The organism is Gordonia oleivorans, from assembly GCF_040044975.1.
In the GTDB taxonomy this organism is placed as follows: domain Bacteria; phylum Actinomycetota; class Actinomycetes; order Mycobacteriales; family Mycobacteriaceae; genus Gordonia; species Gordonia oleivorans.
The window spans coordinates 284756-339280 of sequence record NZ_JBDZDI010000004.1; the positions used below are offsets into that span (position 1 = coordinate 284756).

The window sequence follows — 54525 nt, forward strand, 5'->3', positions numbered from 1 at the left end:
GGCGCGGCGCCCGGTCCGGCACCGAGATCGTCGGCGAGGCGCCGAGGAGTCCGCGCATCCCAGATGACTCCGGTGAATCCGGTCATCGGAACCCGGCCGCGCTCGCATCGTCGGCGGCGTCCATGCCGGAGGCCGCAGCGCGCAGCACCGCGGCGATCTTGCGTAACTCGTGGATTCCCGAGGCGGCGTCGACGCCGAACTGCGTCCCGAGTTCCGAGGCCGCCGCGGCGGTGCCCACCGACACCTCGTCACGCGCCGGCGCGGTCACCGCGGTGACTGGTCGCGCCATTCCGAGCGCATCGGTCAATCGCTGTGCGATCCGGTCGAGATCGGCTGCAGCGGAGGCCACTTCGGATGGATCGATGGCGAGGAACCGAGATGACATGAGGACTCCAGGGGATCGGGGGCGGGTTCGAGGGAACGAGGGATGACGGCCATCAGGACCGTGGGAGGTCCAGACCGAGTTGCAGACGGATGTCGGGGCCGGGTTCGGTCTCGGCCTCCGCGTCGGCGCCGAGCACCGGCGGTGCCACGTCGGGCACCAGGCCGACCACCCGCACCCCGTTGTCCTCGGTGACCAGATAGTCGGGGATGTCGTGCGGATCGCCGGACACGCCCGCTCCGCGGGCCGCGCCGGCCGCCGCCAGCGGCGCCATCGAGGCGGGCATCGGTGCACTCGCCACCGCCGCGGTTCGCACGGCCGATCCCGGGGAGAAGGCGGCCGGCTCGGTGGCGCCGACCATCGTCGGTACCGACGGCCGGGCCGCGCCCAACGGCACCGCCGGGACACCGACACCACCGCCGCCCGATCCACCGCCGTTCGGCGCGCTTCCGCCGCCCGCCGTCATCGTGCGGCCGGCCTCGGCGCCTCGTCCGCCGACGGGGGCGCCGGCCGTCGTGGTCGTGGTCTCATACGCCGCGGGCCGCATCGCGGGGCCGGCCGCGGTCAGCGCCTGCCGAAGCGGTGCGGCCACCATGGACGGGACCTGCCCCGCGGTGGACACCAGCGGCGACAGGGCATCGAGAACCGTGCCCGCCATCGCGAACGGAGACGGCGACGATCCCGCGGTCACCGCGGGTGCCCCGGTCACCGGGACGGGTGCACCGTTGACCGTCATATGCGTTGTGGGTGCCAGCAATTGGGCGCGCGTGGCGGCCACGACCGCGGACGCCTCGGCGAGCCCGGCCCCGGCCAGCGACACCGCCACCGGCAGCGCGGCGGGACCCGACAACGCCACCGCGGCGGTGATCCGGCCGATGGTGGCGACCAGGACCGCCTGCAGCGCCGCGACACCGGCCGCGACGATGCCCGCGGCGGCCTGGATGTCGATCGACATCCCGGTGCCCTGGGTGGCCAGGCGCCCACCGTCGACTCCGGCCTCCCCCGTCTTCGCGATCGCCGACATCGACGCCTGACCGCTCCAGAGTTGGTCCCCGATCTTCATCGCCGCCTGGGCCATCGACATCGACGTCTCGAGGACCGTCGACAGTCCGTCGAAGATCGTGGTGGGGTCGAACTCGGCCGCCGACAGGTCGCCGGTACCGAAGCCCCCGAGCAGATCGACGATGGGTTTGACGAGCTGACCCACGTCGATGACGGGCAGCGGTGGTAGACCGGGCATCGGCGGAAGTGACGGCAACTGGGGCAGTGGCGGCAGTCCCAGCCCGGCGAGCACCTCGCCGACCGGCCGGTCGAGGATGGGTCCCAGCGGTGTCGCGGCGATCATGTCGTTGACCGACATCTCCGATGCGGCGGGGATCGCCGGCGCCGGCCCCGGGGCGCCGGGGTGCCCGCCGGTCACCGCCCCGCCCGGAGCGTGGCGGCATTGGCGGCGTCGACGGCCTCGAACTCGGCGAGACCGGCCACCGCCCCGGCCGCCGTGGCGGCGTGAACCGCCGCGAGATTGCCCACGGACAGAAGGTGATTGGCCTGTGCGCCGATGAAGGCGCCCAAGAACTCCTGCCCGATGAGACCGAAGACGGGGACCATGGCCGCTGTCGTGGCCGCAGCGTTCACCGCCCCCGCCGAGGCCACCGCGGCTCCGATCGCGGCATGGGTGGCCGCGAAACCTTCGAGCGTTCCCGGAGTGACTGTGACGTCGTCCACGTTCTCCCCCTTGTTGATCGGCTGGGTTGATCGACTTCGTTGATCCAACACACCTACGTCGCCGGCGTGGTCGATGTGAATGCGTGTTGATGTGGTGCGTGGTGATGTGGTTGCCGGTTCACCCGGTGAACGCGGCCGCGAAATCCTCGGTCAGTTCGGCCCGCCGGGCGAAGGCGCGATGCGCCGCGCGCATCGCGGTCGCCGCGATCGATTCGCCGAGGCGCATCCCGCCGAATCCGGCGGGGACATCGGCAAGCCACAGTCCGGTCAGTGCCCCTGCCCCGTCCACCTCGACGGTCACCAGATCGTCGGCCGAGGTCTCCCGCACCCGAATCCCGGCCAGCGCCTCCGAGAAATCCTGCAGACGTCCCAACTGCGACGCCGCGCGGGCCTCCAATTCGTCCATCGCCCAGGTCATCTCGCCTACACCGACCGCAGCCAGGACGCCGGGGCGCCGTGATCGTCATCATCGCGGAGTTCCTGCCCGGCCAGATCGTCCGGCGTGGGCAGGCCCAGCGAGTCCAGGACGTCGGCAGGAGTGCCCGACTGTGCCAACTGCAGGCGCAGCGCGATCCCGGCCGCCATCGACGATTGTCGGCACAGCCGGAGGATCTCGTCGGCCAGCGCCTGCGGCGGGCTCGACAACCGCGCGTCGGCGATGCGCACCGTCAGTGGGAGTCCCTCGGCGGTGGTCACCACCGAGACACCGCCATCTCGGGATCGCGCGCTCGACGTCGGATGGTCACCGCCGTGCACCGGCGGGTCGGCGTGATCAATCATCATGTCCCCCTCTTGATTCCTCACGTTGGACGCGCGTCCCGCCTCATCGGTTCCATCTCGACCGAAATTCTTTTCACCGGCATCTCGGTCGACTGGGATGAATCGGGCGCCGATCACAGTGAGATGAGATGATGCCACAGATCACAGGCCGTGCAGCGCAACAATCCACAGGCCCCCGGTTCGGCGAATCTCACCCGAGACCGTTCGTCGACGGCGGCGCCGTGTATAAACTCGCCGAACTGCGATCACCAGCAGCAATGGACCCAGGAGCAATGACCAAGGTCCCATCGAGGGCAGGGGGAACGATGACTCACGACCACACGGCGCAACAGGAACCGACCCGACCGGATCTCCCGGCACCGATGCCGCCGCCCTGGTTGCAGTTCGCTCCGGTGCCGCCCGTCGACCCGACCCCACCCGTGCACCCGACCCCGCCCGACGCCGCCCCGGGACCGGGCGCACCGGTCGCGGTGGCCCCCGGGTATCCGATGCCGCACCCGACCGTCGCACCGGAAACGGGAGTGTTCCCGCCGGCCACTCCGCCATCGGCTCCCCCACCCGAGCCGATGCCCGCGACCCATCACCCGCAACCCGGGACCGGATTCGGCCCGCCCCCACCGGCATTCGTCCCGTCGCCGAACCTCGCACCCGTACACGCATCCGCACCACCGACTCCCGCACCGGCGCCGAACGGATTCCATGCGCCCGGGCCCACCCTCGACGAGGTCGCGCTGCTGCGCAAGGCCCGTCGGGCGCCCAGCCGAGGCTGGCGACGTGCGGTCCACACCCTCTCGGCGGGGACCATCAACCCGGGCGACTCCGCCGAGGATCTGCGCCATCAGCAGCTCCTCGAGCGGCTGCGCCGGCCGGTCCGCGGCGACTATCGCATCGCGGTGCTCTCCCTCAAGGGCGGCGTCGGAAAGACCACCACCACAGTCGGTTTGGGCTCGACGTTCGCGTCGCTGCGTGGTGATCGGGTGATCGCCGTCGACGCAAACCCGGATCTCGGGACCCTCGCCCAGCGCGTCCCACAGCAGACCGCGTCGACGGTGCGCAACCTGCTCGCCGATGACAATGTCTACCGCTACAGCGACGTCCGGGCCCACACGTCGCAGGCGCCGAGCCGACTGGAGGTTCTCGCCTCCGAACGGGATCCGGCGATGGCCGAGGCGTTCAGCGAAGAGGAGTACCGCGGCGTCATCACCATCCTGCAGCGGTTCTACAACCTGATCATCACCGACTGCGGCACCGGACTGTCCCACTCGGCGATGCGTGGCGTGCTCGACCTCGCGAACACGATCATCCTGGTGTCCTCACCGGCGCTCGACGGGGCCCGCAGCGCCGGCGCGACGCTCGACTGGTTACAGGCGCACGGGCACGGGCATCTGGTGTCCCGAGCGATCGTCGTGCTCAGCGCGTCGCGTCCCGGGGCGTCGACGATCGACACCGATCAACTCGCGCAGCACTTCCTCACCCGCTGCCGTGCGGTACACGTCATCCCGTTCGACGACCACCTCTCCGAGGGTGCCGATGTGGACCTCGAACTGGTCAGCAAGGCCACCCGCCACGCCTTCGTCGACCTCGCGGCGACGGTGGCCGACGACTTCGCCCCGATGCGGCACGAGGAGCCGTTCTACGGCTGACCGCCCGCCTCGCGATCACCCACCTCGTTCCGGGCCGCTCCCCGCCGCCGCTGCAGATAACGGCGCGTCACCCCGATCGCCATCGGAACGGCCACCGTCAGGACCGACGCGATGATGAACACCTCGAGGTGATCGCGGATCAGCGGTACCTGGCCGAGGAAGTATCCGAGGAGGATGATCCCGGCGGCCCAGCAGACACTGCCGAGGATCGAGAACAGGGTGAACACCCGATGCGGCATGCCGCTGAACCCGGCGACCAGCGGGGTCAGCGTCCGCACGACGCCGATGAAACGGCCGAAGAAGACGGTCAGCGGCCCATAACGCTCGAAGTAGCGGTGCGTGCGGTCGATGTAGTCGGGTCCGACCGCCGCCAGCATCCGTCCCTCGATCACCGACCGGCCGACGCGCCGACCGATGAAGTAGCCACATTGATCGCCGAGGGCGGCCGAGATCGGCACCACGATGCACAGCCACCACACCGAGGCGAACGGATTCGGCTGGGCGGCAAGGACTCCGGCGGTGAAGAGCACCGAGTCACCGGGAAACAGGAACCCGATCAGGATGCCGGTCTCGACGAACATCAGCACGCACAGGCCGATCACGCCGCCGGTCGCGAGAAACGAGTCGATGTCGAAGGGATTCATCACCGTCCACCCTAGGTCGTGCGCGGAGCGCGACGCCGCCGCAGCCGGGGCCCGCCGAGGGTTTCGCCGGCACGTTAACTCGATGCAACACGACGGGCGAAAAGTCCCAACCTGGTGTTAACTCGACAGTAAGAATCCGGCGGAAGAAAACCGCCGACAAGCGTTTTCACAACGCCGTGAAGTCGAGGAGTTCACCGTGTCCGGACCACAGCCCCCGGGTCCCACAGCCACCCGCCCCAAGGCATCGGCCACCCCCAACCTGCGGCCGGTCTCCGACACCGAGGTCCGGGTGGAGTACCACACCATCCACGGATATCGACGCGCCTACCGGATCGCCGGGAGCGGTCCGGCATTGCTGCTGATCCACGGCATCGGCGACAACTCGTCGACCTGGAACGAGATCATCCCGATGCTCGCCCAGCACTACACGGTGATCGCACCGGACCTCCTCGGGCACGGCCGCTCGGACAAACCGCGCGCCGACTACTCCGTGCCGGCCTTCGCCAACGGCATGCGCGATCTGCTCGTCGTCCTGGGCATCAGCAAGGTCACCGTCGTCGGACATTCGCTCGGCGGTGGTGTCGCCATGCAGTTCTGCTATCAGTTCCCGCGATTCGCCGAACGGCTCGTGCTCGTCGCGGCCGGCGGTGTCACCCGGGAGGTGAACCCGGCCCTGCGATTGGCGACGCTGCCGGTGGTCAACGAGATCCTCACCCTGCTGCGGATTCCCGGCGTGATGCCCGCCGTGCGTACCGCGACCTCGGCCCTGGTGTCGCTGCCGCACGTTCCCTTCGTCCCCCGGTCCATCTCTCCGAAGAACGCACTCAACGACCACGAGGACCTCGTCCGGGTTCTCGGCGATCTCGCCGATCCCCACGCCTCCGCGGCGTTCCTGCGGACCCTGCGGGCCGTCGTCGACTGGCGCGGGCAGGCCGTCACCATGCTCGACCGTTGTTACCTCACCGAACGACTGCCGGTGCTGTTCATCTGGGGCGAGAAGGACACCGTCATCCCCTACGAGCACGCACTGATCGGCCATGCCGCGATACCGCATTCCGAGCTCGTGCCATTCCCGAACGCGGGACATTTCCCCTTCCACGACGACCCCGAGCGGTTCGTGCAGGTGGTCACCGGGTTCCTGGAACGGACCGATCCGGTGGTTTTCGATCCGCAGAACTGGCGTGAACTGATGTCGACCGGCGGGGTCCGTCCCCAGGAGTTCGTCGGCGACGAAGAGACTGTCGAGGCGGTCCTCGACGCCATCGAGGACGAACGCAGCGCCACCTGAATCGGCGCCGGCGATACCCTCGCCGGGTCTGTCAGAAGGATGACGCCGCGACACCCGATCCCGGGAAGCCATGAGAGTATGGGCGCATGAGTTATCCGCAGTACCCCGGACAGCCGGGTGATCAGGGCCAGTCCCCGTACGGTTCCCAGCCCGGCTATGGTGCCCAGCCCGGTTACGGCTCCCAGCCCGGTTATGGTTCCCAGCCGGGATACGGTGCGCAACCCTATGGCGCCCAGCCCGCCTACGGGGCCCAGCCGGGTTACGGGGCCCAGCCGGGTTACGGGGCCCAGCCGGGTTACGGCGCCTACGGCGCCCAACCGGGCTATGGCGCTTACAACGTCGACCCGCTGACCGGCGAGCCGCTGTCGGACAAGAGCAAGCTGACCGCCGGGCTCCTGCAGCTGTTCCTCGGCGGTTTCGCCGCCGGACGCTTCTACATCGGTGACATGAAGATCGCCTGCTTCCAGCTCGGCGGCAACGTCTTCGGCTGGTTCCTGATCATCGTCGGTGCGATCGCAGCAGCCGCGTCCACCGGTGGAGGAGGAGCGGCCTTCGGCGGCTTCTTGTTACTCATCGGCTGGCTCATCCTCGCCGGTATCGGCATCTGGGTCTTCGTCGACGCCATCATGATGTTCGTCGGCAGTGTGCGCGATCCGCAGGGTCGCAAGCTTCGTAGCTGAGCGACCTCAACCGCCGGCGGCCAGCCGCCGCTACCCGAACCGGGGAGTTGACCTCCCCGTATCTGCGGTAGCCACCGCGACGGCAGACGACCTCGAAGAACAATTCGTCGTCGATGGTCGGGGTGAAGAAGTGGAAGAACTCCCCACCGGTGTCGTCGGCGTCGTACAGGACGTGATGACGCCGGAGGTCGTCGACGACCTCCGGTGCCAGATCGCACCTCGCCTGCAGGTCGTCGTGGTGGTTCTCGGGGATCGGTGGTGCGCTCAATCCCCGCTCGCCGCACGCCCGGGCGGTCGCGAGGATGTCGTCGCAGGCGAAGGCCACATGCGTGAGCCCGCCACGCCGACGAGGCGGCCAGCTCCGTCGAGTCGTGACGGCACCATGGATGCGACGAATCGCACCGCTGCTGCCTCGCCGTCGCCGGAGGTCAGTGCCTGGCTGCGCGTGGTGCCGACGGCATCGGGACCGTCGAGCCCGTCCTCGATGGCCATCCCGAACACCGAGCGCAGCAACAGCATCGCGCCCTCCCAGTCGGCCGGCTCATGCCGATCCCCATGTGATCGACGCCGGCGTAGAGCGATGGCGGCTTGGTCGCGGCACGCGGAACGAGGTCGAAGCGGCGCTTGCCAGAGCGCCGCCGACGGTGCCGGACGCAGGTCGATCGACAAGGCGTCGGTCACGTGGGGGCGGACGAACTCGGCCGCGCGCGGCCCACGCCGCCGGATCGTCGGTCCGCAGACCGATCTGCGCGACGGTCGGGGTGGCGCCGACGGCTCGCCGACCGCCGCAGTGCCTGACCCGGGCACCGCTGACAGCGCTTTCGCGAGCGCTGTCAACGTCCTCGTGAGCGTGCCGGGACCGCGCATCCCCGTCGCTGCGGGACATTCGCGAGTGCACGAACGATAGAGTTCATGTGTGACCGCTCCCTCAGCCCGACGCTGCGACGCCGAACGCACCAGAGCCAACATCGTCAAGGTCGCCACCAAGGAGTTCGCCGATACTACGGCGACAAGGACGGGCTCTACCGCGCGGTCCTCGATATCTTCCGCACCGACGACGTCGCCCTCGACGTCCACCTGGCCATCAACAGCTTCTGCTTCTTCCGGGTCGACGACCGCTACAGCTGGAAGACCCTGTTCGCCCGCGATCTCGCGGCCACCGATCAACGCGACCGTCAACGAAAGATGCTCGGGGACATGATCGTCGCCTACCTCACCGACACCCACACCGGCACCGGCACCGGCACCGACCGATGACGGCAACACTGGTCGCGACCGGGATCGCCGGCGGCCACGGGCACCGCACACTCTTCGATCACCTCGACCTCACCGTCGCACCGGGCGATGTCATCGGTGTGGTCGGGGCCAACGGCGCCGGCAAGACCACCCTGCTGCGCATTCTGGCCGGCGACCTCGCCCCGCTGGAGGGTTCGGTGTCGCTCGCGCCCGCCGACGCCTTCGTGGGCTGGCTTCCCCAGGAACATGAGCGAGTCGCCGGTGAGACCGTCGGCGAGTACGTCGCGCGCCGCACCGGATGCACTCGTGCCACCGTCGCGATGGATGCCGCGGCAGCCGCGCTCGCCGAGCCGTCACCGGCCGACGGCGTCACCGATCCGGCGGCGACCTACGCTGCCGCACTGGATCATTGGCTGGTCACCGGCGCCGCCGATCTCGACGAGCGCCTACCCGCGGTGCTCTCCGACCTCGGCCTCGGCGTCGACACGGTGAACCCGGAGGCGACGCCGATGACGGCGCTGTCCGGTGGGCAGGCGGCCCGGGTCGGGCTGGCCGCGCTGCTCTGCTCGCGATTCGACATCGCACTGCTCGACGAGCCGACCAACGATCTCGATCTCGACGGGCTGGCCCGATTGGAGTCCGTGATCACCTCCATGCGCGGCGGCGTCGTGCTCGTCAGTCACGATCGAGAGTTCCTGTCCCGCAGCGTCACCCGCGTCCTGGAACTCGATCTGGCACAACACACGACCGCCATCTACGGCGGTGGATACGAGAGTTACCTCGAAGAACGCGCAATCGCACGGGCACACGCGCGTGCGGAGTACGACGAATTCGCACGTAAGAAGGCCGATCTCGAGTCGCGGGCACGTACCCAGCGCGAGTGGTCCAGTCAGGGCGTGCGCAATGCGATCCGGAAGGCCCCCGACGACGACAAGATCCGCCGCAAGGCCGCCACCGAATCGAGCGAGAAGCAGGCCCAGAAGGTCCGGCAGATGGAGAGCCGTATCGCACGTCTCGACGAGGTCGCCGAGCCCCGCAAGGAATGGGTCCTCGAATTCACCATCGGCACCGCACCCCGGGCGAGTTCGGTCGTCGCCACTCTCAACAACGCCGTTGTGCGACAAGGGGATTTCACCCTCGGACCGGTGTCGCTGCAGGTCGATGCCGGCGACCGGATCGGGATCACCGGCCCGAATGGCGCAGGTAAGACAACGCTGCTGCGGCTGCTGCTCGGCCGGATCGAACCCGACGAGGGCAGCGCCGCGCTCGGAACCTCGATCGCGATCGGCGAGATCGATCAGGCGCGCGCCCTCGTCGCGGGCACACTGGCCGTGACCGATCGGTTCGAGGAGTTGCTACCGGACTGGACCACCGCCGACATCCGCACCCTCCTGGCCAAATTCGGGCTGCGCGCCGACCACGTCACGCGACCCGTCGACGACCTCTCCCCCGGCGAACGTACCCGTGCGGGACTGGCGCTGCTGCAGGCCCGGGGCACCAACGTGCTGGTCCTCGACGAACCGACCAATCACCTCGACCTGCCGGCCATCGAACAACTCGAGCAGGCGCTCGAATCCTATGACGGCGCACTGCTGTTGGTCACTCATGATCGGCGGATGCTCGAGCACGTGCGGCTCAACAGGAGCTGGGATGTCGACGCGGGACAGGTGACCGAAACCTGGTGAGACTCAGCCGCCGCAGCAGCCATCACCGGCCGCCACGTCGCCGGAGATCCCGCGAGACGACTCCGACCGCACATCCCGCGTAACCGCATTACGTTGCGCCAGTTCATCGTCGGCGGGATAGTCGACGCCGACCAGGCACAGCCCGCGGGCCTGCGCGACGGGTACCTTCGGGCTGCGTTCGCGCTCGGTCAAGAGTGCGCGGCACCAGTCGATGTCACGCCGACCATCACCGACCGAAGCGACGGCGCCCACCAGCGACCGCACCATCGACCAGCAGAACGCATCCGCGCTCACCTGACCGACGAGGACGCCGAGGTCGTCGCGCTCCCACGAAAAGCGTTGCAGGTCACGGATCGTCGTCGCACCCTCACGGCGCCGACAGAATGCGGCAAAGTCATTGAGCCCCACCAATGTCTGCGACGCCGCGTTCATCGCGTCGACGTCAAGGGGTTGTCGCCAGGTGGCGGTGGTCCGGGCGACGACGGGTTCGGCACCCCACCGCGTATCGGTGAGCCGGTACCGGTAATGCCGGCGTAGTGCCGAGAATCGGGCATCGAAATCCCCACTCACCTTCGAGACCGCCTTGATGCGTACATCATCGGGCAACATCTTCGCCAGACGCCCCACCAGGCTCGACGGATCACCGGCGATCGATCGCGTGTCCAACGCGGACTCGGGCACGTCGGCGTGGCAGACCTGCCCGGTGGCATGCACACCGGCGTCGGTGCGCCCGGCCACGGTCAGACGCACCGGTACCCGCAGCACCGTCGAGAGCCGGTCCTCGAGCACCTCGCATACAGTGCGTTGCCCGACCTGCCGGGCCCAGCCGGCGAAATCAGTTCCGTCATAACCGATGTCGAGTCGGAGACGACAGAACCCGCCGTCACCGGAATCGGTGACGGCGGGTCGTGTCGTTGCGTTGTCGCTCAGCGACTACTTCTTGTCTTCGGCGTCACCGTCGACATCGGCACCTTCGTCGGCGGCCTCGACTGCGGTCGCAGCGGTCGACTCGTCGTCGACGGCCTCGGCCACGGCCTCGGCGTTCTCGACAGCGGAGTCGGACGCGTCGGCCTCAACGGCCTCGACGACGTTCTCGGCCTCGGCAGCCGGAGCGGCCTTCTTCGAGGCGGCCACGCGGTTCGCGCGGTTGGCCTCGGTGGCCACGGTCTCACCGGTCACCAGCTCGATCACGGCCATCGGGGCATTGTCGCCCTTGCGCGGCAGCGTCTTGATGATGCGGGTGTAACCGCCGTTGCGATCGGCGAAGCTCGGGCCGATCTCGTCGAACAGGACATGCACGATGTCCTTGTCGCGGATGACCTTCAACACCTCACGACGGTTGGCCAGCTTGCCGGCCTTGGCGTGGGTGATGATCTTCTCCGCGTACGGGCGCAGGCGCTTGGCCTTGGCCTCAGTGGTGGTGATGCGGCCGTGCTCGAAGAGCGAGGTGGCGAGGTTCGCCAGGATCGCCTTCTGGTGGCTCGCCGACCCGCCGAGGCGGGCACCCTTGGTGGGCTTGGGCATTGTCTTCTCCTAGAAGGGACTTCCCCATCACGAGACGGAGAGGTCAGGGGTTGGCGACAGCCTTACAGCTGCTCGGTCTCTGCGAAATCCTCACCGGAGTCGCTGTCGAACGACACGTCGTCCGACCACGTTCCGGTCGCCGGGTCGTAACCGGCCACCTGCGACGGGTCAAAGCTCGCCGGGCTGTCCTTGAGGGCCAGTCCCAGTGCGTGCAGCTTGACCTTCACCTCGTCGATCGACTTCTGCCCGAAGTTGCGGATGTCGAGCAGATCCGACTCGGTCCGGGCCACCAGCTCGCCGACGGTGTGCACACCCTCGCGCTTGAGGCAGTTGTAGGACCGCACCGTGAGATCGAGATCCTCGATCGGCAGGCTGAACGACGCGATGTGATCGGCCTCGGCCGGGCTGGGCCCGATCTCGATGCCCTCGGCCTCGACGTTCAGTTCCCGGGCGAGCCCGAACAGCTCCACCAGGGTCTTGCCCGCCGACGCCAGCGCGTCACGCGCACTGATCGAATTCTTGGTCTCCACATCGAGCACGAGCCGATCGAAGTCGGTGCGCTGCTCGACACGGGTGGCCTCGACCTTGTAGGTGACCTTGAGCACCGGCGAGTAGATCGAGTCGACCGGAATCCGGCCGATCTCGGCACCCGACGCCTTGTTCTGCACGGCCGGGACGTAGCCGCGGCCCCGCTCGACGACGAGCTCGATCTCGAGCTTGCCCTTGTCGTTCAGGGTGGCGATGTGCAGATCGGGGTTGTGCACGGTGACACCGGCCGGCGGCACGATGTCGGCGCCGGTGACGGTACCCGGCCCCTGCTTACGCACGTACATGGTGACCGGCTCGTCCTCTTCGGAGCTGACCACGAGGCCCTTGAGGTTCAGGATGATGTCGGTGACGTCTTCCTTCACGCCGGGCACGGTGGTGAACTCGTGGAGCACACCGTCGATGCGGATGCTGGTGATGGCAGCACCCGGGATTGAGCTGAGCAGGGTACGACGCAGCGAGTTGCCCAAGGTGTAACCGAAGCCGGGTTCGAGCGGCTCGATGACGAACTTCGACCGATCCTCGGCGATGATCTCCTCGGTCAGAGTGGGTCGCTGTGAGATGAGCATTCTTGGATTTCTCCTTGTGAAGCCCGCTATATGACTTCGTAGAAGGTTGACCGAACAGCTTGTGCTGCTTGGATTCTTAAGTTCCCAAGTCCCCCGATCACCCAACGCAACCACGCGGGCTTTTCGGGGGTACACGGGGGCTTGGGCCCCCGTGCGTTTACTTGCTGTAGAACTCGACGATGAGCTGTTCCTGCAGCGGAACGTCGATCTGGGCGCGCTCGGGCACGTTGTGCACGAGGATGCGCAGCGTCGACGGAACCACCTGCAGCCAACCCGGGACCGGACGATCGCCGACGAGCTCCTTGGCGATCTGGAACGGAGTGGTGGCCAGCGACTTCGGGCGGACGTCGATGATGTCGTACTGGCTCACCCGGTAGCTGGGCACGTCCACCTTGACACCGTTGACGGTGAAGTGGCCGTGGCTGACCATCTGGCGGGCCTGACGACGGGTGCGGGCGATGCCGGCACGGTAGACGACGTTGTCCAGACGCGACTCGAGGAGCTTCAGCAGCTCGTCACCGGTCTTGCCGGTGCGGCGGTTGGCTTCCTCGTAGTAGCGACGGAACTGCTTCTCGAGCACGCCGTAGGTGAAGCGGGCCTTCTGCTTCTCCTGCAGCTGCAGCAGGTATTCGCTCTCCTTGATCCGCGCGCGACCGTGCTGGCCGGGCGGGTAGGGGCGACGCTCGAACGCCTGGTCGCCTCCGATGAGGTCGACGCGCAGACGACGGGACTTCTTTGTTGCGGGGCCGGTATAACGAGCCATTTTTCTTTACCTCTTCCTTTCCCGCTAGACCCGACGCCGCTTGGGCGGACGGCAACCGTTGTGCGGCTGCGGGGTGACATCGGAAATGGTGCCGACCTCGAGGCCGGCGGCCTGCAGGGAACGGATGGCGGTCTCACGACCCGAGCCCGGTCCCTTGACGAACACATCGACCTTCTTCACGCCGTGCTCGGCGGCCTTGCGCGCAGCGTTCTCCGCCGCGAGCTGAGCCGCGAACGGGGTGCTCTTGCGCGAGCCCTTGAATCCGACGTGACCCGACGACGCCCAGCTGATGACGTTGCCGTTGGGGTCGGTGATCGAAACGATGGTGTTGTTGAACGTCGACTTGATGTGTGCGTTGCCGTGCGGGACGTTCTTCTTATCGCGACGGCGTGCGCCCTTCTTCGGGCCTGCGCTACGTGACTTCGGAGGCATTACTTCTTCTTCCCGGCGATGGTCTTCTTCGGGCCCTTACGAGTGCGGGCATTGGTCTTGGTGCGCTGTCCACGGACGGGCAGGCCACGACGGTGGCGCAGACCCTGGTAGCAGCCGATCTCGATCTTGCGACGGATATCGGCCTGCACCTCGCGGCGCAGGTCACCCTCGACCTTCACCGAGGCTTCGATGTACTCGCGCAGCTTTGCGACGTCTGCGTCGGTGAGGTCCTTGGCGCGCAGGTCGGCCGAGAGGCCGGTGGCGTCGAGGATCTCCTTGGAGGTGGTACGCCCAACTCCGTAGATGTAGGTCAGTGCGATCTCCAGCCGCTTCTCGCGGGGGAGATCCACACCAGCAACACGTGCCATGTGGCGTGATTTCCTTTACTTCTCAGAGGTCTGCTCCTGGTCCGTCCCCGTCTCTTCTACTGCGAAATGCCGCGGGGCTCCGGCCTCTGAACCGGAGGTGGGCGCCGACCCGTATGTCGGTGCTGGTGCCAGGAGGGCTTCACAAGTCTTTGTTCAGCTCTGGTCTTCGTATTCAGTTGTGGTGATTTCTCAAGCGACCCGGAGGGTTGCGAGTGATCAGCCCTGACGCTGCTTGTGACGCAGGTTCTCGCAGATCACCATGACCCGCCCGTTACGGCGGATCACCTTGCACTTCTCGCAGATCGGCTTGACGCTCGGCTGAACCTTCACGTCCGCTTCTCCTTGAATGTCCGGGCACGACGAAGCCGCACCCGTGCCGTCCTCACCCGTGTTCGGGGAAGGAAGTCCTACTTGTACCGATAAACGATGCGCCCACGACCGAGGTCATAGGGCGAGAGTTCCACGACGACCCGGTCCTCGGGCAGGATGCGGATGTAGTGCTGCCGCATCTTGCCGCTGATGTGGGCGAGAACCTTGTGACCGTTCTCCAGCTCAATACGAAACATCGCATTGGGCAGGGGTTCGATGACTCGTCCCTCGACCTCGATGGCCCCGTCTTTTTTCGCCATGTCCTCCGCGATCCTGGCTCCGGTCCCGCGATCTGCGTGACCGCGGGCGAGAAGCCCGGTTGAAACCGTGTTTATCCGTTAGGGTGTGGACAACATCTGCCGAGCCGCCGCGTCAGCCGACACGGCGAGGACGGCGTGCGGCGCACACCCGACGTTCTATGTTACGCGAACTGCGGGAACAGTCCAAACCGTCGCCATCGGCCGCCCTGCGAGGAGAGTCGGCATGGGATCGATCGACGACTACCTCGACGGTCTCGACGCTGCCGACCGCGACGAGATCGAGCGAATCTATGCAATCGCGCGTGGCCTCGTCCCCGACGCCGAGCAGGGCACCGGGTATGGCATGCCGGCGCTGACCTACCGTGGCAAACCCCTGCTGTCGGTGATGCGCGCGAAGAAGCACTTCGGTGTCTACCCCTTCAGCCAGGACGCGGTGCTCGCCGCGGAACCGGCACTGGCCGATCACGACCATTCCAAGGGGACGGTGCGGTTCACCGCCGACCATCGTCTCGGCGACGAGGCGATCACCGCCCTCGTCCTCGCGCGTCGCGACCAGATCGATCACTGAACCGGATCACCGAACCGGATCGATTCCTCGCTGAGACTCGCATGTCAGTCCCGCCGCATGAGACGGGGCACACACGAGGTTGAACATGTGATATAAAATTTTCTACCAGGTACGCGGAGACGATTCCTGAGAGCAGTCTCGTCGGGGGGCACCGGTGTTCATTTCGCACCGATGCGCAGGAAGGTAGGTCGTCGGGGTCGGTGGGAATTCCGTCAACATATGAGCGCCCGGGGGCCCGGTGGATTCGCGGGGTCCGCGACTCCACCGACTCCGGCCTGGCCTACCTCGGCCAGTTCCTGACCTTCGTGTGGCTCACCATTCGCTACGCCCCTCTCACGCCGATCCGGTATCCCCGCCAGACCATCCGCATGGTCACCGACCTCGCATGGGGTCGCGGTGCGGTCATCGTCGGCGGCGGCACCGCACTGGTGATGGCCGCCCTCGGCATCGCCGCCGGGGCGACGGTCGCGATCATCGCGGTCAGCACGCTGGATCTGATCGGACTCGGCGCGGTCACCGGAGCGGTCTCGTCGTTCGCCATCACCCGGGAGTTCGCACCGATCCTCGCCGCCGTGGCCTTCGCGATCCAGGCCGGCTGCCGGATGACCGCCGAGATCGGCTCGATGCGCATCAGCGAGGAGATCGACGCCCTCGAGGTCATCGGTGTCCACGCGATGTCCTTCGTGGTCACCACCCGCGTGATCGCCGGCATCATCACCACCATCCCCACCTTCCTGGTGGCACTGGTCGCCAGTTACCTCAGCAGCGCCCTCGTCGTCGTCTACCAGAACGGCTCCGCCGGCGCCTACGCCCACTACTTCGATCAGTTCGTGAACTTCCCCGACCTGCTCGCGGCGACCGTCAAGTGCGTGACCTTCGTCGTCGCGATCACCCTGATCCACTGCTACAAGGGCTTTTTCGCGCGCGGTGGGCCCGAGGGCGTGGGTGTGGCGTCCGGCCGTGCGGTCCGCGCCAGCCTGGTCGCCATCATGATCCTCGATCTCGCCCTGACCATCGCCTTCTGGGGCGTCAACTCGCCGTTCGTGTTCCGGGGCTGAGGCGAGAGATGAGCGAATTCCGCATCCCGGGAATGTCGGCGAGCAGGTCGGCCTACCGCAACCGCGCCCTCGGCTTCCTCGCCGTCGCCGTACTCGCCGGCATCCTCATCTCCGTGGCCGTACGGAGCTGGCCCGAGGACAACGTCCGCGTCACGATGGTGACCACGACCGTCGCCGGTGGCATCGACACGGGCACCTCGGTGGTCCTCAACGGCTCCGAGGTCGGCCTCGTCGAGCAGGTGAAGGTCGTCTCCGCCAACACCTACGCCGTGGTCCTCGACCTCGACCCCGACCGCGCCGGCGGCCGCCTCGACGTCCTCACCGACACCGCGCAGGTCAGCTACGCCCCGAAGAACCTGTTCGGTATCTCCGCGGTCGTCCTGCAGAGTCAGCCCGGCGGGCAACCCCTGCGCGACGGATCCGCGTTCCGGCCGCCCACGCCCACCGACGCCACCCTCACCACCCTGCTGCGCAACCTCAGCGATCTGCAGAACGAGGCCTTCGACCCGTACATGAGCGACATCCTCGCCATCGCCTCGCAGGCCACGCAGGGCCTGCTGCCCATCCTCGGCGCCGCCGGTCAGATCGCCGGGGACATCGTCGAGACCCAGGTCGTGTCACCGCGTCAGACCCTGCCGCAGTTCACCCAGCTCATCACCCAGGTGCGCGGGGCCGTCGGGGACCTGCTGCCGGTGATCCCGCAGATCATGGAGTGGGACGCACCGCGCGATCCCGGCTACCTGGAACGCTCGCAGAACGGTCTCGCCTTCACCGCGGGCCCGGCGATGGATGAGATCACCAAGCTCCTCAGCATGCCGGAGCTCGGACAGACCGCCCCGCTGATGCCGGTGCTCACCGCGCTGGTGGCCCGCATCCAGGACACCTTCCCCGACTCGCGGACCAACGGCATCCAGATCGCCACGCTGATCGAGAAGCTGCGCCGCGCACTGCCGGACGGCCCGAACGGACCCGTGCTGACGGTCAACGCGGTGCTCGCATCGGCGCCCGGACTCAACGCCGCCCTGCGCGCACCGTCCATCCCCACCCCGACGCCGCGCACCCCGGCAACGCCCGCCCCCACGACGCCGACGCAGGGAGGACATCGATGACCAAGTTCTCCCACGCGCTGGTGTACCTCATCGTGTTCGGACTGTTCTGCCTCGGCGGCGGTCTGTTCATCAACAACGCCATCGACCGGCCGGTCGCCGCCGACACCGGCACCTACACCGCGGATTTCACCAGCGCCGCCGGGCTCAAGGTCGGCAACGACGTTCGCATCCTGGGCGCCCGCGTCGGCAAGGTGACCGACATGTCGGTGCATCACGACACGCAGAGCGGTTCGAGCGTCGCCCGCGTCCGCTTCCAGCTCGACACCTCACAGCGCCTCTACCAGAACAGCAAGCTGGCCATCCGGTACCTCAACCTGACCGGAATCCGCTACATCGACATCCAGCAGGACGCCCATCCCGACGCCCCGGTGCCCGGCGCCGACACCGTCATCCCGGCGCAGGCCACCATCCCGTCCTTCGACGTGACCAAGGTCTTCCACGGTCTCGCGCCGGTGTTCGCGACCATGAACACCAACGACATCAATCACTTCGCCGAGAGCCTGCTGGCCCTCCTCGAAGGTGACGGCAGCGGCTTCTCCGACTTCGTCAGCTCGTTGACCACCGTCGTCCGGTTCGCCGACGACCGCGACAAGATCATCAACACCCTCGTCGACAACCTCGCCGGGCTGTCCGGGTCGGTGCAGGGACGGTCGCAGTACATCACCCCGATCATCGACTACGTCTCACGATTCGGCACCGTCCTCGCGCAGTGGACCCCACAGCTGCGCGGCCTCGCCGACAACACCGGCAACCTGCTCATCCAGGCCGATTACCTGCTCGCCGCGCTCGGCCTGCAACCCAACCGCACCCCCGACGCGGAATTCTTCGTCGGGCAGCTCAAGCCGCTCGGACAGGCCGCGCTCAACCTGCTCGCCCTGTCCCCCGCCGTCCTCAACGCCATCAACTCGGTGATCCCCCCGGCCGGCGCCCAGCAGACGACGCTCACGTGCTCGCGCGGCCGCGCCGCGCTGCCGACCGACGTCGCGCTGTTCATCCGGGAGAGTCAGGTGACCTTGTGCAAGCGCTGACCCTCATCCGGCGCCCCTGGCAATGGGGCAACGCCCTCGTCGACTCCTTCGTCAATCCCCGACCGCGGACCGCGCAGCACGATCGCAGAATGCAGGTCCGCTGGGGTGTCGCCGCCGTCGCGGTGACGCTGGTCAGCATGCTCATCGCGGTCGGGATCTACGTGTACACCCCCGGCCACTACCGGGTGGTGGCCCAGTTCACCGAGGCCGGCCAGATCCACAGCGGCGACAGCGTGCGCGTCGCCGGTGTGCCGGTCGGCAGTGTGAAGAAGGTGACCCTCGCCGGCGACCACGTCGACGTCGAGATGGCGATCCGCTGGGGCACCTTCCTCGGCGACGAGACCTACGCCGACGTCAAGATGCTCACCATCGTCGGCGGCAGTTTCATCGACCTCACCACCTCGGGCACCGACGCTCTCGGCGACGCGACGATCCCGGTGGATCGCACGAGTGTGCCCTACAGCCTGATGCAGACGTTCCAGACGATGCAGCCCAAACTCGATGAGATCAACGCCGATCCTCTGCGGCAAAGCGTCGCCCAGATCGGCACGGCACTCGAGGACAACCCGGGCGCGCTCCGTGAGAACCTCGAGATCGCCCACTCGATGCTGACCAATCTCCAAGCGCGACAAGACCAATTCGGTTCGATGCTGCGCCTGGCCGCCGACTACGCCGACAAGATCAACGCCAACGGCGACGTCATCACGCAGCTCGCCCGCAACCTGAGTTCCTTCGTCTCCGAGTACGCCGTGTTCGGGCCCCGGCTGAACGTGGTCCTCGATCATCTGGCCCTGATCCTGGAAAGGGTGCGCCCAGTGGCGTTGCTCTACAAGACCGACATCTCGCCGCTCGTCGCCCAGATCGACGCCATCGGAAGGGATTTCGGCCCGGCGCTGCAGCGGTACACGCCGATGATCGAGCAGGCCCGCGACCTCATCAAGCGACTCGAGGGCATGGTCGCACCGGACGGCACCATCAACATCGATCAATCCGGACTGGTCCTGTCGTCGGACTTCTGCGTGCCGATGCCGGGGGTGAGCTGCTGATGCTGACCAAGGTTCTCGGTTCCAAGTGGCTGATCACCGGCACCACGGTGATCGTGGTCATCGCGGCGTTGGCCGGGGCGTTCACCTACGCCACCTCCGACACCCGCAACCCGCAGTACTGTGCCCAGTTCAACGACGCCATCGGCCTGTTCGTCGGCAATCAGGTGACGCGCCGCGGCGTGGAGGTCGGCAAGATCACCGCGGTCGACACCTCCCACGGCCACGCCCAGGTCACCTTCACCGCCAACTCCGATCAGCGGATCCCCGCCGAGGTCAAGGCGGCCACCGTCGCACCGTCGGTGATCGCGGTCCGCCAGCTCGCGCTCATCGGCGACGATCACGGCGGTCCCGCTTTGCAGCCCGGCCAGTGCATCCAGCTGGCCGACACCAACACCCCGGCGTCCATCTCCGACTCGCTGGAGAGCCTGTCGAATGTGGCCACGCAGCTGACCACCGCCGGCGGTCCCGAACAGCTCAAGCAGGTGCTGTCGAGCGTGTCGAACCTGAACAAGGAACTCGACGGAACCGGGCCGCTGCTCAACACGATCATCCGGCAGCTCGCCGAACCGGCCCACACCCCGATGGCCGGCGCACTGGCCGACAGCGCACAGATCATCGACAGCGTCTCGGCGATGTCGACCGGCCTCGCGACCAACTGGACCTTCCTGGAGGGTTTCATCACCGAGATCTCCGGGGTGGTGCAACCGCTGATCCTGCCGACCGTCGGCAGTGTCACCCGCATCATCGCCGCGCTCCCCGACACCCTGAACGTGCTGACGAACGTCATCGACCACTACAGCCACTTCATCTGGCCCGCCGTCGACGTGGTGGTACCGATCGCGCGTCTCGTCGGTGCCGGCATGCGGAACTTCGGTGACATCCTGGGGATCGTCCCCGTCTTCATCCGGGCCTTCGACATCTCCTTCGATCAGAGCTCGCTCGGACTGCGGATTCGTTATACCCCGCCGACCACCCGCATCCCGGCCAACAACCCGGAGCTGACCTGCGCCAACATCAATCGACTCGCGCCCGGCCAGTGCACGGTGACCGATCCGGCCGGAATGCAGATCGACGCACTGACGCTCGCACTGACCCTGACCGGGGCCGCGCGATGATCGCCGCCACCACCCGCGGCCACCGCCGCACCACGCTCCTGTCGCTGATGGCGATGCTGCTCGCGGCGTCCTTGCTCACCGGGTGTTCGGCCTACGCCAACTTCTCCCCGGAGAAACTGCCCACTCCCCAATCGCTGCGCGACGGCCGGGAGGTGACCGCCGAGGTGCCGACCGCGGTGAACCTGCCGCTGTCGGCCAAGGTGGTCGTCAACGGCATCGACTCCGGCTCGGTGCAACGCATCGAACCCGGCGGCGGTAAGACGTTGGTACGCATGCGGATCGACAACGACGTCGTGGTGTCGGGAACCGCCCGCCTCGAACTCAAACAGGACACCCTGCTCGGCGACACCTACGTGTCGATCACCAATCCGTCCAACCCGACCGCCGATGCCCTGCCGGCCGGCGGGACGCTGGGGCTGGCGCAGGTCGCCCAACCCGTTCAGGTGGAACAGCTGATGTCGAGCCTGGCGAACTTCCTAGGCAGCGGCAGCCTGCCCCAGCTCGGCAACACCTTCGCCACGCTCAACAAGCAGTTCCCGGCCGATCCGCAGCAGGTCCGCGACATCGAGGGGGTGCTCACCGACACCCTCGACACGTGGGCGCAGAACACCTCGGCCCTCGACACCATCCTCACCAATGTCGCCGCGGTCACCGAACAGCTCAAGACCATGACCGGGACGCTGGAGTTCACGTTGAGTCAGGCGGGTGTCGACCAGTTCCGCGCGGTCAGCGACACCACCTACATGGTGGTCATCCTCGCGCGGCTGTCCGAGGCCCTCGGCCCGGCGATGCCGCTGGTCCCGGTTCTGTCGGGGGTGACCCGGCTGATCGAGACCGTCGTCAAACCGATCCTGATCCCGGGATGGCCGGACAATCAGATCTCCAATGCCGAACTGCTCGCCGACGTCATCAACGACAAACTCCTGCCGTACTTCAAGAATGCGCCCGGACTCAACATCCGTTCCCTGACCATCGCCAACGATGTGTCCGACCGCGATCTGTCACAGCAGATGGTCCGGGTGTTCCGCATGTTGGGAATGGTGCAATGAGCCGAGAGACCACACGCGAGCTGCTGCTCAACATCGTCGCCTTCGTCGTCGTCATCGGTGCCTGCGGAACCTATCTGGCCACGCAGGCCTATCACTGGAACCCGTTGGAGAAGACCCGGGTCGCCTATCTCGAGGTCGCCGACACCAACCTGGTGCTGACCGGCACCGGGGTGTTCGTCAGCGGCGGGCGGATCGGCCAGGTCAGCAACGTCGAGATCCAGACCACCGGCGCGAAACTGGAGTTGCGGTACAACGCGGCCAATGCGATTCCCGCCGATTCGGTGGTCACCATCGGTCTGCAATCGGCGCTCGGTGAGCCGTACCTCAACATCACCCCGGGAACCGCGGGTGGCCCCACCCTGCCCGACGGGGCGCAGGTGTCGGCACAGAAAATCGTGGAACCACAATCCATTCCGGGTATCTTCCAACAGATCTCGACGATGTCGTCGGTGGTCGCCGCCGATCCGATGGCCGGAATCCTCAAGACCGTGTCCGAGGCACTCGACGGTACTGGGGACTCACTCAACCAGATCAGTGACGGCACCAAACTGGTCGCCAGTCTGCTCATCTCGAAGTCGCCCCAGCTGCGAAAGATGTTCTCCAACACGCAGATCTACACCGCCGACCTGGGCTGGATCATCACCACGCTGCCCCAGTTCTCCGGCGGCCTGCGCGACATCGTCGTGCACTTCCTCGGCGCGCTGGACGCGACGGGCGAGCTGGTGAACCGCGGCAACCTCTACGGCGCGATGACCCAATCGCTGTACCCGTTCTTCCAGAAGCTCAATCCGTATCTGGCCGAGATCATCCCGAATGTGATGGACGCGGTGGGCCCCCTGATGCCGATCGCCACGGCGGTCAACGACACCGTCCCGCAGATCAACATGAGCGAGTTCCTGTCCCAGGCCCTGCAACTGTTCGGCGCCGGCGACGGCGTCAACCTCGTCATCACCCAACCCAACTGAACACCGACGAAGTACCGCGAGCCGCACCCACGGCCCGCACGAGAAGTGGAGTACCCCATGTCGAACCGAGTGGTCACCGAGACCGACAACACCGAGACCGACAACACCGGCACCGACAACACCGGCGCCGAATCCACGGCACCGCAGCCATCGGCACCCGAGCAGGACACGACCGTCGACGCGACGGCCGCCGAGGCACAGACCGTCGAGGCCGACACCGTGAAGCCCGACGCCGTGACGGCCGGTGCTGCGACGCCCGACGCTGTGACGCCCGACTCCGGGCCCACGGTCGTGATGACGAAGGGCGGGGCGGGCAAGCAGCGCGGGCAGGTGACCCTGTCGACGAAGTCGCTGGTGGTTTCGGCGCTGGTGATCTTCCAGACCCTGCTGCTGATCGCGGCTACCGCGGTGATGATCGTGTTCATCGTCCGCGACACCTCGGCACGAAACGAGCTCGGCGACATGAAGTCCGCCGCCGCCGACAGCGCCAAGGCGCAAGAGGTCGCCGGCACCTACGCGGTGGCCGCGGCGACCCTGGACTACCAGGACCTCACCCCGTGGATCGCCGCGATGAAGAAGGGCGTGAGCCCGGAACTGCAACGCAAGTACGACGTCGTCGGCCAGACGATGGAACAGATCATCACCCCGCTGCGGATGAAGACCACCGCCGAGCTGGTGCTCGCCAAGACCACCGAACACGCCGGTGACATGTACAAGGTGGATGCGGTGGTCAACGTGACCACCTCCACGGTGCAGAATCCGGCCGGCGGTACCGCCGTCGCCGTGTACACCATCACCCTCGACCGCTCGCAGAACTGGCTGATCACCCAGGTCGGCGATCCCACCCAGAGCATCGCGGGCAACCTGGGGTCCGCCGCGGCCGGCGGTGGCCAGCAGGGTCAGCAGGCGCAGCCCGGCGCCGCACAGCCCAGCGCCGGTGCCACCCCGACTCCCACCACACCCGCGCTGCCCGCTCCGACCCCGGCTCCCGGGGGCTGAGGTGAGCGCACCGACCCTCTCACCGGGACCGACCGCACGGAAGGCGTTCGCGCAGAACTTCTCCGACAATGCGCTCGGACCCGTGCGCACCCTGGGCCGCACCTTCCGGCTGGCGATCACCACGATCCTGCAGATCGGGCTGGACATCCTGCGTGGGCAGCTCAAGGTCAAGGAGACCGTGGTGATGGGGTGGTATCTGGTGAGTGTCACCGCCGTGCCGGCCTTTCTGATGGCCATCCCGTTCGGTGTCATCGTCACCATCCAGATCGGCAACATCATCAACCAGCTGGGCGCGCAGTCACTGCTCGGCGCCGCCAGCGGGTTCGCCGTCATCCAGCAGGCCGCACCGCTGGCGTCGGGCGTGCTCCTCGGCGGCGCCGGGGCGTCGGCGATCGCCGCCGACCTCGGTGCCCGCACGGTGCGCGAGGAGATCGACGCGATGCGCACCATGGGTATCGATCCCATTCAGCGGCTGGTGGTGCCCCGGGTGATCGCCGCGGCGGTCGTCGCCCCGCTGCTCGCGTTGTTCATCATCCTGGTCGGCGTGATCGCCGCGTTCTACCTCGCGGTCATCATCCAGGGCGCCGGCCCCGGCAGCTACTGGCAGTCCTTCGGATCGTTCGCATCCCAACGAGATCTGCTGCTGGGCATGATCAAGGCCTCGATTTTCGGGGTGATCATCTCGGTGATCGGATGTCAGCGCGGACTGGAGGCCAAGGGCGGCCCCCGCGGTGTCGCCGACGGCGTGAACGCCACCGTGGTGGTCTCGACCGTCGGCATCATCGGCGTGAACTTCATCATCACGCTGATCTACACCGTGTTCTTCCCCCTGCAGATCGGCTGAGATGCACGACGACGAGCGTTTGGCACACTATTGACCATGCGTGCCTTTCTGATCCAGAGCGCCCTGTCCGGCCTCGCCCTGTGGATCGCCACCCTGATCGTGCCGGGACTGGACTTCGTCTACCCCGCCGACGCGGGCTTCGGCCTCAAACTCGGCATCGTCGTGCTGGTGGCACTGATCTTCGGTGTCATCAACGCGTTCGTGAAGCCCATCGTCCAGATCCTGGCGATCCCGCTCTACATCCTGACGTTGGGTCTGATCCACATCGCGATCAACGCGTTCATGCTGGAGATCACCTCGTGGATCACCCACAACACCACGCACTGGGGTCTGGAGGTCGACGGCTTCTTCTGGTCCGCGATCTTCGGTGCGCTGGTGATCTCGGTGGTGAGCTGGTTGATCTCGATGATCCTCAAGGAACCTGTCGACTAAGGAACCTGTCGACCCAGGATCGCGGCCAGCTGGGGTACCGGTGCGGCCGAACCGAGCACCTGAATGGCCACGTGGTCGGCGCCCGCGGCGAGGTGCTCGTCGATCTGGCTGCGGACCGCCGCGGCGTCACCGTGGGCGACGAGCGCGTCGATCAGGGCGTCGCTGCCGCCGTTGTCGATGTCGGCGTCGGTGTACCCGAGCCGCTTGAGGTTGGCGGTGTAGTTGCGCAGGTGCAGATACGGCTGGTCGACGGGCGGGCGGCCGACGGCACGCGCGGCCACCGGATCGGTGTCGAGGACCACCTTGTGCTCGGGGGCGAGCAGCACCCCCTCCCCCAGGATCTCGCGGGCCTGAGCGGTGTGCGCGGGAGTGGTCAGGTACGGGTGCGCTCCCAACGCCCGTTCGGCCGACATCCGTAGCATCCGCGGACCGAGAGCGGCGAGAAGCCGACGCTCCGGCGGCACCTTCTTGCCGTCGAGGGCATCGAGATAGTGCCCGACCGCCCGGAACGGCGAGGTGTATTCGGCAGTGGCCTCCGGATGCCCGGCACCGATCCCGAGATAGAAACGTCCCGGGAAGTCCTGCTCGAGTTGATGGAACTCACCGGCGATTGCATCCGGGTCGGTGTTCCAGATGTTGACGATGCCGGTGGCGACGGTGATGTTGTCGGTGGCCTCGAGGATCTTTCGGATCGGCTTCAGATGTTTCGGTGAACCGCCCAGCCAGATCGTGCCGACCCCGAGTTGTTCGATCTGGGCGGCCTCCTCGGGGGAGAACTGACCGAACCACCCCCAGATGCCGTATCGGCCGAAACGCTCGATGTGTTCTGACTTCGACGTCGATGAGGCGCTCATGTTGAGCGCCAACACCCGGGGTACGTGCACTATTCCGGCTCACCGCGATCGGCCCAGCCTGATTCATGACCGGACCGGTCCAGCGCGGCACGCGCGTAGCATCGGGGCAGCGGATGCCGGGGCGGGGCACGGCAGGAAAGCATGTGAATACCCGTCCACGTATTCGAAAGAGGCATCTCATGAAGGTTTTCTGGTGCGGAGCCGTGGTCCCCGACTGCGACGCGCGTTTCGAGGAGGACAGCGAGGAACGCATCCTCGAGGAGGTCACCGAGCACGCCGCCACCGATCACGGGATCACCGGACTGTCGGCGACGACGCGTGAACAGATCAGGAACGCGATCACCGATCGGGCGACGTGACGCCGGAACACCAACGGGCACCGTCGAACTCCGACGCCGAACTCATCGTCGACGCCCTCGTCCGCACCGGCCGCCCACCGCGGCTGGTGTTCCAGCCGGTGGTCGACATCCGACGCATGGTGGTGGTCGGATACGAGGCGTTGAGCCGCTTCCCCGGCCCGGTCGACCTCGCTCCCGACGCGGCATTCGCCGCGGCCGACCGCATCGGTTGCGGTATCGAGCTGGAGTCGGCAGCGATCGCCGCGGCCCTGTCCGCCCGCACCCGGCTGCCGACGAATTGCTTTCTGTCGGTGAATGTCTCACCGGAGGCGCTGGTGTCCCCGCAGGTCGGGCGGCTGCTGCGGGACGCCCCGCTGTCGCGGGTGGTGTTCGAGCTGACCGAGCATTCCGAGGTCGAGGACTACCAGGGCGTCCTGCGGGTGATCGCCGACATCCGCGCCGCGGGTGGGTTCGTCGCGGTAGACGACGCCGGAGCCGGCTACGCGAGTCTGCACCACATCCTGGTCATTCGCCCGGACTTCGTGAAGCTCGACCGCACCCTCATCGTCGGCATTCACGCCGACGAGGCCAAGGGGGCGCTGGTGGAGATGTTCGGGCACTTCACCAGCCGCACCGACGCCTGGCTGGTCGCCGAGGGGATCGAGAACCTCGACGAACTGCGCCGGCTGATCCAGCTCGGGGTGCCTCTCGGGCAGGGAAACCTGTTGGGCCGCCCCGCCGCAGAGATGGGTCCGATGGCGCAGGTGTGCCCCGACTCGGGCCAATACCCACCACCGTCCGCGGACATGATCGGTCACTTCGTCGAGGCCGCCCTGACCGCGCCGGTGGCCAGCACCGACGCGGCGCTCGATGCCCGGCTCGGCAACGATCCGGGCCATCACGGGGTGATCCTGCTCGACCCGACCGACCGGCCCGCCCTGTACGCGGTCCGGACCGGCTGCTCGGGCATCGATCGCCGCGACGTGCTGCGCATGCTGGAGACCACCGACCTGCGTCAGGCCGTGTCCCGGGCGATGACCCGACCTCACCTGTCCCGCTTCGACCCGCTGGCCTGCTGCGATCGATCCGGCCGGCTCCGCGGCATGGTTCTGATCGAGCGACTCGTCGAGGCGCTGGCGTGGCGCTACACCCCACCGCAATGACGTGGCGGGCGACACGGCGGCGTGCCGTCACACCTGCGACAACGCCCGATCGCGACGTTCGATGATGTCTCGGCGCATCTGCGAGGTCAGCAGGTCCGCGGTGCCGAGTTCGATCGCCGCGGAGCCGGCCGGATGGACACCGATCGCCGCCAGCAGGGCACCGGCCCGCTGCGACACGCTCCCCGAGACGCCGAACCACGAGACGAAGTCGCCCACGGTCATGGTGGCGAACTCGCCGTTCAACGTGTGATTGGCCCGGCCGATGATCCAGCCGGCCGAGGCCGCCGACCTCGCCACCGATGCCCGGCGTCGAAACACCGCCGGATCGTTTCGTGCGACACGGGACAGCAAGCGGCGCATGGCCGTTCGGTGCTCCACATCGAAGAACTCGTCGGCCGCGGCGTCGCAGAGCGCACCGATGTCCGCGACGGCGTCGACGATGTCGGGGGCGATACCGGCGGTCTCGAACTCCTCGTCGGGCAGCGGCCGATCGTCAAGTGCCAGCAACGCCGGCCGGCCGCCGACCATACGGTCGAGCCGCGAGAGGGCGATCTCGGCCGAACCGAGCGCCGACGGTTCGTCCGCGCCGGTCAGTGCCGACCCCAGGGCGTGTGCCAGCATGTCCGCACTCGACGGCCGATCGCTGCGGCGGATCTCGCGGAGGTAGTCCGGCTCGTATTCATCGATGGCACGCAGGGTTTCGGCGGTCGAGGCGGCGGTGACCTCCTGCTCGGCGTGGGCGAATCGCACGAAGGCGCGCATGACGTCGGGATAGCCCGCCATCTCCTGCGGATCGAAACGGACCTTGCGCGGGATGCGGTCGAGCAGGAGGATCTCCACGACCACCGGGCTCCACCGCAGCGGATCGGCCTCGACGAGCCACAGGAACGCCTCGACCGCGTCGCGCGCCTCGGGGGTGTCGATGTCCCGGCCGTACGGGGAGGCGAAGAAGACCTCGGTGAGTTCGTCGAGGTCCTCGGCCGACCACTCCCGCGCCTCGGGTACGACACCACCGGGCGGCAGCAGACGCACCAGCCATTCCACCAGCGGCCGGCACATCGGCCAGGAGTCACTTTCCGGCGGCGGGAACACCCTTCTGCCGTCCTCGCCGGCACGCTCGATGATCGCGCGAGCGGTGACCGGGTCAACCGCCTCGATGGTGGGCGCGGACTGCGTCCTCGGCGCACTGGAGCGGATGTGGTCGAGCAGTTCCTCGTGCCCGCTGGGCACCACGAAGCCGTCCTTGAGCGCCGAGCCCATGTTGTGGTCGAGGAATGCCACCACCGATATCTCGTGTCCCGACGACAAGGCGACGGTGAACATGTAGTCGTCGCCGTCGCCGAGTTCGTGGGTCACCAGTGACACCCCGGAGGTCACCCGGACGTCGCCGAGATGACGCAGCCAGTCCGGCATCGGTTGCCGGCGGGAGGCCAGTTCCCGGGTGATCCGGGCGCCGAGCACCTCGTCGGGCAGGAACTCGCGAATGACCATCAGCGCGGCCGTCGTCTCCGCGAAGGAGATCTCCAGGAACGACTCGATCAGGGTCTCACGCTGTTCGGCCACATCGCCGCGACCCAGCAGGTCCCTGCGCGCGTCGGTGACCTCGAGGAGGCCACTGACGGCGATGAGCAGGTCGAGCGGTTCCTCGGACCGCAACGCTCCTCGGATCGACGCGATCAGCGGCTGGTCCTCCGCCCGCGAGGACTCCCGCGGCGCGGACGGCACCGGACGCAGGTGCCGTGGGCGTTGCTTCTTGGTGCCGCCGCGTTTCCCCGGCCGTGTTTTCTTGCCCATGGCCACAGCAGCCTACCGACCGCGCCCGGATTACCCTGACTGCTCATGCGAGCAGTGATCCAGCGGGTGACCGCGGCCCGGGTGATCGTCGACGACACGACGGTCGGCGAGCTCGACCTCACCGACGGCCGGCAAGGCCTGGTGGTCCTCGTCGGGGTCACCCACGACGACGGCCCGCCGCAGGCGGCCGCACTCGCCGACAAGATCTGGCGGTTACGCATCCTCGACGGCGACGGCGAGGTCCGCGAGGTATCCGCGGCCGACGTCGACGCCCCGATCCTGGTGATCAGCCAGTTCACCCTGTACGCGAACACCGCCAAGGGCCGTCGGCCGTCGTGGAACGCCGCGGCCCCCGGACCGGTGGCCGAACCACTCGTCGACGCCGTCGTCGAGGCGCTGCGGTCGGCCGGCGCCACCGTGGCGACCGGCCGGTTCGGCGCGCACATGGCCGTCCACCTGGTCAACGACGGACCGGTGACGATCACCGTCGAGGTCTGACACGATCGACGTCCCGCCCCACTCGCGCGGGCGCTCCACGTCCGCGCGGTACCCCCGCCCCCACGCGGTCATTGCACGACGCGCGCGAGCGTGGAGCAGGCGCGCGGACGAGAACCACCCGCGCCAAGCGGGCCAGTCACGCAGGAACCATCAGTCCAGCAGGCACCACGAGCCGTCACCGATCCGGCGGGCGTGCCCGGGGACGTCGGACATGTTGAGTGTCGGTGCGTAGATCGAGGCCGTGACCGTCGCCCGATCACCGTCGATCTCCACTGATTGCACATCGAGGTCGACATCGGCGGTCTCACCCTCCGGCGCGAACGCGCCGAGGAGATCGAGAACTCCGAGAAGCTCGGTGGACTCCGGGCAGATGTACCCCTTGGCGCCCTCGATGTCGTAGGTGCTCAACGCCTGGGTGTATCCCTCGTAGGCCGCGCGCACCGCCTGCTCATCGGAGCTCGACGACGCGAGCACCCCACCCGAACCGGATTGGCTCAGGAGGACGACTCCGCCGATGACGGCACCGATCACCACGACGACGCAGAGGATCACGACGGCCCAGACGCCACCCGATCCACGCCGCGGTGGCGGCCCCGCCGGCGGAAGGCCGAACTGCGGCGCGGCGGCATTCGGTGGATACGGACCAGGAGCGTACGGATTCTGAGGGTACGGATTCTGGGGATACGGATTCTGTGCGTACGGATTCTGGGGGTACGGATTCTGGGGATACGGCTGCGGGCTCGGGCCCGGCTGCGGATATGCCCCCGGCCCGTACGGCGACGCGGGCCGAGCCCATGGGTCCCGTTGCGGATCCGGTCCGGGCCAGGTCATCGCGACTCCATCCGATCGGGGTTGGCGTGAGCTCACTTTAGACCGGCGATGTGCAGGTCAGCGCCCCGGGAGGGGCACGTCGTCCGAACGGACCAACGGTTCGCGCGGTACCGTGAGGCCATGGGACGCATCACCGCTCGACGCCGCGTCGTCCGCGTCCGGCAGGGTGCCGAACCGACGTCGCGGGCCGACGTCCTCGCCGTCGAGGAACCGTTGGAGATCCGCGTCGACGGCCGCCCACTGGTCGTCACGATGCGCACGCCGGGTGACGACGTCGATCTCGCCACCGGCTTCCTCGTCGCCGAGGGCGTGATCGCGCGGGCCCACGACGTCTCGATGGCGCGCTACTGCGCCGGCGCCACCGCCGACGGGGTCAACACCTACAACGTTCTCGACGTCACGCTCGCGCCCGGCGTCCCACCGCCGGATCCGTCCCTGGCCCGTAGTTTCACCGTCACCAGCGCGTGCGGCGTGTGTGGCAAGGACAGCATCGACGCCGTCCGGACCCGGTCGCGGTTCACCGTCGCCGACGACCCGATGGTGATCGACGCCGATCAGGTTCTCGCCCTGCCTGATCGACTGCGCAAGAAGCAGAAGGTGTTCGACAAGACCGGCGGGTTGCATGCGGCCGGGCTCTTCGACGCCGTCACCGGTGAGCTGCTGACACTCCGCGAGGACGTGGGTCGCCACAACGCCGTCGACAAGGTGATCGGAGCGATGACGATCGCGGATCGACTTCCGTTGCGTGGCACCGTGTTACAGGTTTCCGGGCGGGCCAGTTTCGAGTTGGTGCAGAAGGCGGTCATGGCAGGCATCCCGATGCTGTCGGCGGTCTCGGCGCCGTCGTCGCTGGCCGCCGATCTCGCCGACGAGCACGGATTGACCCTCGCCGGTTTCGTGCGCGGCGGGTCGATGGTGATCTACAGCCGCGCCGACCGGATCAGAACCGTGGCCACGCAGGCCGGATCGCAGGTGGGCTGAGCCCCCTCAGATCCGGGTGCCGGTCGCGGTGTCGAACCAGTGCATCTCCTCCGGCAACGGGGTCAGCCCGAGTTCGTCCCCGACGGCGAACTCCCGGTGATGATCGGCGCGCACCACCACCCGCCCGGACCGTGGTGTCACCTCGGCGGAGCAGTAGATGTACTGTTCGGCGCCGAGTTCCTCCACCAATTCCACTCGGGCTCTGACCGTTTCGGGTTCGTGCACCGGCCCGACGCGCCACGCCTGCGCCCGCAGGCCGACGGTGACACGCGCCGGCGCGCCCGGTGGGGCCGCAATCGTGGCGTCGCCCAACGCCACCGCCGAACCGTCGCGTTCGACGTCGACCAGGCACATCTGCGGGCTGCCCATGAATCCGGCGACGAACATGTTGACCGGATCGCGGTAGATCTCTCTGGGGGTCCCGACCTGTTGGAGCACACCATGATCGAGGACGGCCACACGATGCCCCATCGTCATGGCCTCCACCTGATCATGGGTGACATACAGGGTGGTGGTACCCAGTTCGCGTTGCAGCGCCGCGATCTGCGCCCGCGTGCTCACCCGGAGTTTGGCGTCGAGATTCGACAGCGGTTCGTCCATGCAGAACACCCGCGGCCGACGGACGATGGCCCGGCCCATCGCCACCCGCTGACGTTGACCGCCGGACAGTTTCGCCGGTTTGCGCCCGAGCAACGATTCGAGCTCGAGCATCCGGGCGACGTCGAGGACACGGGCCTGCGTGTCCGCCTTGGACATTCCCGCGTTGCGGAGTGCGAACCCCATGTTCTGCGCGACCGACATGTTGGGGTAGAGCGCGTAGTTCTGGAAGACCATCGCCACGTCGCGCTCCCTGGGCGCCTTTCCGGAGACATCAGCACCATCGATGAGGATTCGGCCCGATTCCACCGGCTCCAGGCCCGCCAGCATCCGCAGGGTGGTCGACTTGCCACATCCGGAAGGGCCGACGAGCACCATGAATTCGCCGTCGCCGATGTCGAGGTCGAGTGCGTCGACAGCCGGCGGCGCGTCGGGTAAGAACTGCCGGGTGACCGCGTCAAAGGTGATGGATGCCATGAATGAGGTGTTCTGCCTATGCTTTTCGTCTACCCTGCGAGCGAGGTCAGTTGGGCAGCTTGGACTTGATCTGGGTGTCGTAGATCTGCTGCAACTGGCTCTGCACGTCGGCGAGTGTGTCGGTCACGTTCGCGTTCTGCAGTCCGATCCGCTCGTATCCGGTGCCGATGATCTTGTCGGCACCGGGCAGGAACACGCGCGCATAGTCCTGCGACCGGGTCTGCGGGAGTTGTGTGATCGCGGTGGCGAAATTCGGATTCTGGGCGAGAAAGGATGTCATCGCCGGATCGGACGCGGCCGCGCTGCGCACCGGCATGTAGCCGACGTTCTGGGAGAAGTAGACCGTGTTGGCGGTGTTGGTGATGAAGTCGATGAACTTGAGCGCATTGATCTTTCGTTCCCGGGAGATGTTCGCGGGAATCGCCAGTCCGGCACCGCCGGTCGGGCATCCCTTGATCCCGTCGGGCGCGGGCAGGAAGGCGGTACCGACACCGAAGCGGGCGTTGTCGGTGATTCCGGACAGGTCGCCGGTCGAGGCGACGGTGGATGCGATGATCCCGGCACTGAAGTCGCCCGCGATGTCATTGGAGATCTTGGCGTAGCGGCCGGTGTTGATGGAATCGGAGAACCAGGTGGCCGCGGCGATGGTCTTCGGATTGGTGAACTGCAGGTCCCATTCGTCGGAGTAGGCGCCACCGAACGTCCACGTGGGCCCCTCGAAGGTCCAGCCCAGATAGTCGGTGGCGTTGCCCCAGCCGTGGGCCTGCTTGCCGTCGCCGACCGCCTGCTGAATGCGCGGTCCCCACTCCCCGAATTCCTGCCAGGTGTTGGGTCCCCGATTCGGCAGTCCCGCACGGGTCCAGACGTCCTGGTTGTAGTAGAACAACGGCGTCGAGCGCGAGTACGGCAGCGCCCAGTGCTTGTCGTTCCAGTGGTAGTCGTCGTAGAGCGAGGTGACGTAGGTCGACGGGTCGACGCCCGCGTCGCCGTAGAGATCGTCGAGCGGCGTGATCGCTTTCAGCAGTGCGAAATTGAACCACCAGACGTCCGAGAGCACCACGATGTCGGGCAGGTCCCCGCCGGAGAGGGCGGCATTGAATTTCTGGGCCAGCTCTTCGTAGTTCTTGCCACCGTCGACGAGGGATACCTTGATGGTGGGATTGGCCGCCTCGAATCGCGAGATCAGTTCCTTCTCGACGTCGGTCGACTTGCCCGGGTGATTGGACCAGAACGTGAGATTGTTGGCGTCCCCGCCCGAGCCGCCGCTGCCGCCGGAACCGGCGCAGGCCGCGAGCGTGGCGGCTCCGGCCGCGGCAAGAGCGCCGGTGAGTACCGCGCGGCGTGAGATGTCGGTCATCGTGAGTCCCCTCCTGGAGTGTGCATGTCGTTTCCTGCGTGCATGACTGTCATCCCTTGACCGCCCCCGATGTGAGCCCCTTGATCATCTGGCGTTGCAGGACAAGGAAGATCAGCAGGATCGGCAGCATCGCGAGGACGGTCGCGGCCATCACCGGCCCCCAGTTGGTGAGGCCGTCGTTGTTCTGCAGTTGGGTGAGCCCCACCGGGAGGGTCGCGACGCGGTAATCGTCGGCCATGAGGAAGGGCCACAGGTATTCGTTCCACTCGTTGACCAACGTGATCAGGGCGAACGCCACCATCGTGGGGATCGAGATCGGCAGCACCACGCGCAGCAACAGCCGGACGTGCCCGGCGCCGTCCATCCTCGCGGCCTCGATGATCTCGGCCGGAATCGACAGAAAGTGGTTGCGCATCAGGAACGTTCCGAACGCCACCCCGGCCAGCGGCACGATGATCCCGACGAAGGTGTTGCGCAATCCCAGCTGCGCCACCAGCGAATAGTTGGTGATCACCGTGATCTGGTTGGGCACCATGAGTGCCGCGATGATCGTCAGGAACACCAGGTTCTTGAACGGGAATCGCAGGAACACCAGTCCGTACGCACTGAGCACACCGAGGACGAACTTGATGATCGTCAACGCGCCCGCGGTGATCAGGGAATTGCCCAGGAACCGCCAGAACGGCACCGATGTCGTCGCCTCGCGATAGTTCTCCGGGTGCCAGGTCGACGGCCACCACACGGCGGGCTGCACATAGATCTCGGAACGATCCTTGAAGGAGGCCAACAGGATCCAGATCAGCGGCAGGGCGACCACCACGACGACCACCGCCATCGCGAGGTAGCCGGATGCGGTGGCGATCCGGGCGCGGGTCGATGCGTTCATCGCTCGCCCCGATCCATCACCCGCACCTGCAGGACCGTGATGATCAGCAGGACGACGAACATGACGGTCGCCACCGTGGCGCCGTAGCCGGCCCGGAAGTTGCGGAAGGTCTCCTCATAGACCTGGTACACCATCGTCGTGGTGCCGTTGCCGAGCGGCCCGCCGCGGGTCATCACGTTGATGATGTCGAAGACCTGCAGCGAGTTCAGCATCACCGTGATCGACAGGAAGTAGGTGGTGGGCCGCAGTTGCGGCAGCAGGACGCGCCGGAAATGCGTCACCGGTCCCGCCCCGTCGATCAGGGCCGCCTCATCCAGATCGGCGCGTCGTCCCTGGAGCGCGGCGAGGTAGATCACGAAGGTGTACCCGACGTTCTTCCAGAGGTAGGTCACCGTGATCATCACCATCGCCCACCCGGGTTGCTGATAGAAGTCGGGCGCCGGACCGAGACCGGTGCGCACCATCAGGTCGTTGATGAGTCCGAAATTCGGGTCGAAGACGAACTGGAAGGCGATGCCGATGGCCGCGCCGGAGATCACGAACGGCGCGAACACCGTCGAGCGCACCAGGTTTCGTCCGGCCAGTTTGCGATCCAGCAGGACCGCGAGCGCCAGTCCGATGACCATGCTGCCGATCACCGCGGCGAGGGTGAAGACCACCGTGTTCGTGACGATGATCGCCGTGTCGGATCGGGTGGCCCACTCGCGGTAGTTGTCCGTACCGATGAAGGTGGCGCCGGGCGAGGAGATGTTCCAGTCGTAGAACGACATCCGGATGTTCTCGATCAGTGGCCGGTAGGTGAACACCACCAGCAGAACGAGATTGGGGCCGACGATGGCCAGGAACAACAGGTAGGTGCGCCACGGACGACGATGACCCGCTTGTGGCAGGACATGCTCGGTCACCGGTGGCACGCGAGTGAGTGTGCGTGCCTCAGCCGTCGTACGGCACAACACTCATCGACACATCGGTGAACGGTTCACCAACCGATAGTTGGCAAGGGTTCACATTCGCGCGGGGTACCGCGTCAACAGGCACAACCCGCGTGGGCGGGCGGGAGAATGCCATCTCCGACGGTGACCGATGTGGTCATCCTCGGAGATTTTTCGTTATCCACACCACTTCGCTACCAATATGTGATTTCATACATGAGTTACAGAGTGACACGATCTGTAACTCTATGCCGAACCGAGATCGGGGGACCAATGAGCGTCGACATGAACAGAAGGAATGCACTACGGGCCGGTGGCGCGGGAGCGCTCGCCGTGGCGGGATCGATGGCGTTCGGCGCCAAACCCGCACGCGCACAACCGTGGTCATGGTCGCCCGCCGGTTCGGTGCCCGTTACCGGAGCCGGCGCCGATCCCCGCCACCTGTGGGACCCCGAGGCCGACGCGGTGATCGCCGACGTGATCGAACACCACGACGTCGCCGCCATCAACCGCGCGCTCCGCGGATGGGTCCGCAACGATCAGCCCATCCCCGCGTCGCTGCCGAGCAACCTCAAGGACTTCATCCACGAGGCCCGCAAACTGCCGTCATGGACCGACAAGGGCAAACTGGCGGATTCGTTCACCTTCGTCAAGAAGCAGGACACCATCATCTCCGTGTTGTACGCCTTCGCCGCGGGCATGATGGCCACCGTCATCCCCAACGAGGCGCGCTCGGTGTACTACTCCAAGGGCGGGCACCCGGTGTACTTCAAGGACCGGATCGCCAAGACCGCCAAACTGGGCTACGACATCGGCACCATCAACGCCTACGATCCCGACGGCCAGATGATCGTGACCTGCATCAAGACCCGGATGATCCACGCCGGCGTCCGCCACCTGCTGCCCCAGTCGCCGCACTGGCCCGACAACGTCGTGCCGATCAGCCAGGAGGACCTGCTGGTCACCTGGCACAGTCTGCCGACGACGATCATGCAGAACCTCGTCAAGTGGGGAATCCCCATCCCGCGCAACGAATCCCAGGGCTACCTGCACAGTTGGCAGCTCTGCGGCCACTTCCTCGGCATCCGCGACGAATACCTGCCGCAGTCCTGGGCGGAGGCCAATTCGCAGGCCAAGCAGGTCCTCGACCCGGTGCTGGCACCCACGCCGGAGGGCACGGTGCTCGCCGAACAGCTCCTCGAACTCGGACACGACCTCGACCTGAGCCTGCTGTCGAAGCCGATCCTGGGCGCCTTCACCCGCTACATCCTCGGCCCCAAGCTCGCCGATTGGATTCAGGTGCCCCGCGAGCCGGTGTGGAGCCCACTGCTCGAGACGGCCTGGCCGCCGTTCCTCCAGATCCGTTCGGGAATCCTGGGTGTCGCGCCGATCACCGAGAACGCCTACTGGCTGTTCGACGAATTCCTCCGCCAGTTCGTCCTCTGGTACGCCGCCGAACTGCGCATGCCCATCAGCATCGAGATCCCGACCGCGAACCGGCGATTCTGACGTTCCTCTCGGCAACGCCATGAAGCAGGCCAACGCGATCATCACCTCCCGGCGCCTGGCCGCCGGAGTGTTCGCCGCCGCAACACTCACCGCCGCCGGGCTCACCGGCCAGCTGGCGGTGAGCCACGCCGACGCCGGCCAGTCCGCCGGCGAGAATGAGTCCACGACGTCGGCCGCCTCCACGACGGTGGCGACCGCGTCCGGACCGTCGTCGACGACGCCACCCCGACGACCCGCCGCACGCACGTCGGGTGCTCCCGTGCCACCGCGTTCGGCGACGCCCAGAACCGCCGCGACCCCGACCGCCGTGACACCCACCGCCGTGACCCCGACCGGGACCTACCAACCCCCCGTCGAACAGGCGCCGGCGCAGACCGGGTACACCGCCCCGGAAGTGGTTGTCCCCGAGCCCACTGCGGTGCAACCGGAGAGCCCTGGCGGCGGCTCAGGTGCGGCCTCCGGCGGTGGCGGTGGCGCTGGCGGTGGCGGTGGCGGCTGGGAGGCGCCGCCGCCGGTCGCCGAGACGGCCGCACCACCTCAGACCCAGACGGCCGGATCATGATCGACACCCACCACGACTCCCCCGCCGTGCCCACAGCCGGCCCCGAAACCGTCGCCTCGGCCGGGTTCTCGGCCATCGGCACCACCGTCACGGTGCTCTGCACCGTCGCCGACGAGCTCGACGAGGCCGCCGCCCTGATGCGTCGGCGACTCGCCGAACTCGATCGGGCGGCGTCCCGCTTCCGCACCGATTCCGAACTGGCACAGATCAATACCGCGAGCGCCGAGCGCGCCCGCACCGATCCCGACGGTTCGGTGTGCCTTCCCGTCGGCGAGGTTCTCGCCCGATGCCTGGGCGCGGCGGTGCACGCCGAGCGACTGACCGACGGACTGGTCTGCGCATCGTTGGGTGCCGAGCTGGCCGCCTGCGGATACGACGACGACATCGACATCGTGCGCGCACGCACCGACACCGGTTCCCGACCGACACCCGAACACACTGCACGGCAGGCGGTCTCGCGGCGCACCGACTTCGACGAACAGCGCGCCCGGGTGACACTCCCGGCTGGGACCGCACTCGATCTCGGTGCCGTCGCCAAGGCATGGGCCGCCGACGCCATCGCCGAGGAACTCGCGCGGTCGGGCTCCGGTGGGTATCTGGTGAACCTCGGCGGCGACACCGCGGTCTCGGGAGTCGTGCCCGACGACGGGTGGGCGATCGGCGTCCTCGGACCCGATGGCGCACAGGTTCAGGTCGTTCGCTCCGACGGCCAGGCATTCGCCACCTCGTCGACGAGGCTGCGGACGTGGCGACAGCACGGGCGCCACCGGCATCACATCATCGACCCGCGAACCGGGATGCCCGCCCACACGCGGTGGGCCCAGGCGACCTGTGCGGCACCGACGGCGGTCCAGGCCAACGCCGCGTCGACCGCCGCGGTCATCCTCGATGACCGCGCCCCGGACTGGCTGACCGCCCGCCGGGTTCCGGCGTGCCTCATCGCCGCCGATCACCAGATCACCACCGCCCCCGGATGGCCCGGCATCACAACCCCTGCGGTGGGTGTGTCATGACCAGTCCGTGGCTGTGGTTCGCCTCCCGCGCCTGCGGCATCGTCAGTCTGATGTTGCTCACCGCGGTCGTCGTGCTCGGTGCCGCCACCGCCGTCGGCCTCCGACCCGAGAGCTCCCTCACCGCGGTCGCGGTGAGCCTGCATCGCACCCTCGCCCTGGGCACCACCGTGTTCGTCGCCATCCACATCTCGACCGCCGTCCTCGACGCCTACGTCGACCTGGGATGGATCGCGGTGGTCGTGCCGTTCACCTCCGATTACCACCGCATGTGGGTGGGTGTGGGTGCCATCGCCGTCGACATCTTCATCCTCGTGCTCGTCACGTCGATTCTGCGGCTGCGCCTGTCCCATCGGGTCTGGCGGGCCGTGCACTGGCTGTCGTATCTGCTCGCGGCGAGCGCGGTCCTGCACGGACTGATGATGTCCGCCGACGATCAGCAGGCGTTGCGGATCGTCACCGTGGCCTGCGGTCTCGTCATGGCGGCGGCCACCGCGTGGCGCCTGCTCAGTCGCACCGCCGATCGCCGCCGGCGCGCCGAGATCGCGATCGGAGGTTGGACATGAACGCCATCGCCGACCTGCTGACCGACGCAGGCCTCACCGGGCGGGGCGGCGCCGGGTTCCCCACCGGCGTCAAAGTGGATCTGGCACACCGCCACGGCGCCGATCTCATCATCAACGCCTGCGACGGCGAGATCGACGCGACCAAGGACGGATGGGTCATCGCTCACCGCCTCGACGCGGTTCTCACCGGCGCCCGGCTGCTGACCGCCGGCCGGATTCGGGTTGCGGCACATCGCGGTTCGGCTGCCCTCGCCATCCTCGACGAGCACGGGTGTGACACCGTCGCGGTACCGCACCGCTACGTCGCCTCCGAGGAGTCCTCGCTGGTGAGTCTGGCCCATGGCGGGCAGGCCCGTCCGCTGATGCGGTGGTCGCCGGTGACCGCCGGCGCCCGCGGTCACGACGGTCGCCGACTCCGGCCGACGCTCGTCCTCAATGCCGAAACCGTGTGGCGTGCAGCCCAGATCGCCGATCGTGGAGTGCGCTGGTTCCGCTCCTTCGGTACGCGGGCCGAGCCCGGACCCCGACTGGTGACAGTGGCCAACGGTGTCGGCAGACCCGGAGTCGTCGAGGCGGAGGCCGGCCCGCGGGTCGGTGATCTCCTCGGGCTCGCCGGCGGTCAGACCGTTGCGGCACAGGCGTTCTGGCTCGGCGGACTCGGCGGCGGATTCCTGCCGGCCGCCGACGCGTCACGAACCGCGTGGTCTCGGGCCGGGTTGGCGCCGCATCACGTTCGCATGGGAGCTGCGACCGTCCGTCTGATCGAGGCCGATGCCGATCCGTGGGCGCAGGTGGCGGCCGCACTCGACTACGCCGCGGCCGAAACCGCCGGGCAGTGCGGGCCATGCATGTTCGGTCTGCCCGCGATCGCCTCCACCGTCGCCGACCTCCGCAACGCCGACGATCCCGGCGCGGCATCACACCTGACCCGTCGAGTCGCGATGGTGCGCGGCCGCGGTGCATGCCGATTCCCCGACGGCGTCGCGGATTTCGTCGCGTCGGCGCTCGAGGTGTTCGGAGCGCCTCGCCGACCCGAGTCTGCGCCGAGCGAGTTGACGCAGAGTGAGTTGACGCAGAGGGAGTTGACACGGACAGGAGCACACCCATGTCCTGGTTGACCTCGCTCACCGGCCGGGCCGGCACCGACGAATCCGGACCGGCACCGACCCTCGTCGTCGATCGAATTGCCTGCACGGGCAGGGGAATCTGCGCGCACCTGCTGCCCTAGTCCATCCACCTCGACGAGTGGGGATACCCCATCATCGTCGACGAGCATCCCGATCCCCGCGCCGCTCGGACCGCCATGTCCCTGTGTCCCACCGGCGCACTGCATGAGATCCGACAGGAGCGTCAGATCCGAAAGGAGCGGCAGATCAGCAAGAAGGAGTAGTCACCGAGACACCGCCACCGCTATCGCATACCGCCAACGATCACCATCCGAAACCGCACAACCCGAAGGAGTTTCATCCCATGAATCATTGGAACGACATCTTCTACGTCATCCAGAACCTGCTCAACCAGTTCGACATGATCTCACTGTTCCCCCACTACTGATCGCCGGCAGTCCACGGAATCGAGATCTCGTGTCGGTGATCGACGACTCCCATCCCGGTGCGGCCGTTCTGCTCCAGCGCGTCCTCACCGATCAGGCGACATCCGGTGACGGCGTCGACGATGTGCGCACGCGCATCGTCGACGCTGCGCGGGAGCAGTTCAGCAGGTTCGGGCTGCGGCACTCGGCGATGGAGGACGTCGCCCGTCGGGCGCGTGTCGCCCGGGTCACCATCTATCGCCGTTTCCCCAACAAGCACGCACTCGTCGAGGCCGTCATCCTGCGGGAGTTCCGTGCGTACTTCGATCAGTTCCTGATCGACATCCGGGATGCGCCGACCGCCGCCGACCGTGTCGTGCTCGGATTCGCGAGTTCACTGCACGCGATCCGCCACAACCCGGTGTTCGTCGGACTCATGCTCGCCGATCCCGGCATCCTCGCCTCGTCGATGGTCAGCGACGACGGCCAGATGGTTTCGGTGGTACGCCAATTCGTGGCCGTACAACTCCGTCAGGAGCAGTCCGCCGGTCACGTTGCCGCCGACGCCGACGTCGATCTCATCGCGGAACTCATGGTGCGGATCTCGGCGTCATTCCTGGCCGTGCCGAGCGATGTCGTCGACGTCGATGATCACGACCAGCTCGCGCACGTCGCCCGCAGTTTCCTCGTGCCGTTGCTCCGCGGCAGCGCATGGGCAACCGACGTGCCCACCGAGGGCTGATCACCTCATTCGGGGCGCTGCGTCAGAATGCGCGGGCCGTCGGCGGTCACCGCGACGGTGTGTTCCCAATGCGCAGAGCGAGAACCGTCGTCGGTGACGACGGTCCAGTCGTCGTCGAGCACCGACGTCTCGGTGGTGCCCAACGTGAGCATCGGCTCGATCGCCAACGTCGAACCGACCACCAGCAGTGGCCCCTTACCCGGTTCCCCTTCGTTGGCGAGGTAGGGAGCCAGATGCATCTCGCGGCCGATGCCGTGTCCGCCGTAACCGTCGACGATGCCGAAGGAACGACTGAACTTTCGTTCCGCGTCATGGGTACCGGTCTCGATGGCGTGGGAGATGTCGGACAGCCGGGCACCGTCGACCATGGCCGCGATACCGGCCTCCAATGACAGCCGCGTGGCCTCGGACAGTTCCGAATCCGCCTGCGACAGTTCACCGATGCCGAAGGTCCACGCCGAATCCCCGTGCCAGCCCTCGAGAACGGCCCCGCAGTCGATGGACACGAGATCACCCTCGGCGAGGATCACATCCGCCGAGGGGATCCCGTGCACCACAACATCGTTGACCGAGGAACAGATGGTGCCGGGAAAGCCGTGGTAGCCCTTGAAGGACGGGACCGCGCCGGCCTGCCGGATGACCGTCTCAGCGATCTCGTCGAGGTCCAGGGTGCTCACACCCGGTTTGGCGGCGTGGCGTACGGCGACGAGCGCCGCACCCACCACAGCACCGGCCGCGGCCATCGCGTCGAGTTCCCCCGCACTGCGGAAGGGCACTCGTTTACGCTTGCGAAATCCCATGACCGGCCCCGGTTCGGTTCCTTCGATTCAGTTGCGAACGAGTCAGGACACGCCCGCGCCGAGCGCGCTCAGCACCCGCTGATGCACGTCCTGCACGTCGCCGACCGCGTCGATCGTCTTGACCTGATCACCGTAGTAGTCGAGCAACGGTGCGGTTTCCTTCTGATACACCGCCATCCGGTTACGGATGACCTCTTCGGTGTCGTCGGCACGACCACGCGCCAGCATCCGCTCGACCACCACGTCGGCGTCGACGACGAACGACAGCACCGCATCCAGCGAGGTGTCCAGTGCGGACAGGATGTCCTTGAGTGCGTCGGCCTGCTCGGTCGACCGCGGGAAGCCGTCCAGGATGAATCCCTTGGACGCATCGGGTTCCCCGACGCGGGCGCGCACCATGTCGACGGTGATCTCGGACGGGACCAGGTCACCGGCGTCGAGGTAGCGCTTGGCCTCGATACCGACCGCGGTTCCCTGTGAGATGTTGGCGCGGAACAGGTCTCCGGTGGAGATGTGCGGGATGCCGAGCGCTTCGCTCAACAGTTCCGCCTGGGTACCTTTACCTGCTCCGGGGGGGCCGAGAATGACAAGTCTCACTTCAGGAATCCTTCGTACTTGCGTTGCATCAATTGACTGTTGATCTGCTTCATCGTGTCCAGTCCCACACCGACCATGATCAGGACGGCCGTGCCCCCAAATGGCAGGTTCTGAACACCACCGCTGTTACCGATCTCGAGGAACAGGTTTGGCAGTACCGCGATGATACCCAGGTAGATCGAACCCGGCAGCGTGATGCGACTGAGGACATAGCCGAGATAGTCGGCCGTCGGCTGTCCCGGACGAATACCCGGAATGAAGCCGCCGTATTTCTTCATGTCATCGGCACGCTCTTCCGGATTGAATGTCACCGCCACATAGAAATATGTGAAGAAGATGATCATCAGGAAGTAGACGATGATGTAGACGTAATTGCTCGGGTCGGCCAGATACGTCGCCACCCACCGCTGCCAGCTCGACTGCGTGCCGTCGGAGGACTGGGTGAGCTGGACGATCAGCTGCGGCAGATACAGCAGTGAGGACGCGAAGATCACCGGGATGACGCCGGCCTGGTTGACCTTCAACGGCAGATAGGTCGACGACCCGCCGTACATCTTGCGGCCCACCATGCGCTTGGCGTACTGCACCGGGATGCGGCGCTGCCCCTGCTCGATGAACACCACGCCGGCCACGATGATCAGCACCGCGACGACGACGAGACCGAAGACCAGGCCGCCACGGCTGGTGAGGATGGCACGTCCCTCGGCGGGGATGCGGGCGGCGATACCGGCGAAGATCAGCAGCGACATGCCGTTGCCGATGCCGCGTTCGGTGATCAGCTCACCGAACCACATCACCAGGCAGGCACCCGCCGTCATCACCAGCACGATGATGGTCAGGCCGAAGATGCTCTTGTCGTTGAGGATGTTGTCGCCACAGCTGGCCGGCAGCAGATTGCCACGATCGGCCAGCGCCACGATGCCGGTGGACTGCAGCAACGCCAACGCCACCGTGAGGTAGCGGGTGTACTGCGTCATCTTGGCCTGGCCGGACTGGCCTTCCTTGCGCAGTTGCTCGAACCGCGGGATGACCACGGTGAGCAGCTGGACGATGATGCTCGCCGTGATGTACGGCATGATGCCGATCGCGAACACCGACAGCTGCAGCAACGCACCACCGGAGAACAGGTTGATCAGCGAGTAGACCTGATTGCCGCCGCCGCTGTTGATGGTGTCGATGCACTTGTGCACCTCGACGTAGTTGACGCCCGGCGACGGAACCGTGGCCCCGAGGCGATACAGGACGATGATGCCGATGACGAAGAGGATCTTCTTCCTCAGATCGGGCGTCCGTAAGGCCGCGATGAGGGGGGAGAGCACTAATTCCTCCTAGAGCACACGTGCTCACCGCCCGGACCCTTCAGGCGCGCATGCTCGACAATCGACGATGATCTTGCGGGATGTGTGCACGCAACGGTTATGAGGTGTGCACACACACAACGATGCAAACTCTAACAGCCGCGGAAAACCACCTGCGCAACGCCGGTCGTCGGCGCTGAGATGGCATTTCTGCCGCGGCGACGCCAAGGTCCGCGGGTGTGGCGAGGCAATCTGCACACACTCCGCGGACCCGGCGAATCCGACTCAGAGTTCGGTGACGCTGCCACCGGCAGCGGCGATCTTCTCCTTGGCGGATGCAGTGAACTTGTCGGCGGTCACGTCGACCTTGACGCCCAGTTCCCCGTCGCCGAGGACCTTGACGAGCCGGTTCTTGCGCACGGCGCCGGCGGCGACGAGTTCGTCGACGCCGATGGTGCCGCCCTGCGGGAACAGGCGGGCGATGTCGCCCACGTTGACGACCTGGTACTCGACCCGGTTGCGATTGGTGAAGCCCTTGAGCTTCGGCAGTCGCATGTGGATCGGCATCTGGCCGCCCTCGAATGCGGCGGGCACGTTCTTGCGTGCCTTGGTGCCCTTGGTGCCGCGACCGGCGGTCTTACCCTTGGAGCCCTCACCGCGACCCACGCGGGTCTTGTCGGTCTTCGCGCCCGGAGCGGGGCGAAGGTGATGGAGCTTGATGGTCATTGCTTAAACCTCTTCGACTGTCACGAGGTGCCGGACCACGTTGATGAGGCCGCGGTTGACGGCGGTGTCCTCACGGGTGACCGACTTGCGGATGCCGCGCAGACCGAGGGTCCGCAGGCTGTCACGCTGGTTCTGCTTGGTACCGATGGTGCCCTTGACCTGGGTGATCTTCAGCTGTGCCATCTCTTACACTCCTTGGCCGGCACGGGCGCGGAGCATACCGGCCGGTGCCACGTCTTCGATCGGGAGTCCGCGGCGGGCCGCGACCTCTTCCGGACGCTGCAGCATCTTCAGGGCCGCGACGGTCGCGTGGACCACGTTGATCGCGTTGTCCGAGCCGAGGCTCTTGGCGAGGACGTCGTGGACGCCCGCGCATTCGAGCACGGCACGCACCGCGCCACCGGCGATCACACCGGTACCGGGGCTGGCCGGGCGGAGCATCACGACACCGGCGGCGGCCTCACCCTGAACCGGGTGGGTCACGGTGCCACCGATCAGCGGGACGCGGAAGAAGTTCTTGCGAGCCTCTTCGACACCCTTCTGGATCGCGGCCGGAACTTCCTTGGCCTTGCCGTAGCCGACGCCGACCATGCCCTGTCCGTCTCCGACCACCACGAGAGCGGTGAAGGAGAAGCGGCGGCCACCCTTGACCACCTTGGACACACGGTTGATGGCGACGACCCGCTCGAGCTGGTTGCGGTCCTGGTCGCGGCCACCGCGGTCGTTGCCGCCGCGACGGTCGCGGCCGCCCCGGCGATCGTTGCGGTCGCCACCTTGGTTGTTGTTGTTGTCGTTTCCGGCGGGTCCGTTTCCGCCGTCACGCTGACGTCCGGGCATCAGAGGTTCCCTCCGGTCATATTGGTCTTGCTGGTGTAGATGGTCATCATCAGAACTGCAGGCCTCCCTCACGGGCGGCGTCGGCGAGCGCGGCGATCCGGCCGTGGTATTCCTTGCCACCACGGTCGAACACGACGGTCTCGACACCGGCTGCCTTGGCGCGGGCGGCGATCAGTTCGCCGACCTTGCGGGCCTGCGCGGACTTGTCGCCACCGGCGGCGCGGACGTCGGCCTCGATGGTCGACGCGGCGGCCAGGGTCTTGCCGACCTGGTCGTCGATCAGCTGCACGTGGATGTGACGGCTGCTGCGCTTGACGGCCAGACGCGGACGCTCGGCGGTGCCGGCGACCTTCTTGCGCAGGCGGAAGTGACGACGGTTGGTCGCGGTGCGACGACGCGTCGAGACGTCCTTGCCGAGCGGCTTGCGAACGTTCTTCTTGGTTGCTGTATCACTCATGGCTTACTTACCCGTCTTTCCGACCTTGCGACGGATCTGCTCGCCCTCGTAGCGAATGCCCTTGCCCTTGTAGGGGTCCGGACGACGCAGGCGGCGGATGTTCGCCGAGATCTGGCCGACTTGCTGCTTGTCGATACCCGACACCGAGAACTTGGTGGGCGACTCGACGGCAAAAGTGATGCCCTCGGGAGCCTCGATCGGCACGGGATGGCTGTAACCGAGCGCGAATTCCAGGTCCCGGCCCTTGGCCTGGACGCGGTAACCGACACCGAAGATCTCCATCTTGGTGGTGTAGCCCTGGGTGACACCCTCGACGAGGTTGCTCACCAGCGAACGGTTCAGGCCGTGCAGGGCGCGGTTACGACGCTCGTCGTTGGGGCGGGTCACCACGATGGCGCCGTCTTCCTGCGCGACGGCGATCGGCGCGGTGACGTTGTGGGAGAGTTCGCCCTTGGGTCCCTTGACGGTGACGGTCTGTCCGTCGATGGCGACGGTGACGCCCGCGGGGATCTGGATCGGGTTCTTACCGATACGCGACATTGTTGCTCTCCTCCCCTTACCAGACGTAGGCGAGGACTTCGCCGCCCACGCCCTGGTTGGCTGCCTGGCGGTCGGTGAGCAGGCCCGACGACGTGGAGATGATGGCCACGCCGAGGCCGCCCAGAACCTTGGGCAGGTTGTTGGACTTGGCGTACACCCGCAGACCCGGCTTGGACACGCGGCGAAGGCCGGCGATGCTGCGCTCCCGGGAGGGGCCGTACTTGAGAGAGACGACGAGGTTCTTGCCGACCTCGGCGTCTTCGGTGCGGTAGTCGGTGATGTAACCCTCGCGCTTGAGGATCTCAGCGATGTTCACCTTGAGCTTCGACGAGGGCAGGGTCACCTCGTCGTGGAACGCCGAATTGGCGTTACGCAGACGCGTCAAGAAGTCTGCGATCGGGTCAGTCATGGTCATGGTTGACCGTCAACCTTTCTCGTAGCGGTTCCCATACAGCGCCGATCCGTGAGGATTACTCCCCTGACCTGCGGTGGGCCTTCCACGAAGTGGATAGTTGTGTGATGTCTCGTCGCCGATGCCCTTGGCTTTTCGCCGGCATCGGAGACTATTCAGTTGTGATCTGCACCGGGGTGCAGACGAACGTCCCGGACACCTGAGGTGCACAGGCAACCGGTCTAGTGTAGAGAATTCCCTGGCCAGACCCAAATCGTCGTTCGTGGGCGGCCTGGTGGGGGCGTTCGCGCGGGTGGTGTTTGCCCACGCGGCACCCCCACGTACGCGCGGTCATTGCACCAAGCAGCGCGAGCACGAGGGCACCGCGCCAACCAGCACCACCCGCGCCAACCGCCGACGACCCGAGCCCCGGGGCACGTTCCCGCGGGCCCTCCACGCCCACGCGGCACCCCCACACTCACGCGGTCACTGCAACAAACAGCGCGAGCACGAGGGCACCGCGCCAACCAGCACCGCCCGCGCCAACCGTCGACGACCCCGAAACCCCGCCCCGTTCCCGCGGGCCCAACTCGCCCACGCGGCACCCCCACACCCACGCGGTCACTGCAACAAACAGCGCGAGCACGAGGGCACCGCGCCAACCAGCACCACCCGCGCCAACCGCCGACGACCCAGGTCCCGGCCCCGTTCCCGCGGGCCCAACTCGCCCACGCGGCACCCCCACGTACGCGCGGTCATTGCAACAAACAGCGCAAGCACGAGGGCACCGCGCCAACCAGCACCACCCGCGCCAGTCACGCCGCCATCAGCGAGAAGTGCACCAGCCACCGGCGGACGAGGCCGACGACGGTGCCGTTCTCGAGGTCGGTCCACAGCCAGCGGACGACCATGATCCCCATCGCCCGCAGCCGATCCTCGCGTTGCTTCTCCCGGATCACGGCGTCGGAAGGCTTCTCCCCCGGCCGTAAGTGCTTCTGGTACTTGACCTTTCCGTCGAACTCACCGACGAGCAGCCCATCCCAGTCGAAGTCGGTGCGCGCCACCTCTTTCCCCTCGTCGTTGACGAAGGTGTGCTGCAGGCGCGGCAGGAGCAGGCCCGCCTCGATCATCTGTGCCCGACTCCACGATTCGCCAGGACTTTCGGCAGTGCCGTCCGCCCACCGCAGCGCACGTCGGGCGGTGTTCACGCCGAGTCGGCGGCCGCGCAGCATCTTCTCCATCTTCTGCCGGTCGGCACCCGCACGGAGGGCCGCGTCGAAGACCGCGAGTGCTCCCGCGAATCCCATCGTCGTGGTGCAGGCGACGTCCACGGCGACCCGTTCGATGATCGGGACGACGATGCCGTCGACCTCGGTCCGCTCCTCGGGTGCGACGACGCCGACGTGGTCATGACGCGTCGACGTGCGCCCGCCGCCGGCCGTGTGTCCGGTGATCGTGTGCAGTCGCCGGAAGTTGGGTTTGAGCATCGGCAGGCGATGAAGGGCGGCCGCGGACTGATGGCTGGGGATCGACTTGCCGAACCGCCCGAGCCGATGCGACGCGATCACCTCCAGGCGATGATGCTCGTCGGGCTCCCGCTCGGCGGCGTGCACGTACGCACCGCGTACCAGCGACACGATGTCGCCGCGTCGGCAAGCTCTGCCGAGGTCGGCGTCGGTAAAGCCCGCGGCGATGGCCACGTGCCGGTAGATGATCTGGTGTTCGTCAGTCGGAAAAGGTGTCATGCGAGATTGGACGCACGCCGAGGCGATTTGGCTCCATCGAATGTCGGAAATTTTTCGGCTCCGACTGGTGACGGCTGTTCTTCGCGCGGTTCCAGCTTGCCGCCGCGGCACCCCCGCGTTCACGCGGTCTGTGCCCACGGCGCGCGTGCACGGAAGCATCGCGCGAGGCGGGAACCGTTACCCTGGCAGCCCATGGGGGTCGTCACCGAATCACCGCCGCGCTGGTGGCGGGTGTCGGCGTGGTCCATCGTCGTCTCGACCGCCGTGTGCTGCGCACTTCTGATGCTCGGCGACCTCGAGTGGATCGGCTTCTTCTGGCCACTGATCGCGCTGGTCGCGCTGGTGTGCATCGGCGGCGCCTGGCTCATCACGACGGCGATCGGCGCTTTCTTCTATCGCGAATGGCGACTGCCGGCGATCGCTGCTGCCCTTGTGGCCGTCACGGTCGTCGTCGGATGGTTCGGGCTGACCAATCGGGCATCGTTGTGGGCCTCATCGGCGGCGCTCGCCGATGTCGCGGTGGACGCGCACCCCCGGCGGGCAGTACCCGTCTGTTGTGGGCCTCATCGGCGGCGCTCGCCGATGTCGCCGACACCTGCACGTCGACGGATGCCGGATGGGTCGGGACCGTTCGGCTCGAGTCGGTCGAGAAGGTCGACGAGGTGTGTCTGCTCTATACGAAGGGCGGCTTCATCGACCGGACGGGGTACGCACTCCTGCCCGACGGTCCGCCGCCCGACGCGCGGACGCGCCTCAACGTCACCTTCACGCGCTTCAGCGGTGACTGGTACCGCTTCATCTGGCACTTCTGAGAACCGAGATTCGGGCGTTCGCGACGTATCCGGCGACGAGGTGTTCCCACCGGATGACGATCACGCTCGCCCACCGGAACCCGGCGGTAGCCTGCCGGAATGGACTGGGAAGTGCTCTCATGCGGGCTGCGTGGTCACGAGACGTATCGACCCGACGAGGCCGAGCTCGCCGACCGACTTCAGGTGACCACCGTCGCGGGCGAGGCGTGGCGATGCCTACGCTGTGGCGACTTCGTCGTCGGCGAACCACGACGCTCCGGTCCCGCCGACCACGCGCCGGAAGTCCCACGCGGCGCATTGTTGCGCGACCTGATCATCATGCGACTCCTCGCCGCCGAACGACTGATCCGCGGCCTGTTCCTCCTCGTCGCAGGCATCTTCGTCATCGAACTGCGCCACAGCCAACAGTCATTGCAGGACAAGTTCAATCAGGAACTGCCCCTGCTCCGCCCGCTGGCCGACCAGATCGGCTGGAACATCGACGATTCCAAGGTCGTGCAGTGGGTAGAGAAGGCCACCAGCCTGTCGGCCACCGCCATCGTCCTCATCGGATGTGCGGTATTACTCTATGCCGCAAGCCAATTCGTCGAGGCCTACGGACTCTGGTTCGCCAAGCGATGGGGCGAGTACTTCGCGGTCATCGTCACCGGCGCGTTCATCCCACTCGAGATCTACGAACTCCTCGAACGGATCACCGTGCTCCGCATCGGCCTGCTGGCGATCAACATCGCCGCCGTCGTGTGGCTGATCTGGAGCAAACGCCTGTTCGGGCTCCGCGGCGGTGGCGCGGCGTATCACGCCGAGCACAGTGCCGAGAGTCTGCTGACGGTGGAGCGCGCGGCGGTGGAATCACACGCCCAGGCCAGTCGCTGATCGTCCACGCGGTCACATCTCCCGGCCGCTTTGCCATTCGTCCGAACGTCCGACACGTCATACTGCAGATCACGCATATCGCCCTACAGTTGGGGGCTGCACGCGGACCGTTGCACACACGACATCGGAGGCCCCAGTGGGAGTCATCGCCAAACTCAAGGGTGAGCTCGTTGACATCATCGAGTGGCTCGATGATTCACGGACGACGCTGGCCTGGCGGTTCCCTCGCTATCAGAACGAGATCAAGAACGGCGCACAGCTGATCGTTCGCGAGGGCCAGCGGGCAGTGTTCGTCTACCGCGGCCAGCTCGCCGACGAATTCGGGCCCGGCCACTACGAACTCACCACCGAGAACCTGCCGATCCTGTCGACGCTGCAGGGCTGGAAGCACGGCTTCGACAGCCCTTTCCGCAGCGAGGTCTACTTCATCAACACCCGCCCGGTCACCGAGATGCGTTGGGGCACACCAAATCCCATCACCATCCGAGACCCCGAGTTCAAGTTGGTGCCGGTCCGCGCCAACGGCCTGTGCGTCGTGCGGGTCGCCGACCCGGCGATCTTCCTGCGTCAGGTGATCGGCACCGACAGCAACGTCGACGTCGACGAGGTCGGCGAGTTGTTGCGACGAGTGATCGCCCAGGCCTTCGCCGACCTCATCATCAAGTCCGGTGTCGGCGTCCTCGACCTGCAGGGTCGCGTCGGGGAGATCGCCGCCCAGTTGCGTCAACTGGTGGCCGAACGTGTCGACGACGAGTACGGCCTCGCCATCGACGACGTCATCCTCAACGTCTCCCTGCCCGAGGAGATCACCGCGGCGATCACGCGTGGCGTCGCCCGTGGCCTCGAGGAGCAGGGTTTCCTGGATCAGGTCGACGACATGCAGAAGTTCCAGCAGGGACGCTTCGGCGACGCCCTGGTGACCGGCGCACAGAACGGCGGCGGCGTCAGCGACTTCCTGGGCGCCGGAATGGGTTTGGCACTCGGACAGCAGGTCGGTGACGCGATCGCGGGCGCCCCGGCGGCGCAGCCGGGCGTGGCGCCGAGTGCACCACCGCCGCTGCCGACGGCGAGCTTCCATGTCGAGCAGAATGGCCAGGCCGTCGGACCGTACACCGTCGCGCAGATCCAGGCGTCGGTGGCGGCCGGCGCGGTCACCGCAGCGACACTGGTGTGGTCGCCGGAGTTGACCCAGTGGACCGCGGCCGGCCGGGTCCCGGCGCTCGCTCCCCCGTTTGCAGCGCCACCCCCGCTGCCGCCGCGACCGGCCACCCCACCGCCGCCGCCCACCGCCGGACCGAACGGCTGATCACCGCGCCGACCCTCGAGGACCGCAGATGAACGCACCCCAGCCACCCGGACCCGGGCAGTACCGGCCGCCGACACCACCGCCATTGCTGCCCCATGCGTCCGCGCCGCCACCAACCGTGCCGCACCCGGCCCCGCCACCACCGCCCCCGGTTCCGCAGCCACCGGTTGCTCAGCCCTCGCCGCCCGGGACGTTGCACGTCACGGAGAACACCCGCACCTTCCCCTGCGTCAACTGTGGTGATGATCTGGAGTTCGACCCGGCGTCGGGTCTGTTGTCCTGTCCGAGTTGCGGATCCACCCGCGCCGTTCAACTCGATCCAACCCAACACGTCGGGCAACACGACCTGCGCGATCCGCGCGTCGGCCAACTCAGCACGCCCGGACTGCTGTCGTCAAACGACCCGGCAGCCGCCAGCGAGCATCAGGTCACCTGCCAGAACTGTGGTGGCGCAGTCATTTTCACCGGAACACTGACCGCCACCCGCTGCCCGTACTGCGCCTCACCGATCCAGCGCGACGACGTGCACGCCGCGCCCGAGGTCTTGCCGGTCGACGGTGTCATCCCGTTTCGGGTCGACGACGACGCCGCAACGAAATCCATTGAGCAGTGGATACATTCACGATGGTTCGCCCCGTCGGAGTTCAAGAAGTACCGACAGCTGGGATCACTGCAGAGCGTGTACTTCTCGTACTTCAGCTACACCACCACGGCGCACACGTCGTATCAGGGTGAACGCGGCGACGACTACACGGTGACCGTGGGTTCCGGGAAGGACCGACGCACCGAGACCCGCACCCGCTGGCGGTCGGTGAGCGGACACGTGACCGACCAGTTCACCGAGGTGCCAGCCCTGGCCAACGATGGCATCGATCCCCAGCGGGTGGAGGCGCTCAAACCGTGGCCGATCGAGCAGGCTCAGCCGTTCACCGGGCAGTTCCTCGCCGGACATCTCGCGCGCAGCTATGACCACGGGCCCGACGAGACCTTCGGCCGTGCCCGCGCCGAGGAGATCGACCCTGCGATCGAGTCGTCGGTGCGCAGCGACATCGGTGGCGACAAACAGCGAATTCACTCCTCGCACACCGACTTCAATCCCCTGCGCTTCCGCTATCTGTTGGTGCCGATCTGGCTGCTCACGGTGATCTACGGCGGCACACCCTTCCAGGTGTACATCAACGGTGTGACCGGTGAGGTCCAGGGCGACCGGCCCTACAGCGTGGTCAAGATCGTCTCCGCGATCACCGCCGTGATCATCGTCATCGTCGGAATCTTTGTGCTGTACCGGTATCTGTCATGATGATCCTCGTTCTCGGCGCTGCCGTGGTGGTCGGTATCGCGCTCGTTGTCGCGTTGGTGATCGTCGTCGTCGTGCTCATCAGATCCGGGCGGCAGCAATCGGAGAGTTCGGCAGTCCTCTATCCCGGACATCAGCCGAGTGCACCACCCGGCTGGGCGCTCGGCCACGATCCAGAGGTACGCCTCTACCGGCGCATGCAACACGCGATGGCCCCGCTGTATGCGGTCTCCACCGGGGACGCCGGTTTCATCGACAGCCGCGTCCGACTCGAACTGGCTGTGGCGCAGATGGGTGCGCAGTTGGTGGCGCTGTCCGGCGCGGATCGCAGGTTCACCAGGCAGGTGCTCGACGGCGCCAACGTCTGGGTCTCCCACCTGGAGGCACTGATACCCGGCCTGCTGGCCGGCTCGCCCGTCGCTTATGCCGAGGTTGACGGGTTGGTCGGGGAATTGCCAGGGGCGTTGGGGCGGGGGTAGTCGTGGTAGGTCTCGGCCACATCGACTGAGCTAACTCACCCACTCTGTAACATACCGATGCGGTAACATACATCATCGGTATGTTTGGAGGTCGCATGCGGTTCGTCAACCGAAAGCACGAACTCGCCCAGCTCAATGCCTGGTGGACCGGACCGCACGCAGGTCCGGCGATCGTCTGGGGCCGACGGCGCGTGGGCAAGACCCTGTTGGTCAGCAAGTTCGGTCGAGACCTGCCGATGGTGATGTACACCGCGACCGGTCAGGCCGAGCGCGGCGAACTCACCGCGTTCAGCAGGGAAGTTCAGCGAGCCGGAATGTCGGGCGTCCGCGACCTCGTCGGTCGCCCCTTCCATGACTGGGACGACGCACTCGAACATCTGGCCACAGTGTCCGCCGACAGTCCGACACTTCTCGTGCTGGACGAGTTCCCCGAACTCCTCAAGGCCACCCCGCACCTCGACAATCTGCTGCGCGCCTTCCTCGAGCGGACGAAGACCACATCTCGCCTACGCATTCTGCTGTGCGGATCGGCGGTCCGCGCCATGCAGGAACTGCAGGCCGAGCGTTCGGCACTCTATGGCCGGTTCACCCTTCGACTCCACGTCCGACCATTCGAGCCGTGGGAGGCCGCC

At 67.0% G+C, this 54525-nt stretch carries 66 protein-coding genes (2 of these 66 only partly in view); 33 read left to right on the top strand and 33 right to left on the bottom strand.

The genetic code is table 11. The features are described 5' to 3' along the window. From ABLE92_RS09520 to ABLE92_RS09545, 6 genes are all read right to left on the bottom strand, one after another. Positions 1–86: the beginning of a PPE domain-containing protein gene (locus tag ABLE92_RS09520; RefSeq protein WP_348804497.1), read on the bottom strand. The gene continues 907 nt to the left of window position 1, outside the view; 86 of the gene's 993 nt are visible here — the first part of the coding sequence; it begins with the start codon at positions 84–86; its stop codon lies beyond the left edge, outside the window. Continuing rightward, positions 83–385 (bottom strand): PE family protein, encoded by a 303-nt coding sequence (locus ABLE92_RS09525; RefSeq protein WP_348804498.1) that lies wholly within the window; start codon positions 383–385, stop codon positions 83–85. The genes ABLE92_RS09520 and ABLE92_RS09525 overlap by 4 nt, the downstream gene beginning before the upstream one ends. Positions 386–437: 52 nt before the next feature. Next, positions 438–1742, bottom strand: coding sequence for a hypothetical protein (locus tag ABLE92_RS09530; protein WP_348804582.1), 1305 nt, complete (start codon positions 1740–1742; stop codon positions 438–440). A 56-nt stretch (positions 1743–1798) separates the two neighbouring features. Continuing rightward, the gene (locus ABLE92_RS09535; protein ID WP_348804499.1) at positions 1799–2107 is read right to left on the bottom strand and encodes a type VII secretion target; all 309 of its coding nucleotides are present in this window, start codon (positions 2105–2107) and stop codon (positions 1799–1801) included. Between the two features lie 118 nt (positions 2108–2225). After that, positions 2226–2525, bottom strand: coding sequence for a YbaB/EbfC family DNA-binding protein (locus ABLE92_RS09540; RefSeq protein ID WP_348804500.1), 300 nt, complete (start codon positions 2523–2525; stop codon positions 2226–2228). 5 nt (positions 2526–2530) lie between these two features. Next, positions 2531–2890 (bottom strand): hypothetical protein, encoded by a 360-nt coding sequence (locus tag ABLE92_RS09545; RefSeq protein WP_348804501.1) that lies wholly within the window; start codon positions 2888–2890, stop codon positions 2531–2533. A gap of 254 nt (positions 2891–3144) precedes the next feature. Here ABLE92_RS09545 and ABLE92_RS09550 point away from each other — a divergent pair, with 254 nt between their 5' ends. Continuing rightward, a complete protein-coding gene (locus ABLE92_RS09550; protein WP_425476216.1) occupies positions 3145–4530 on the top strand; it encodes a MinD/ParA family ATP-binding protein in 1386 nt (461 codons plus the stop codon). Here ABLE92_RS09550 and ABLE92_RS09555 read toward each other — a convergent pair. Further along, a complete protein-coding gene (locus ABLE92_RS09555) occupies positions 4521–5174 on the bottom strand; it encodes a DedA family protein (RefSeq protein WP_348804503.1) in 654 nt (217 codons plus the stop codon). The genes ABLE92_RS09550 and ABLE92_RS09555 overlap by 10 nt on opposite strands. Positions 5175–5370: 196 nt before the next feature. Here ABLE92_RS09555 and ABLE92_RS09560 point away from each other — a divergent pair, with 196 nt between their 5' ends. Both ABLE92_RS09560 and ABLE92_RS09565 read left to right on the top strand, forming a co-directional pair. Beyond that, positions 5371–6462 carry an alpha/beta fold hydrolase gene (locus ABLE92_RS09560; RefSeq protein WP_348804504.1) on the top strand — a complete coding sequence of 364 codons (1092 nt, stop codon included), beginning with the start codon at positions 5371–5373 and terminating at the stop codon, positions 6460–6462. Between the two features lie 86 nt (positions 6463–6548). Further along, entirely contained in the window at positions 6549–7142 is a 594-nt protein-coding gene (locus ABLE92_RS09565) for an NINE protein (RefSeq protein WP_348804505.1), read from the top strand. Positions 7143–7406: 264 nt separating this feature from the next. Here ABLE92_RS09565 and ABLE92_RS09570 read toward each other — a convergent pair whose 3' ends face one another. Then, positions 7407–7661 carry a hypothetical protein gene (locus tag ABLE92_RS09570; protein ID WP_348804506.1) on the bottom strand — a complete coding sequence of 85 codons (255 nt, stop codon included), beginning with the start codon at positions 7659–7661 and terminating at the stop codon, positions 7407–7409. A 393-nt stretch (positions 7662–8054) separates the two neighbouring features. On the opposite strand from ABLE92_RS09570, the gene ABLE92_RS09575 reads away from it, so the two are divergent. Beyond that, positions 8055–8399, top strand: a complete 345-nt coding sequence (locus ABLE92_RS09575; RefSeq protein ID WP_348804507.1) for a hypothetical protein — start codon at positions 8055–8057, stop codon at positions 8397–8399. Then, positions 8396–10063 carry an ABC-F family ATP-binding cassette domain-containing protein gene (locus tag ABLE92_RS09580; protein ID WP_348804508.1) on the top strand — a complete coding sequence of 556 codons (1668 nt, stop codon included), beginning with the start codon at positions 8396–8398 and terminating at the stop codon, positions 10061–10063. The genes ABLE92_RS09575 and ABLE92_RS09580 overlap by 4 nt, the downstream gene beginning before the upstream one ends. Positions 10064–10066: 3 nt before the next feature. Here ABLE92_RS09580 and truA read toward each other — a convergent pair whose 3' ends face one another. The 8 genes from truA to infA form a co-directional block, all read right to left on the bottom strand. Then, positions 10067–10993 (bottom strand): tRNA pseudouridine(38-40) synthase TruA, encoded by a 927-nt coding sequence (gene truA, locus ABLE92_RS09585; protein ID WP_348804583.1) that lies wholly within the window; start codon positions 10991–10993, stop codon positions 10067–10069. A 3-nt stretch (positions 10994–10996) separates the two neighbouring features. Beyond that, positions 10997–11587 (bottom strand): 50S ribosomal protein L17, encoded by a 591-nt coding sequence (rplQ, locus tag ABLE92_RS09590; protein WP_348804509.1) that lies wholly within the window; start codon positions 11585–11587, stop codon positions 10997–10999. Positions 11588–11649: 62 nt separating this feature from the next. Further along, positions 11650–12702 (bottom strand): DNA-directed RNA polymerase subunit alpha, encoded by a 1053-nt coding sequence (locus ABLE92_RS09595; RefSeq protein ID WP_348804510.1) that lies wholly within the window; start codon positions 12700–12702, stop codon positions 11650–11652. 157 nt (positions 12703–12859) lie between these two features. Further along, positions 12860–13465 carry a 30S ribosomal protein S4 gene (gene rpsD, locus ABLE92_RS09600; RefSeq protein WP_348804511.1) on the bottom strand — a complete coding sequence of 202 codons (606 nt, stop codon included), beginning with the start codon at positions 13463–13465 and terminating at the stop codon, positions 12860–12862. Positions 13466–13489: 24 nt separating this feature from the next. Next, a complete protein-coding gene (gene rpsK, locus ABLE92_RS09605) occupies positions 13490–13897 on the bottom strand; it encodes a 30S ribosomal protein S11 (protein WP_006338095.1) in 408 nt (135 codons plus the stop codon). Continuing rightward, entirely contained in the window at positions 13897–14265 is a 369-nt protein-coding gene (gene rpsM / locus ABLE92_RS09610; protein ID WP_348804512.1) for a 30S ribosomal protein S13, read from the bottom strand. The genes rpsK and rpsM overlap by 1 nt, the downstream gene beginning before the upstream one ends. Positions 14266–14481: 216 nt before the next feature. Beyond that, positions 14482–14595, bottom strand: coding sequence for a 50S ribosomal protein L36 (gene rpmJ, locus ABLE92_RS09615; RefSeq protein WP_005207978.1), 114 nt, complete (start codon positions 14593–14595; stop codon positions 14482–14484). Between the two features lie 77 nt (positions 14596–14672). Beyond that, entirely contained in the window at positions 14673–14894 is a 222-nt protein-coding gene (gene infA / locus ABLE92_RS09620) for a translation initiation factor IF-1 (RefSeq protein ID WP_005170487.1), read from the bottom strand. A 223-nt stretch (positions 14895–15117) separates the two neighbouring features. Between infA and ABLE92_RS09625 the strand changes: the two genes are divergently transcribed. From ABLE92_RS09625 to ABLE92_RS09675, 11 genes are all read left to right on the top strand, one after another. Beyond that, on the top strand, positions 15118–15462 hold the full coding sequence (locus ABLE92_RS09625) for an iron chaperone (RefSeq protein ID WP_348804513.1): 345 nt from the start codon (positions 15118–15120) through the stop codon (positions 15460–15462). Between the two features lie 200 nt (positions 15463–15662). Next, positions 15663–16520 (top strand): MlaE family ABC transporter permease, encoded by an 858-nt coding sequence (locus ABLE92_RS09630; RefSeq protein ID WP_348804514.1) that lies wholly within the window; start codon positions 15663–15665, stop codon positions 16518–16520. 8 nt (positions 16521–16528) lie between these two features. Next, on the top strand, positions 16529–17629 hold the full coding sequence (locus tag ABLE92_RS09635; protein ID WP_348804515.1) for an MlaD family protein: 1101 nt from the start codon (positions 16529–16531) through the stop codon (positions 17627–17629). Further along, entirely contained in the window at positions 17626–18657 is a 1032-nt protein-coding gene (locus tag ABLE92_RS09640; RefSeq protein ID WP_348804516.1) for an MlaD family protein, read from the top strand. The genes ABLE92_RS09635 and ABLE92_RS09640 overlap by 4 nt, the downstream gene beginning before the upstream one ends. Beyond that, the gene (locus ABLE92_RS09645; RefSeq protein WP_348804517.1) at positions 18645–19703 is read left to right on the top strand and encodes an MCE family protein; all 1059 of its coding nucleotides are present in this window, start codon (positions 18645–18647) and stop codon (positions 19701–19703) included. Before ABLE92_RS09640 ends, ABLE92_RS09645 begins: the two co-directional genes overlap by 13 nt. Then, on the top strand, positions 19703–20818 hold the full coding sequence (locus ABLE92_RS09650; RefSeq protein ID WP_348804518.1) for an MlaD family protein: 1116 nt from the start codon (positions 19703–19705) through the stop codon (positions 20816–20818). Before ABLE92_RS09645 ends, ABLE92_RS09650 begins: the two co-directional genes overlap by 1 nt. After that, positions 20815–21867, top strand: a complete 1053-nt coding sequence (locus ABLE92_RS09655) for an MlaD family protein (RefSeq protein ID WP_348804519.1) — start codon at positions 20815–20817, stop codon at positions 21865–21867. Before ABLE92_RS09650 ends, ABLE92_RS09655 begins: the two co-directional genes overlap by 4 nt. Further along, a complete protein-coding gene (locus ABLE92_RS09660; protein ID WP_348804520.1) occupies positions 21864–22832 on the top strand; it encodes an MlaD family protein in 969 nt (322 codons plus the stop codon). The genes ABLE92_RS09655 and ABLE92_RS09660 overlap by 4 nt, the downstream gene beginning before the upstream one ends. Positions 22833–22889: 57 nt before the next feature. Beyond that, the gene (locus ABLE92_RS09665; RefSeq protein WP_348804521.1) at positions 22890–23831 is read left to right on the top strand and encodes a hypothetical protein; all 942 of its coding nucleotides are present in this window, start codon (positions 22890–22892) and stop codon (positions 23829–23831) included. 1 nt (position 23832) lies between these two features. Next, positions 23833–24675: an MlaE family ABC transporter permease gene (locus ABLE92_RS09670; RefSeq protein ID WP_496560784.1), complete on the top strand. Its 843-nt coding sequence runs from the start codon at positions 23833–23835 to the stop codon at positions 24673–24675. 36 nt (positions 24676–24711) lie between these two features. Further along, complete coding sequence (locus tag ABLE92_RS09675; protein WP_348804522.1) at positions 24712–25107, top strand: phage holin family protein; 396 nt, start codon at positions 24712–24714, stop codon at positions 25105–25107. Here the strand turns inward: ABLE92_RS09675 and ABLE92_RS09680 are convergent. After that, entirely contained in the window at positions 25104–25961 is an 858-nt protein-coding gene (locus tag ABLE92_RS09680; RefSeq protein WP_348804523.1) for an LLM class F420-dependent oxidoreductase, read from the bottom strand. The two genes, ABLE92_RS09675 and ABLE92_RS09680, sit on opposite strands and share 4 nt — an antisense overlap. 179 nt (positions 25962–26140) lie before the next feature. Here ABLE92_RS09680 and ABLE92_RS09685 point away from each other — a divergent pair, with 179 nt between their 5' ends. Next, positions 26141–26320, top strand: coding sequence for a DUF1059 domain-containing protein (locus ABLE92_RS09685; RefSeq protein ID WP_348804524.1), 180 nt, complete (start codon positions 26141–26143; stop codon positions 26318–26320). Further along, positions 26317–27462 (top strand): EAL domain-containing protein, encoded by a 1146-nt coding sequence (locus ABLE92_RS09690; RefSeq protein WP_348804525.1) that lies wholly within the window; start codon positions 26317–26319, stop codon positions 27460–27462. Before ABLE92_RS09685 ends, ABLE92_RS09690 begins: the two co-directional genes overlap by 4 nt. A 27-nt stretch (positions 27463–27489) precedes the next feature. Here ABLE92_RS09690 and ABLE92_RS09695 read toward each other — a convergent pair whose 3' ends face one another. Next, a complete protein-coding gene (locus ABLE92_RS09695) occupies positions 27490–29256 on the bottom strand; it encodes a hypothetical protein (protein WP_348804526.1) in 1767 nt (588 codons plus the stop codon). Positions 29257–29301: 45 nt separating this feature from the next. Between ABLE92_RS09695 and dtd the strand changes: the two genes are divergently transcribed. Beyond that, a complete protein-coding gene (gene dtd / locus ABLE92_RS09700) occupies positions 29302–29754 on the top strand; it encodes a D-aminoacyl-tRNA deacylase (RefSeq protein ID WP_348804527.1) in 453 nt (150 codons plus the stop codon). 150 nt (positions 29755–29904) lie between these two features. Here the strand turns inward: dtd and ABLE92_RS09705 are convergent, their stop codons facing one another. Next, positions 29905–30585 carry a hypothetical protein gene (locus ABLE92_RS09705; protein ID WP_348804528.1) on the bottom strand — a complete coding sequence of 227 codons (681 nt, stop codon included), beginning with the start codon at positions 30583–30585 and terminating at the stop codon, positions 29905–29907. 120 nt (positions 30586–30705) lie between these two features. On the opposite strand from ABLE92_RS09705, the gene fdhD reads away from it, so the two are divergent. Further along, on the top strand, positions 30706–31566 hold the full coding sequence (fdhD, locus tag ABLE92_RS09710) for a formate dehydrogenase accessory sulfurtransferase FdhD (RefSeq protein ID WP_348804529.1): 861 nt from the start codon (positions 30706–30708) through the stop codon (positions 31564–31566). A 6-nt stretch (positions 31567–31572) separates the two neighbouring features. On the opposite strand, the gene ABLE92_RS09715 is transcribed toward fdhD, so the two are convergent. The 4 genes from ABLE92_RS09715 to ABLE92_RS09730 are packed head-to-tail and all read right to left on the bottom strand — an operon-like array spanning position 31573 to position 35797. After that, complete coding sequence (locus ABLE92_RS09715; RefSeq protein WP_348804530.1) at positions 31573–32640, bottom strand: ABC transporter ATP-binding protein; 1068 nt, start codon at positions 32638–32640, stop codon at positions 31573–31575. A 46-nt stretch (positions 32641–32686) separates the two neighbouring features. Continuing rightward, positions 32687–33997: an ABC transporter substrate-binding protein gene (locus tag ABLE92_RS09720; protein ID WP_348804531.1), complete on the bottom strand. Its 1311-nt coding sequence runs from the start codon at positions 33995–33997 to the stop codon at positions 32687–32689. Between the two features lie 49 nt (positions 33998–34046). Then, positions 34047–34883, bottom strand: a complete 837-nt coding sequence (locus tag ABLE92_RS09725) for a carbohydrate ABC transporter permease (protein ID WP_348804532.1) — start codon at positions 34881–34883, stop codon at positions 34047–34049. After that, on the bottom strand, positions 34880–35797 hold the full coding sequence (locus ABLE92_RS09730; RefSeq protein WP_348804533.1) for a carbohydrate ABC transporter permease: 918 nt from the start codon (positions 35795–35797) through the stop codon (positions 34880–34882). The genes ABLE92_RS09725 and ABLE92_RS09730 overlap by 4 nt, the downstream gene beginning before the upstream one ends. A 303-nt stretch (positions 35798–36100) precedes the next feature. Here ABLE92_RS09730 and ABLE92_RS09735 point away from each other — a divergent pair, with 303 nt between their 5' ends. From ABLE92_RS09735 to ABLE92_RS09765, 7 genes are all read left to right on the top strand, one after another. Beyond that, the gene (locus ABLE92_RS09735; protein WP_348804534.1) at positions 36101–37324 is read left to right on the top strand and encodes an oxygenase MpaB family protein; all 1224 of its coding nucleotides are present in this window, start codon (positions 36101–36103) and stop codon (positions 37322–37324) included. A gap of 19 nt (positions 37325–37343) precedes the next feature. Continuing rightward, complete coding sequence (locus tag ABLE92_RS09740; RefSeq protein WP_348804535.1) at positions 37344–37886, top strand: hypothetical protein; 543 nt, start codon at positions 37344–37346, stop codon at positions 37884–37886. Next, positions 37883–38899 (top strand): FAD:protein FMN transferase, encoded by a 1017-nt coding sequence (locus tag ABLE92_RS09745; RefSeq protein ID WP_348804536.1) that lies wholly within the window; start codon positions 37883–37885, stop codon positions 38897–38899. Before ABLE92_RS09740 ends, ABLE92_RS09745 begins: the two co-directional genes overlap by 4 nt. Next, the gene (locus ABLE92_RS09750; protein ID WP_348804537.1) at positions 38896–39462 is read left to right on the top strand and encodes a ferric reductase-like transmembrane domain-containing protein; all 567 of its coding nucleotides are present in this window, start codon (positions 38896–38898) and stop codon (positions 39460–39462) included. Before ABLE92_RS09745 ends, ABLE92_RS09750 begins: the two co-directional genes overlap by 4 nt. After that, on the top strand, positions 39459–40580 hold the full coding sequence (locus tag ABLE92_RS09755) for an NADH-ubiquinone oxidoreductase-F iron-sulfur binding region domain-containing protein (RefSeq protein ID WP_348804538.1): 1122 nt from the start codon (positions 39459–39461) through the stop codon (positions 40578–40580). The genes ABLE92_RS09750 and ABLE92_RS09755 overlap by 4 nt, the downstream gene beginning before the upstream one ends. Beyond that, positions 40568–40690 (top strand): hypothetical protein, encoded by a 123-nt coding sequence (locus ABLE92_RS09760; protein ID WP_348804539.1) that lies wholly within the window; start codon positions 40568–40570, stop codon positions 40688–40690. Before ABLE92_RS09755 ends, ABLE92_RS09760 begins: the two co-directional genes overlap by 13 nt. 355 nt (positions 40691–41045) lie before the next feature. Further along, positions 41046–41735: a TetR/AcrR family transcriptional regulator gene (locus ABLE92_RS09765; RefSeq protein WP_348804540.1), complete on the top strand. Its 690-nt coding sequence runs from the start codon at positions 41046–41048 to the stop codon at positions 41733–41735. A gap of 5 nt (positions 41736–41740) precedes the next feature. On the opposite strand, the gene map is transcribed toward ABLE92_RS09765, so the two are convergent. From map to ABLE92_RS09815, 10 genes are all read right to left on the bottom strand, one after another. After that, the gene (gene map / locus ABLE92_RS09770) at positions 41741–42535 is read right to left on the bottom strand and encodes a type I methionyl aminopeptidase (RefSeq protein WP_348804541.1); all 795 of its coding nucleotides are present in this window, start codon (positions 42533–42535) and stop codon (positions 41741–41743) included. A gap of 42 nt (positions 42536–42577) precedes the next feature. Next, positions 42578–43132: an adenylate kinase gene (locus tag ABLE92_RS09775; RefSeq protein ID WP_348804542.1), complete on the bottom strand. Its 555-nt coding sequence runs from the start codon at positions 43130–43132 to the stop codon at positions 42578–42580. Continuing rightward, a complete protein-coding gene (secY, locus tag ABLE92_RS09780) occupies positions 43129–44451 on the bottom strand; it encodes a preprotein translocase subunit SecY (protein WP_348804543.1) in 1323 nt (440 codons plus the stop codon). The genes ABLE92_RS09775 and secY overlap by 4 nt, the downstream gene beginning before the upstream one ends. A gap of 264 nt (positions 44452–44715) precedes the next feature. After that, entirely contained in the window at positions 44716–45156 is a 441-nt protein-coding gene (rplO, locus tag ABLE92_RS09785; RefSeq protein ID WP_348804544.1) for a 50S ribosomal protein L15, read from the bottom strand. 3 nt (positions 45157–45159) lie between these two features. Further along, complete coding sequence (gene rpmD, locus ABLE92_RS09790) at positions 45160–45339, bottom strand: 50S ribosomal protein L30 (RefSeq protein ID WP_348804545.1); 180 nt, start codon at positions 45337–45339, stop codon at positions 45160–45162. A gap of 3 nt (positions 45340–45342) precedes the next feature. Further along, a complete protein-coding gene (gene rpsE / locus ABLE92_RS09795) occupies positions 45343–45993 on the bottom strand; it encodes a 30S ribosomal protein S5 (RefSeq protein WP_348804546.1) in 651 nt (216 codons plus the stop codon). A gap of 49 nt (positions 45994–46042) precedes the next feature. Continuing rightward, positions 46043–46450 (bottom strand): 50S ribosomal protein L18, encoded by a 408-nt coding sequence (rplR, locus tag ABLE92_RS09800; RefSeq protein WP_348804547.1) that lies wholly within the window; start codon positions 46448–46450, stop codon positions 46043–46045. A gap of 3 nt (positions 46451–46453) precedes the next feature. Then, positions 46454–46990 carry a 50S ribosomal protein L6 gene (rplF, locus tag ABLE92_RS09805; protein WP_348804548.1) on the bottom strand — a complete coding sequence of 179 codons (537 nt, stop codon included), beginning with the start codon at positions 46988–46990 and terminating at the stop codon, positions 46454–46456. Positions 46991–47006: 16 nt separating this feature from the next. Further along, entirely contained in the window at positions 47007–47405 is a 399-nt protein-coding gene (rpsH, locus tag ABLE92_RS09810; RefSeq protein WP_348804549.1) for a 30S ribosomal protein S8, read from the bottom strand. A gap of 791 nt (positions 47406–48196) precedes the next feature. After that, complete coding sequence (locus tag ABLE92_RS09815) at positions 48197–49126, bottom strand: hypothetical protein (protein ID WP_348804550.1); 930 nt, start codon at positions 49124–49126, stop codon at positions 48197–48199. A 554-nt stretch (positions 49127–49680) separates the two neighbouring features. Here ABLE92_RS09815 and ABLE92_RS09820 point away from each other — a divergent pair. The 6 genes from ABLE92_RS09820 to ABLE92_RS09845 all read left to right on the top strand — a co-directional run. Further along, positions 49681–49938, top strand: a complete 258-nt coding sequence (locus ABLE92_RS09820) for a hypothetical protein (RefSeq protein ID WP_348804551.1) — start codon at positions 49681–49683, stop codon at positions 49936–49938. A 99-nt stretch (positions 49939–50037) separates the two neighbouring features. Further along, a complete protein-coding gene (locus ABLE92_RS09825) occupies positions 50038–50811 on the top strand; it encodes a DUF2127 domain-containing protein (RefSeq protein ID WP_348804552.1) in 774 nt (257 codons plus the stop codon). A 136-nt stretch (positions 50812–50947) separates the two neighbouring features. Continuing rightward, positions 50948–52117, top strand: a complete 1170-nt coding sequence (locus tag ABLE92_RS09830; protein ID WP_348804553.1) for an SPFH domain-containing protein — start codon at positions 50948–50950, stop codon at positions 52115–52117. Between the two features lie 28 nt (positions 52118–52145). After that, the gene (locus tag ABLE92_RS09835) at positions 52146–53417 is read left to right on the top strand and encodes a TFIIB-type zinc ribbon-containing protein (protein WP_348804554.1); all 1272 of its coding nucleotides are present in this window, start codon (positions 52146–52148) and stop codon (positions 53415–53417) included. Continuing rightward, positions 53414–53893 (top strand): hypothetical protein, encoded by a 480-nt coding sequence (locus ABLE92_RS09840; protein ID WP_348804555.1) that lies wholly within the window; start codon positions 53414–53416, stop codon positions 53891–53893. The genes ABLE92_RS09835 and ABLE92_RS09840 overlap by 4 nt, the downstream gene beginning before the upstream one ends. Positions 53894–53988: 95 nt before the next feature. Further along, positions 53989–54525, top strand: partial view of an ATP-binding protein gene (locus ABLE92_RS09845; RefSeq protein ID WP_348804556.1) — the 5' end (the start) only. It continues 852 nt past the right edge of the window; only the first 537 of its 1389 coding nucleotides appear in the window; the start codon lies at positions 53989–53991; its stop codon lies off the right edge, out of view.

Excerpts from the sequence above, each read along its gene's own strand:
- rpsM (WP_348804512.1), bottom strand. The coding sequence starts at position 14,265 with ATGGCACGTGTTGCTGGTGTGGATCTCCCCCGCGAGAAGCGGCTGGAG.
- ABLE92_RS09575 (WP_348804507.1), top strand. The coding sequence starts at position 8,055 with ATGTGTGACCGCTCCCTCAGCCCGACGCTGCGACGCCGAACGCACCAG.
- ABLE92_RS09635 (WP_348804515.1), top strand. The coding sequence starts at position 16,529 with ATGAGCGAATTCCGCATCCCGGGAATGTCGGCGAGCAGGTCGGCCTAC.
- dtd (WP_348804527.1), top strand. The coding sequence starts at position 29,302 with ATGCGAGCAGTGATCCAGCGGGTGACCGCGGCCCGGGTGATCGTCGAC.
- rpmD (WP_348804545.1), bottom strand. The coding sequence starts at position 45,339 with ATGGCACAGCTGAAGATCACCCAGGTCAAGGGCACCATCGGTACCAAG.
- rplR (WP_348804547.1), bottom strand. The coding sequence starts at position 46,450 with ATGAGTGATACAGCAACCAAGAAGAACGTTCGCAAGCCGCTCGGCAAG.
- infA (WP_005170487.1), bottom strand. The coding sequence starts at position 14,894 with ATGGCGAAAAAAGACGGGGCCATCGAGGTCGAGGGACGAGTCATCGAA.
- fdhD (WP_348804529.1), top strand. The coding sequence starts at position 30,706 with ATGGGACGCATCACCGCTCGACGCCGCGTCGTCCGCGTCCGGCAGGGT.
- rplQ (WP_348804509.1), bottom strand. The coding sequence starts at position 11,587 with ATGCCCAAGCCCACCAAGGGTGCCCGCCTCGGCGGGTCGGCGAGCCAC.
- ABLE92_RS09695 (WP_348804526.1), bottom strand. The coding sequence starts at position 29,256 with ATGGGCAAGAAAACACGGCCGGGGAAACGCGGCGGCACCAAGAAGCAA.
- ABLE92_RS09815 (WP_348804550.1), bottom strand. The coding sequence starts at position 49,126 with ATGACACCTTTTCCGACTGACGAACACCAGATCATCTACCGGCACGTG.
- ABLE92_RS09835 (WP_348804554.1), top strand. The coding sequence starts at position 52,146 with ATGAACGCACCCCAGCCACCCGGACCCGGGCAGTACCGGCCGCCGACA.
- ABLE92_RS09540 (WP_348804500.1), bottom strand. The coding sequence starts at position 2,525 with ATGACCTGGGCGATGGACGAATTGGAGGCCCGCGCGGCGTCGCAGTTG.
- rpsK (WP_006338095.1), bottom strand. The coding sequence starts at position 13,897 with ATGCCTCCGAAGTCACGTAGCGCAGGCCCGAAGAAGGGCGCACGCCGT.
- ABLE92_RS09750 (WP_348804537.1), top strand. The coding sequence starts at position 38,896 with ATGACCAGTCCGTGGCTGTGGTTCGCCTCCCGCGCCTGCGGCATCGTC.
- ABLE92_RS09665 (WP_348804521.1), top strand. The coding sequence starts at position 22,890 with ATGTCGAACCGAGTGGTCACCGAGACCGACAACACCGAGACCGACAAC.
- rplF (WP_348804548.1), bottom strand. The coding sequence starts at position 46,990 with ATGTCGCGTATCGGTAAGAACCCGATCCAGATCCCCGCGGGCGTCACC.
- ABLE92_RS09595 (WP_348804510.1), bottom strand. The coding sequence starts at position 12,702 with ATGCTCATCTCACAGCGACCCACTCTGACCGAGGAGATCATCGCCGAG.
- map (WP_348804541.1), bottom strand. The coding sequence starts at position 42,535 with ATGGGATTTCGCAAGCGTAAACGAGTGCCCTTCCGCAGTGCGGGGGAA.
- ABLE92_RS09555 (WP_348804503.1), bottom strand. The coding sequence starts at position 5,174 with ATGAATCCCTTCGACATCGACTCGTTTCTCGCGACCGGCGGCGTGATC.
- ABLE92_RS09840 (WP_348804555.1), top strand. The coding sequence starts at position 53,414 with ATGATGATCCTCGTTCTCGGCGCTGCCGTGGTGGTCGGTATCGCGCTC.
- ABLE92_RS09530 (WP_348804582.1), bottom strand. The coding sequence starts at position 1,742 with ATGTCGGTCAACGACATGATCGCCGCGACACCGCTGGGACCCATCCTC.
- ABLE92_RS09680 (WP_348804523.1), bottom strand. The coding sequence starts at position 25,961 with ATGAGCGCCTCATCGACGTCGAAGTCAGAACACATCGAGCGTTTCGGC.
- rpsE (WP_348804546.1), bottom strand. The coding sequence starts at position 45,993 with ATGCCCGGACGTCAGCGTGACGGCGGAAACGGACCCGCCGGAAACGAC.
- ABLE92_RS09740 (WP_348804535.1), top strand. The coding sequence starts at position 37,344 with ATGAAGCAGGCCAACGCGATCATCACCTCCCGGCGCCTGGCCGCCGGA.
- ABLE92_RS09685 (WP_348804524.1), top strand. The coding sequence starts at position 26,141 with ATGAAGGTTTTCTGGTGCGGAGCCGTGGTCCCCGACTGCGACGCGCGT.
- ABLE92_RS09755 (WP_348804538.1), top strand. The coding sequence starts at position 39,459 with ATGAACGCCATCGCCGACCTGCTGACCGACGCAGGCCTCACCGGGCGG.
- ABLE92_RS09715 (WP_348804530.1), bottom strand. The coding sequence starts at position 32,640 with ATGGCATCCATCACCTTTGACGCGGTCACCCGGCAGTTCTTACCCGAC.
- ABLE92_RS09640 (WP_348804516.1), top strand. The coding sequence starts at position 17,626 with ATGACCAAGTTCTCCCACGCGCTGGTGTACCTCATCGTGTTCGGACTG.
- rpsD (WP_348804511.1), bottom strand. The coding sequence starts at position 13,465 with ATGGCTCGTTATACCGGCCCCGCAACAAAGAAGTCCCGTCGTCTGCGC.
- ABLE92_RS09720 (WP_348804531.1), bottom strand. The coding sequence starts at position 33,997 with ATGACCGACATCTCACGCCGCGCGGTACTCACCGGCGCTCTTGCCGCG.
- ABLE92_RS09545 (WP_348804501.1), bottom strand. The coding sequence starts at position 2,890 with ATGATGATTGATCACGCCGACCCGCCGGTGCACGGCGGTGACCATCCG.
- ABLE92_RS09655 (WP_348804519.1), top strand. The coding sequence starts at position 20,815 with ATGATCGCCGCCACCACCCGCGGCCACCGCCGCACCACGCTCCTGTCG.
- ABLE92_RS09650 (WP_348804518.1), top strand. The coding sequence starts at position 19,703 with ATGCTGACCAAGGTTCTCGGTTCCAAGTGGCTGATCACCGGCACCACG.
- ABLE92_RS09580 (WP_348804508.1), top strand. The coding sequence starts at position 8,396 with ATGACGGCAACACTGGTCGCGACCGGGATCGCCGGCGGCCACGGGCAC.
- ABLE92_RS09725 (WP_348804532.1), bottom strand. The coding sequence starts at position 34,883 with ATGAACGCATCGACCCGCGCCCGGATCGCCACCGCATCCGGCTACCTC.
- ABLE92_RS09550 (WP_425476216.1), top strand. The coding sequence starts at position 3,145 with ATGGACCCAGGAGCAATGACCAAGGTCCCATCGAGGGCAGGGGGAACG.
- ABLE92_RS09525 (WP_348804498.1), bottom strand. The coding sequence starts at position 385 with ATGTCATCTCGGTTCCTCGCCATCGATCCATCCGAAGTGGCCTCCGCT.
- ABLE92_RS09705 (WP_348804528.1), bottom strand. The coding sequence starts at position 30,585 with ATGACCTGGCCCGGACCGGATCCGCAACGGGACCCATGGGCTCGGCCC.
- ABLE92_RS09565 (WP_348804505.1), top strand. The coding sequence starts at position 6,549 with ATGAGTTATCCGCAGTACCCCGGACAGCCGGGTGATCAGGGCCAGTCC.
- ABLE92_RS09675 (WP_348804522.1), top strand. The coding sequence starts at position 24,712 with ATGCGTGCCTTTCTGATCCAGAGCGCCCTGTCCGGCCTCGCCCTGTGG.
- rpsH (WP_348804549.1), bottom strand. The coding sequence starts at position 47,405 with ATGACCATGACTGACCCGATCGCAGACTTCTTGACGCGTCTGCGTAAC.
- ABLE92_RS09745 (WP_348804536.1), top strand. The coding sequence starts at position 37,883 with ATGATCGACACCCACCACGACTCCCCCGCCGTGCCCACAGCCGGCCCC.
- ABLE92_RS09825 (WP_348804552.1), top strand. The coding sequence starts at position 50,038 with ATGGACTGGGAAGTGCTCTCATGCGGGCTGCGTGGTCACGAGACGTAT.
- ABLE92_RS09570 (WP_348804506.1), bottom strand. The coding sequence starts at position 7,661 with ATGCTGTTGCTGCGCTCGGTGTTCGGGATGGCCATCGAGGACGGGCTC.
- ABLE92_RS09760 (WP_348804539.1), top strand. The coding sequence starts at position 40,568 with ATGTCCTGGTTGACCTCGCTCACCGGCCGGGCCGGCACCGACGAATCC.
- rplO (WP_348804544.1), bottom strand. The coding sequence starts at position 45,156 with ATGACCATCAAGCTCCATCACCTTCGCCCCGCTCCGGGCGCGAAGACC.
- ABLE92_RS09735 (WP_348804534.1), top strand. The coding sequence starts at position 36,101 with ATGAACAGAAGGAATGCACTACGGGCCGGTGGCGCGGGAGCGCTCGCC.
- ABLE92_RS09660 (WP_348804520.1), top strand. The coding sequence starts at position 21,864 with ATGAGCCGAGAGACCACACGCGAGCTGCTGCTCAACATCGTCGCCTTC.
- ABLE92_RS09625 (WP_348804513.1), top strand. The coding sequence starts at position 15,118 with ATGGGATCGATCGACGACTACCTCGACGGTCTCGACGCTGCCGACCGC.